Below are 44,266 nucleotides of genomic sequence, written 5' to 3' on the forward strand. Positions count from 1 at the left end.
TTCGGCTCATGGCCATACCTCCATTGGCATTCATGCCGGCAGATTATCTCCCGTGGAGATACTTTGCAACTCCAATGGAGATGGTTAACTATTTCCTGTGGGAATATTCTTGCGAAATGAATAAAGAAAGACGCCAATTGCTTGATTGGGAGCGGGAGGAGTGCGCGGCCTTGAAAAAGGCCATTGCGGACTTCAATGCCTCACGCCCGAAGGACAAACGCCTGACCCAGGACGAGATCGCGCACGCTGTCGGTATGAGCCAGGGAACGCTTGGTAGCCATCTGAATGGCCATCGCCCGCTCACACAGAAGCTTGCTGTTTCTATGGCCGAAATGCTGGGCGTGCCGATTGGTTCTTTCAGTAAGCGCATCGAGGACGACATAGGCCGCATGGCTTCGGCTGCAGGCTTGAGTCAGGCGCTGGCCGCCCCAGATGCGGACGGCCGCACTCCCCCGCGCAGCTTCGATCTGAACGATGAACCCGGGTACACCGGCGTACTGCAACTGACTGCGCGAGGATCAACCGGTGACGGCGAAGACAACCCGCACGTCGAGATCCGCGGCGTGATGGCGTTCAAGTCGGCCTGGCTGCGCGCAAACAACCTCAACCAGAAACACCTGGACGTGATCTATGCGAACGGACACAGCATGGAGCCGACAATCAATGACGGCGACGTGCTGCTGGTGGATGAGTCGAGAGTGGAACCGAAGGACGGCCAGATATTCGCCATGCAGAGCGAATCAAAGGGCACGATCGTGAAACGTCTGGTGAAGTCGGACTTCGACGGCTGGATCATTCGGAGCGACAACCCGCTCTACCGCGACGAGACACTGCGTGACGGGGAGATAAACGAGGTTCGCATTATAGGGCGCGTCGTCTGGCGTGGCGGGATGCTATAGGAGGAATCATGTCCCTTACCAAACCCAACCAGCAACTGCGCCGCGACCTGAAAGAGGCGGCGGCCCTGATCAAGTGGTCAGGCGTCGACCTGATGAAGATGGCCATAAGGCTGTCTGATGCGGGGTTCGAGAGTGATGCCAGGGAGCTGCTCACGATCATTGGCAGCTTTCCGGATGCCGAGGACAAGCTGGCGGGCTATGCGGATGAGGTCAGGGATCAGCGCATCACCAGGGCGAAATCGACATAGCCCTTTTCCTATATTGCATGCGATAGAATTCAACCTATGAACGACTCCAAGGAATAAGGATTCCGCATGCCTCTCATATCTTGCCCGGACTGCAACAAAGAAATATCTGATGCTGCCCCCATATGCCCTAGCTGCGGAAGGCCAATGGCAAGCGCTCCTTTTCGTGCAGATGCTCCCATTGGTGGAAGCTATGTCGCAAAAAGAAAAAGGTCGTCCGGACTCGGCTCTTTCGTTCTATTGCTGCTGGGCATGGCGATCACGGGCTGGTATTACCTGGGTGGAAATTCTGTTCGCACCACCAGCGATATGGTCCTGGAGTCTTACTTTTCTAGGCAGCCAATAGCGAGCGTAACTGCGCGCGATATAATTTCCGCATATGAGCAGAACGAAGTTTCCGCTGATCGCTCGTATCGCGGAAGCATTGTCGACGTAAGCGGATACATAGCAAGCATAAAGAAGGACCTAAGCGATGACCTGTACATAACGTTGGACGGTGCCGGTGCATCGCGATACCGATCTGTTCAGGCATATTTTTCTCCTGACCTTGCGAATCGCCTTGCAAGCCTCAGGAAAGGACAGGCGATTGTAGTCAGGTGTCGTATTGAGGGATTATTCATCAATGTCCGCGGACGGGACTGCACCCTTCCGTAAAGCTCATGGATATTAAGTAATTCCGGCCCGCCACTGAGCGGGCTTTTTTGTGCCTTCGATAAAAATTATCTCCATTGGAGTTGACACAAATATTTCCATAGGAGATATTAGCTCCATCGAGTCACCCAACAGGGACTCGCCAGGGCCTCAGGGCCCACCGCTCTTTGGTTTCACCCCTTGCCGGATCACCACCGGCCCAGATTCAAAGGCAGCGATGAACCGGCCTAAACGGTTCAGAGGGTTGGCAACTGACCCGGGCGTGCAGCGTAAAGCGCCAAAAACAGTTATCCAGCGGGAGAACAAGCCGAAAGGCCCGCGGCTGGAGTGACATTTGATTCAAGCCTGTGACCGACGCCAGTAGCGGGTCACGGCGCACGGTTGATTTCTTGATTCGCTTCAGTGAGGCGGTCATGGAAATCGATCGGATTTCCTCGATGACCTTGGCGACAGGGTCATCTGGGAAATCAACGGAGATAACTGATAGCTAAGCAAGCAGCAGTGGCAATAAACAGTCGCTGGGTTGGCAGCAAGGGGCGTGTGGTCGTGGTGCTTGAGCGAAAGCCCTTCGGAATCCTTGAGTACCAGATCGAGGGTCGAGCGATCTTCGGTAGCAGCAAGCAGGCCGACTTCCTGCGTAACTTCAAACCAGCATGACCGCATATTTCTGATGCCGCTTCTATGAGGCGGCATTGGAAATCAACGGGAGTCACAAAATGCTCAACATCAACGAAGACGATCTGAAAACCGCAATCGTAGCCAAGGTATCTGATGAGCTTCTGCGCGCCGGCGATGACCTTTCCGGCATGGTCGCTGCGGAACTGAAAAAACGCATCGACAAGATCTTCAACGAGCGCGTAACAGCGCAAATTGAAGCCGCAATCAACGAAACCATCAACGGTTCGTTCGAACGCGAATATCGCCGAGTTAACACCTGGGGCGAGCCAGAAGGCCCGGCCACCACCATCCGCAAAGAGTTGGAAAAGACCGTGAACGCTTACTGGTCAGCCAAGGTTGAACCGCGCACCGGCAAAGCGGCAACGAGCGACTACAACACGGTCACCCGAGCCGAATACATCATGACTCAGGTCTGCGCCGAAGACTTCACAAAGGAAATGACCCAGAGCGTGCGCAACGTATCGGGCGCCCTGAAAGACGGCCTTCGCATCCAACTGGCCAAACAGATGGACACCATGCTGGACGGCCTGTTTCACATCAAAAGCTTGCAAGACCAAGGCAAGGCTGAAAAGCCGTACTGACCTTTTCACTGATGCCCATCCAGAGCGGTGTGCATTTGGAAAACAACCGAACATCCCCGACGAGGAATCAACCATGCAAGCAGCAGAGCAAGAACAAATCACCATCCCTGAAATCGGTGCTGTATGGTCTGGTCAGGGCGGCATATACGCCGGTTTCATCCCGGCTCGCAACGGCGCTGATGGCTACCACTTGATCCTGGGTGATGAGATGGGCAGCTTCGAGTGGGGCCAGTATGGCGAAGAGTCGCCGGCAACCAGCCTGACCGATGGCCGGGCCAATACCCTGGCGCTGATCGAATCAGGGGGTGAATACCCGGCAGCAATCGCTGCTCACAAGCATGAAGCTGACGGTCATGCCGACTTCTATCTGCCGGCCGCTGCCGAGTTGTACGAAATCTGGCTTAACCTCAATGGCAAGTTGAGCGGATGGGTGTGGTCGAGCTCGCAGCGCTCAGCCGACACCGCATTCCTCATGTACTTCGATGATGGCGGTCAGGGCAGCACCGTCAAGGACTACGAGCTCCGTGTCCGCCCCGTCCGCAGATTCATTCGCTAATTCATTTATTGCTTTTAATGCAGGCGATTCCTGGGGGCTACGGGGTGTCCGTGTCCAGACCAGAAGCTCCCGAGGAAGCGCTCGGCACCTGCGCCCTACCATTCAATAGGTGGCCACTGCCTTCCCAGTGAGCGAACAACGGAGGGTTTCATCATGGACTAGCCAATATCTGCCCGACGCCACATGCGCCCGGCAGGCTTGTTACGGAAAGAGGGAAAAGCCCGGTTTCGACTGGGCTTTTTTATGCGCCTTTATTGCGTCAGCACTCACCCCGCGCCCATCGGCAACCAGCGGGAGGCATGAGTGTTGAACGAATACAGGTGAACAAACCGGAGAGAGTCATGAGCGATTCATTCCAAAGCAAAAACATCGTCAAGGCGCGAAGCCCGCACAACTGCGAGTGCTGCCGTCGGACCATTAACCCCGGCGAACGCTACATCAACATTGCCGGGAAGTGGGATGGCGATTTCTACGCAGTCAAGACCTGCATGGGCTGTGACAGCCTCATGGATTTGATCTGGCAGTTCGACGTGGAGCACGAAGGCTTGCTCGCTGATGACGGGCTTCCGTTTCGCGAAGTAATCGAAATCGGCGAAGAGTTCGGCCTTATTTGCAGGATTCCAAACCGGCCGGCGCATACAGCCGCCAGTTCCGCCTAACCCCAAACACTGGAGGTCGCCATGGCCCGCACTTACGAATATTGGACGGTCAAGGATGGTGAGGATATTGCCGTCAACCTGACCGTTGTCTCTTTCTCGGCCCGGAAAGGAAATTTCAGTTCGCAAGCCGCTGATCCCGATGAGTATCACGGGCACTGCGAAATCGAGTGGGAATCGAAAGACGACACCAGCTTCATGACTGAATCTGAGATCGCCTCGATGGAAGAGTGGCTTGTGAATGAGCATTCCGAGTACCTGGCCGATCAGGACTACTTCGATTAATCCCGCCATTTGGAGGCGACCATGAACGCAGCATTGAAGATATGCCAGGAGCGTTACGACGCTCAGTTGCCTCCAGAGGTCGGCGAGGCGAGCGCGGAGCAGGAGTGGCTGGAACACTCGGCCGAGCAGTTGGTGTGCGGAATGGACATCAAGTGGAAGCGCCGCTACGGCCAGCCGCAGGTGGTGACGTTCGATCGGTTCTGCACCTACCTGCAGGGCGTCCTAAATCAGCGCCAGATCGACGACCTGGACCAGCGCGATTCGTTCGCCCGACTGTTCCTGTCTTCGATCCTGGGCAGTCAGGCCGACTCGCGCGGTCACGCTGCCGACCTGATCGGCCAGCAGCGTCCCATAGAAGCCGCCGAGCGCATCGCCATGGAGCTTCTGAAGCCATACGCCGCCGACGCGGTTGCGGCGGAACGGGAAGAGCGTGAAGACGATGTGGATGGTGATCTATGAGCCCTCACGTACTGATCGGCGAAGAGCTTGAGACCCTTGAAGATAGCCAAACACCGGTCAGCTGGTCGGTGATGATCCAGAAAACGCTGAACGAAATGATGCTAGACGATCGCATCACCATCGCCGAATTCAACCACTACTGCGGGCGCCTCAACAAGATTGTTGCCCGGCGCAAGGAGGTGTCATGACCATCATCGCCGGATCATTTACAGGAATCGTGGAAGCCTTGAGAAATCGAGGCTTCTTGCTTTTGGCCGAAGTGAAATGGATCGAGCAGCCTTGCAAGTGTGCGGGCCGCTGGACTTGCAAGGTGGCGCCATGACCGATCAGGTTAACGTGGTCTTCTGGTCAATCAGCCTCGACGTTGAGTGCCCAAACTGCAAAACAAACTTTGACCTCGTAGAGTCTGATGATTTCAGAGAGAGCGGAATAAACCCGTTGGATCGCGCTCGCGGGTACGAAGCAGCATGCCCTCTTTGCAAGCATGAATTCCTCGTTGATTTGGAGTTCTAGCATGACCACCCACCAGCGGCACAGGCGCCGCGCCATCCGCTGGGCCTTCTTCATCACCGGCCTGATCTTCTACGCCGTCCTGTTCCTGGGCCCCGCTATCGGCGGGCTAATCACTCAATAGGTAAACGTCATGACCGAATGGATCAAGTGCAGCGACAGGCTACCTCCGATTAAACAGAAGGTTCTGGTGTACCGACTTGGCAAGAAGACCAACGACGGACCCTTCTTCGCCATGACCTGCGGTAACGAGCATCGGCCTTGGCGCTATATCGACGGCGACCGCTGCGACATCACACCAACGCATTGGCTGCCACTTCCAACTCCGCCAGCCCAATAACCCCCTTCACAGCGCCCCTCTCCGGTGGCGCGGAGAACAATCATGTCCAATGACTTGGCAGTGGTCACGAACGACATTTACGCCTGTCGTGAAGCCTTTCAGGCCGTACTGGCCGAGCCCACGCTGAACTTCGACCGTGAGGCCAACTTCGCCATCCAGATATTGGAAGGGAACAGCTACGCGCTCAAGGTGGCCTTGCAGAACCGACAATCGGTAATCGACGCCGTGACGAACATCGCTTCGATTGGCCTGAGCCTGAACCCGGCCAAGAAACAGGCCTACTTCGTCCCGCGCAAGGGCAAGATCTGCCTCGATATCTCCTACATGGGGCTGATGGACCTAGCGATGTCCACCGGTTCGGTCCGGTGGGGCCAGGCGAAGCTGGTCTACGAGAGCGATGTTTTTGAGCTGAACGGCGTTGACCAGCCTCCCACGCACACATCCAAGCCATTCGCTACTGATCGCGGCAATGTCGTCGGTGTCTACGTGGTCGTGAAGACCGCCGACGGCGACTACTTGACCCACCCAATGAGCATCGCCGAAGTCATGGCGATCCGCGACCGCTCCGAGGCATGGAAAGCCTACGTGAAGGACAAGTCGAAGCTCTGCCCGTGGGTGACAGATCTAGGCGAAATGACCAAGAAGACTTGCGTCAAGCAAGCCTACAAGTACTGGCCGAAGACCGACCGCCTGGAAAAAGCCATCCATTACCTGAACACCGAGACAGATGAGGGCCTAAAGCTGGCCCCTGTATCTGCCGCGCCAGTGTCTGACCCTGTGCTTTCTCAGTACTGGACATCGAAGGCAGCCGCCTCCAGCACGCTCGATGAATTGCAGTCAGTCTGGGTTTCTGGACTGGCTGCAATCAACGCAGCTAAGGATATGGCCGCATATGAGCAGTTCAAGGCTGCATGCTTTGATCGGAAGGCCGCACTTCTCAAGGCGCAAGAAGAAGGGGAAGCAGCATGATCCTTATCAGTTGTGAGCAGGGCAGCCCTGAGTGGCATCAGGCCAGGGCGGGCTGCATTACCGCAAGTATGTTCAGCGTGGCGCGCACCAAGGTTGGCGGCCTGGACAACAAGCAGATGATGTATGTAGCCGCTGTGCAGGCCGGTATGACCGAGAAGGAAGCGATGGCCGAGGCCGGTTACAAGGCGGCGCCCAAGGCTGAGTCTGTACGCTTGGCGCTGGCCGGCAAACCTGTTGGCCAGCCATCCGAAGCGGCAATGAATTACGCCTTCAACCTGGCCGTCGAGCGGATCAGCGGTGTACCACTAGATCAAGGCTTCGAAACCTGGCAGATGAAGCGCGGACACGAACTGGAGCCGATGGCCAGGATGGAGCACGAACTGAAAACCGGTCTGATGGTCGAGCGTGCCGGATTCGTAACCACGGATGACGGTGCCTTCGGAGCCAGCGCTGACGGACTGATCGGCGACGACTGCGGCAGTGAGTACAAGTGCTTCATCGCGCCCGACAAGCTCCGCGCCTTCCACATCGACAACGACGCCAGCGGCATCATGGATCAGGTTCAGGGCTGCATGTGGATCACTGGCCGCAAGTTCTGGCACGTCGGGATGTACTGCCCGGCCCTGGAGGTCGTCGGTCGCCAGCTCTGGTGGAAAGAGTTCAAACGCGATGACAACTACATCGAAAAGCTCGAAGAAGACCTCTGGCAGTTCAAGCTGCTGGTGGATGACTACGAGGCGACACTTCGGAGTGAAGCAGCATGACCTACGTCAGCAACCACCTAAGCCTGGTCGAGCAGCACAGTCAGGATGCCTATTCGATATCGGAGCGCACCGCGCAATTCCTGGCCGCCGGCGGGACCGTGGCGCACCTGCCAAGCCCGCCGCGAAACCCTCTGCCTCCACCACGATCCAAAAAAATAGACCCTGAAACGGTCCTCAAGCGCAAACCAAAGGCGCTCACCTTTGCGGATCGTAAGGCCCTCAGACTTATGGCGGACTCACTATGAGCAAGCGCAAGGCTCACAACCTGCAGGCGCGAATTGCCAGGTCGTGCCGATCCCTGCTGGCCTCAAACCACGTCGCAGTGGTCAACATCGACCCCAGTGGCCGCCAGGGAATGATCAATTACAAGTCTCTCAAGAACATCGCGCCGGGGAAGATCGGCCAGGCCGTGTGCAGTATTCCCCACCGCTGGACGATCTACATGAGCGCCATGTGCATTGACGCCCGCGGCGACCGCTACAGCAAGTCGGTGGAACTAGCGCCCGATGGCGTTTACCTCTCCGACCACCTGGAAGACGTGATCGAGCATTGCTACAAGAAGCTGCGCGACGAGGCCAACCAAAGCCAGATGGTGGCTTCGGGCTGGATCGCCATTCCCGAGGCGATGTCATTGGACGAGGCGCACGCCGCGCGGATCTTTGAAGCGGTCGGTGCCTGGCACCAGGTCAAGGTCGCTTCATGCGCCGCATAGCCCGCATCCAGCAACGCAAACGTCAAACCTGGCTCGCACTGCCGGCCAGCGGAATAGAAGAGGTAGGCCATGGCCAAGAATCCAGCCGAACGCAAGCGAGACCAGCGCGAACGGGACAAGTTGACCCAGGCGGAAAAAGAAGCCGCCCTGCTGTCACGCCAGATTGTCACGAAGCTTTATCACAACGATGACGCGGCGCTAAAGCGGGTCATGGCCAGGACCGGAATCGACGAAGAGCAGGATCTGATATCGCGCTTCATTCGCGGCGCCGACCGCATGACCGACGAGCAACTGGCAGATCACATTCGCATTGCGTGACATATCGACGTGACACAACCCCACCCTACTCGCTGCATCCGGTAACGCGGAGGGCGGCGCCTACCTGAGAGCCGCGTATGGCCGCTTATTACAACGAGTTCGACCCCTACGCCGCCCAGTGGCTGAGAAACCTGATAGAGGCCGGCCACATCGCGCCAGGCATCGTGGATGAAAGGAGTATCGAAGATGTCCACCCAAGCGACCTACTCGGATTCACGCAGTGCCACTTCTTTGCAGGACTCGGCGGCTGGTCAATTGCGCTTCGGCGTGCAGGATGGCCAGATGAACGACCTATTTGGACCGGTTCCTGTCCTTGCCAACCTTTCAGCGCGACAGGCGCTGGAGCTGGGTTTAAGGACCCAAGGCATCTGTGGCCGTCCTTCTATTGGCTCATCAAAGAGCGCAAGCCTCCAGTCGTCGCTGGAGAGCAGGTTGCGAGCAAGATTGTCGAGCCTTGGGTCGACCTTGTACACGCTGACATGGAAGCCATGGGTTACGCCTTTGGGGCCATCGCGTTTCCGTCTGCGGGCGTCGGCGCGCCGCACATCAGAGACCGTGTGTACTGGTTGGGTCACACCGACCACGAGGGATCACAAGGACACCCCGGGAATGGTGGCCCAGAGGGACGGGGCCGATCGAAACGACCAACTACCAAGACAGGCTTACCTGTGCGGATGGCCAACACCCACGGCAAGCCTTGCCAGCAAGGGAGTCAGATCATCGGAGGTAGGGATTCGGGAGGCAATGCGCAACCACGGACCGGATCTGGCGGCAGTAGTTTGTTTGTCGGGCTGGCCAACGCCAATGGCGGACTGCAACCGGGGAGCGAGTGCTGCGGAAGCGTTGAGGTCTCACCGGCCGAGCGGCCACAAGGTTCAGAAGAGGCTTCAGGATATAGCGGCGATCACGGGCCCGGCCCGGTTAACGGTAGATGGGCAGATTCTGACTGGCTCTTCTGCCGAGATGGAAAGTGGCGGCCAGTTGAGCCCGGAACATCCCCGCTGGCTCATGGGATATCCGGCCGAGTGGGACGCCTGCGCGCCTACGGAAACGCCATCAATTTTGAAGCGGCTACGCAATTCATAGCCGCCTACCTCGAAACATAGAGGTATCCCCATGATCCGCCAATACCGATTCAGCGAGCTAATGGCTCGACTGACCAATGCTGAGTGGACGGTCATTCAAGATTCCCGAGGCAATTTTGTGTTTATGCCGGTTGCCTACAGAGGTCGTCGGTTGTGATTTCTGATTATTTGGAGGTGGGTCATGAGTGAAGTGAAGCGAGTAGAAGTATTGCTTCATGGGCCATTGAGGATGGCTTATATGGTTGAGGCTACACACTTCGACCGGGTAACCGCCGAGCGTGACGCCCTGCAAGCCCTACTGACCGCAGCGGATGAGCGTGCGGATGTGCTGGAGGGGTTGTTGCGCAAGGCCCACCCCTTCACCAATGACGTGGCGCACGACGTGGATGTGTGGCTGGAGATCGACGCAGCACTCAAGCCAGCAGAGGGTGGTGGCGATGAAGCGTGAGCGCCGAGCAATCCTAAAAGACATGGCTCGCCGGTACGCGCAGGGCGTTATCGAAAACCTTGAGCTCATTTGGCAGTTCGAAGAAATCAACGATGAGGAAGAGGTAGTGCTCATGCAGCGCGAGATTGATGCAATCGCGAAGCGTATCGGTGCCAATCGATCGTTTGCCAGTACAGCGCCTGCTGTCGAGTACGGACCGACACCGGGGTGCAAGCAGTGCGAAGAAGCCGAAAGCTGCGGCTTTACAGACTGCCCAGAGTGCGACGCCCAGCTTTGCGAAGACGTTAATGGCACAGGATTTCGACCTGGATATAAGCCCTAACCCAACTCCCCGCCTACTGCTGGTGCCTGCTGGCACTGGCACAACTGATTTGCTGAGGTATTTATGAATACTGAACGAGTTTTCGCTGTGCCGATGACGATCACGGCACAGCAAGAGCGCGACATTTTGCGCTTTCGAGACACCTGCGAAGACGGCCAGGGTTACGACGTGCCGAAGGACCGCATGAAGTCGCTTGCACGCCTGGGCCTGATCCGCCCGACAGGCTTTTCCCGCTACGAGATTACCGACGTGGGTGACGCTGCTATTGAAGTGCTGCTGACTGCGCTGAGGATCAAGCCATGACCACCAACCAAACGATTGACGGCGACAAGCTGGCGATTCCGCTCACGGCTGAACAGTTCGTTAAAGGCTACTGCGAGCGCTCAGGCATAAGCCTCTCGGAGTTTTACGAGGCAATGGTGCCGATGCCAGACCCTAGATCCCCAGCCGGATGGGCGGCAGTCTCCAATAATCCTTTATGCGTTAAAGCCCACGTAGAGCTGTATTCGCCAGAGGCGAGCAAGCCAGCCGCCCAGGCCAATGGCGAGCCGGTGGCTGATGATCACATACCCGTAGAAGGCATGTTTCGTATAGAGGATACTGAAAAAGAGCGAATCGTCTGGATCAAGGGTGGTGGATTCAAATGCTCTAGTTATGACTTCTGCCACTTCGGGGAAAACCTAAATTTTGTTGGTTTGAAATGGGAGTGGAATGGAGATCTGAAATTGGTGATGGGCTGGAGCTGCGCGCCAGAATTGCGCGTAAAGCCAGAACCTATTCGTCATAGCCAGTTTTCACTTCTTGGGGGCTTCCCCAACATTGGCGGGGAACCGGTACTCGGCCCGAATGGTTGGCAGGTAGACGCCTGTCATACCGAGCAGGCAACGGGGTCTGCAAGCATTTGCGGCGATAACCGGGAGTTAAAGCCAGCCTCCCAGCTACAGGGCGATCCGGTGACATTGAATGGCAAAACAACTATCCGCGAATACGTATCCAATAGCGTTCCTGAAGACCAGATCGGCGATGACTGGACCAAGGGGTACGAAGAGTGCAAGCGGCGAATCCATCAGATGTTTCAACAGCCAGTTAACGCCGAGCAGCCCGCGCCGGTAGCGGTGGTGCTGCCTGCTCGACCGCGTGCCGACGAGGAAGAATATGAGCGCATGACCGACTACGAGAAAGGTCTGCTGCACGGCGGCATTGAGCTTTGGGACAAGATCGACGAAGCAATCCGGCTGGCCGCCAAATCCCGATAGGAGTACATCCGTACTCCACCCGCAAAACCTGTAACCCCTCCCCCTTCAAAGTCAGCCGCTATAGCGGCAAGGAACCCGGCATGCCTGAAGAAAGCCAAGTCGCTACGCCTCTACAGGTGGAGCGGTCGACAGTAACGAAGCTGGTGATCACCGGCGCACCGAGTCTCGACCCGATCACCGTCTTCCTTGAAGACCTGGCACCGTGCAAGGGCAAGATCACCGTTAGCTGCTGGGGAAAGAGCTGGACCGCCTACTGGGGTGGCATGTGGGATGGCCTGAGCATCGGGCAGTTTTTCTGCGAGTTGAACACCGGCTACATCATCGGCTACTTCGATCAGGCGATGAGCTCTCGGCAGTTCAGCGCTGAGGCGCTGGCCGACAAAGTTCGTCGAGAAATCCTGCAGATGCGAAGGTCTCGTGATCTCGACGAATCCGATGCCCGAGATCTGTATGACGAGGCGGAGGACATCCGATACGTGAACTCCATGGACTCCCTTGGCGGCTCACACTATCAGCTGATGCAGCAGGTTCTTGGTGATGAGTGGTGGCATCTAAGCGCGGATGCGACAGAGCCAAATCCGGACTGGGATTATCTCGAACGAATCATTCATGCAGTGCAACAGGCACTCCGCCTGGAACAACAGCGGGTGACGCCATGACCCTACGCCAGCAGATCACCACCTACATGAGCGGCGCCGGCGGCTCCCGCGACAACTGGTTCTGCACTTGGTGGTTCCGCTTCCACATCGAGCCGTTCACTACCAAGCAGGTTCGTCGGGAACTGGAGCTGATGAAGCGCGAAGGCCTGGTTGATTCGGACCACAGCCAGAGCAACAACACTAAGTGGCGGCTCACCAAATACAAACCTGATGGGGTGACGCCATGAAGACGCACTTCTTTGCAGGGCCTGGGTCGGGCGACATCGAGCGGGCACCTTGCGGAACCTGGCTAGGCGAGGGATCGGGGCTTTCTGGAATGTGGGAGCGAGTGGATTGCCGCCGTTGCCAGTCCCTCAAAGAAAAAATCATTGATACGGCCTCGACCGAAGAGCGCGCCATTGTCGAGCAGATGGGCGACATGGCGGCATTCATGCGGGCGGAAGACGGAAAGCAAGGGGTGACGCCATGATCGCCACCCTCTGGTTCGCCTACGTCTTCATCTACAAGGGGCCAAGGCCATGAGAACTGTTCGCCGTTTCGTGGATGATCCTAGCGCCCAGTATGGGTTCCGCGCGGTACCGGCGACCTATGAGGATGCTGAAAAGATCACCGGCTTTCGCCTGGACCGTCGAGTCAACTACTCGATCAGCCAGCAAGGCGAGGTAGAGCAGGAAAGCTGGTGCACCTTGGATTGTTCCGGGTGCAGTTGCGGTTGCGAGGGTGGCTGCAGTTGTGGCCCGTCCACGGGTTGCAGCGAATGCGGCTACACCGGAAAGCGGCGGCACTACTTTGGATTCCCACCCTCCCCGCCAGAACGCAAGAACTCCTAACCCCAATCCCCCTACATGCCTGCCGGTGAGCGGCGGGCGAGGTATTCCTGCATGTTCGAAATAATCAAAGCCTGGTTTTCCCGCAATGTTTTCAGGGCCAATCCATGGCAAGACAAGTTCGTGATCCTCAATTTCATCGACCTCTACTACAAGGGCCAGCGTGACAGCATATTCGGAATCGCCATCGACTCCGGCGACAACGGCGACTACCCAGGAAACAAGCTGATCATCCATGTCTGGAAGTATTCAGCCTGGATCAAAATTCCCAACATCATCAAGCCTTGGGCGCAGAAGCAAACATTCACTACATTGAGCCCGGAAGCTACAGCGCGACGACTTGAACAGTTCGGGCATCTCGACTACTTCGAGTATCACGCTCGCAAGTACGGGTTCCGCCTGCAAACACGAGGAATCCACACGAATTTCGGGCCTAGCACAATGGACTCGCAATCCGAAAAGTCTCGGTACTTCTCATTCCCTTGGCGCGAATTCGATCTGGTCCTGAATGCGCTGTGTGACGCAAACGGCGTTGAGCATATCGAGAAGAGCAAAGGTGTTCGCCTTGGCTACAAGGAAGCTCAGGCCATCAAAGACAAAATGCCCCGCTATGTGTTTTTGCTTAAGGACTATGACGGCCAGGAAATACGAGCCTATTGCCATATGGAGAAGCGCGTGTACCGCATCGGTACCGGCTGGGTGAAAAAGTACTTCGGTGCGCTGCGCCCTACGCGAACTTTCGTTGAGCTGGATATCGCCTTTGATGGCGAGACAGGCCCAGAAAAGGGGTCGTGGAAAGGCGGGACCATCGGTACCGGCAGCCGCGCGGAGAAAGGCGACAAGCACGACGCCCAGTACCTGATTGAGAAGTACTGCGCCGGAACGCATCGCGCCAAAGGCTCCCACTACCAGATGACCTTTATCCGTCGCGAGCCTGATGCTCCATACACCAACGAGACTTACCGGAAGGCTTCGGCTGAACGCCGCGGCGAAGCTTACGTGCCGATCGCATAACTCTCCCCCACCTTCTGCCGCCCAGCGCGGCAAGGACACCCAATGACGAAAAATTCAGCTCGGCCCGTAATGGGCTGCGGGAGATAGCTATGGGCGCTCAACAGCTGATCCCTAGATTCATCAGGGCAAAGGAAGCACCTGGATACCTGGGCATGTGCCGGGCAATTTTCGACGAGACCGTCAGGCCATTCGTCAGCGAGTTCCCCATCGGCGGGCGCGGCGTCGGGTTTGACCGCCAGGAACTGGACGACTGGGCCACGGCATATGTCGAGGCAAAGGCGATTGATAAAAAAGGCGCAACGGAGCAACAATCGCCCCGCAGCGAGCGCCAGAAAGGAGATAAATCATGGCGCGAAAATCGATCACAGGCCTTTCCCAAAGGAAAGGTATCTGGCATATCGACAAGAAAATCAACGGAGAACGACTTTACGAAAGCACTGGAACTGGTGACCGGGAAGAAGCGGAGCGCTACCTGATCTACCGGCTGGAGCAGATCCGGCAGCAGAAGGTCTACGGCGTGAAGAAGGTCAGGATCTGGCGGGAGGCGGCGACTCGCTTCCTGCTGGAGTTCAAAGACCAGCCGTCTATCAAGCTTTCGGCGCATCACCTTTCGCAGCTCGACCCATTCATTGGCGACATGCCGCTTACCCACATTGATGACCAGGCCCTGGCGCCATTCATCAAGGATAGGTTGGCTACGAAGAAGCTGGAAGACGGGAAGGTAAAGAAGGGTGTCAGCAATAGAACGGTAAACATCTCGATCGAGCGTGTGGTTCGGGTTTTATCGTTGTGTGCCAGGAAGTGGCGAGACGATGAGCGAAGACCGTGGCTGGATAGCGTGCCGATGCTCACGAAGCTGGAAGAGAAGAAGTCGAGCCGCAAGCCGTACCCGATGTCATGGCCGGAGCAGTCGATTCTTTTTGGGGAGTTGCCGGCGCACCTGCAAACGATGGCGCTGTTCAAGGTGAACACCGGCACGCGGGAGCAAGAGGTCTGCAAACTGAGGTGGGATTGGGAGATTTCGGTGCCGGAACTCGGCACCAGCGTATTTCTGATACCTGCCGACTTTGGTGGGCGGCATGAGCGCTCTGGCGTGAAGAACGGCGACGAGCGGCTGGTGGTGCTGAACAGCGTGGCCAGGTCGATCATCGATAAGCAGCGCGGTATCAGCAAGGAATGGGTATTCCCATACAACGGCACCGCGATGCACCGCATGAACGACTCGGCCTGGAAGAAGGCTCGGGTGAGAGCGGCGAAACTCTGGCAGGAGGAAAACCTTCGCCCCGCTCACCCTGGATATGCATCCATAAGGATCCATGACCTTAAACATACGTTTGGCCGGCGGCTGCGCGCAGCAGGCGTAACCGAGGAAGACCGCAAGGCCCTTTTGGGGCACAAGAACGGCAGCATCACCAGTCACTACTCGGGCGCTGAGCTCGGGCATCTGATTGAAGCTGCGAACATGGTATCAGCAACCGATTCTCGCGGACCGGTCCTGACAATTTTGAAGAGGAAGCAGGCGTGAGAAAACGACAAGTCACGCAAATGTCACGCACATGAAAAAGGCCAATGCTGTGAACATTGGCCTAAGTCATTGAATTATATGGTCGGGACGGAGTGATTCGAACACTCGACCCCTAGCACCCCATGCTAGTGCGCTACCGGACTGCGCTACGCCCCGACTAGGCGTGAAACTGGGTTCGCTTCGTAACGAAGCGATCAAGAATATACCGCAAGCATTTGAAATGTGGAAGTATTTTAAAGGCTTGTTTCACTTTTTCAAAACCACCAGTACATCTTCCAGTTCCGAGATCATCTGGCGGATCAGTTGTTTGTATTGGGTGGTGTCGTCTTTGGCCTCATCACCGGACATACGCTGGCGTGCGCCGCTGATGGTGAACCCCTGGTCGTACAGCAACGCACGGATCTGTCGGATCATCAGCACATCCTGGCGCTGATAATACCGACGGTTCCCGGTGCGTTTGACGGGGTTGAGTTGAGGAAACTCCTGCTCCCAATAGCGCAGTACGTGCGGTTTTACCGCACACAGCTCGCTGACTTCACCAATGGTGAAGTAGCGTTTGCCTGGGATGACGGGTAGCTCGTCGTTATGACTTGGTTCCAGCATAAGCCTCAACTCGGGCCTTCAACTTCTGCCCTGGACGAAAGGTGACCACACGGCGAGCCGTGATCGGGATTTCTTCTCCCGTTTTTGGATTGCGGCCAGGCCGCTGGCGTTTGTCCCGCAGGTCAAAATTGCCGAAACCGGACAATTTGACCTGTTCGTTGTCTTCCAGAGCGTGCCTGATTTCTTCAAAAAAAAGCTCGACCAATTCCTTGGCCTCACGCTTGTTCAGACCCAACTCTTCGTACAGACGTTCCGCCATCTCAGCTTTCGTCAAAGCCCCCATACGTCACTTCCTTAACGTGGCGTTCAACCTTTGTTCGAGCGAGGTGAGGATATTTTGCGTCGTGGTATTCACCTCATCGTCATTAAGAGTGCGCGATGGATGCTGCCAGGTCAAGCCAACTGCAAGGCTTTTTCTATGCGGATCAATGCCTTTACCCTGATAGACGTCAAATAGCCTGAGGTCCGTCAGCCATTCGCCTGCATTTTCTCGGATTACTTCCAGCACGGCGCTGGCCGCCACATCACGATCGGCCACCAGGGCCAGGTCACGACGCACTTCCGGGAAACGCGACAGTTCGCTGAACTTAGGCATCTTGCCCGCGGCAACTTCAGCCAATACCAGCTCGAAGACGAAGACCGGACGGTCAAGACCGAGAGTTTTCGACAATTCCGGGTGGATGGCACCGACGAAACCGACCAGCCGACCTTCACGCTCGATGCGCGCAGTCTGGCCTGGATGCAATGCCGGGTGACTGCCAGGAACAAACGCGAAAGCATCCAGCGCGCCAGCAAAGCCCAGCACCGCTTCCACGTCAGCCTTGACGTCGAAGAAGTCCACGGGATCGCGACCCTGTGCCCAGCCTTCCGGCAGGCGGCTGCCGCAGACGACGCCGGCCAGCATCGGCTCTTGCTTCAGGCCGTCCAGTTGGCCGACAAAGCGCAGGCCGCTTTCAAACATGCGCACGCGGTCCTGCTGACGGTTCAGGTTGTGGGAAAGTGCTTTCACCAGGCCTGGCCACAGGGACGAACGCATGGCCGCCATGTCGTTGGAGATTGGGTTGGCCAGCAACAGCGGCTCGACACCCGGGCTGAACAGTTCAAACTGCTTGGGATCGATGAAACTGTAGGTCACCGCTTCCTGGTAACCGCGTGCGACCAGCAGGCGACGCAGCTCTGGCAGGTGCGCACGGGCTTCGGCCTTGGGTTGCGGGGCCAGGCGCGCTTGCGGGTAACGAACCGGCAGGCGGTTGTAGCCGTACAGGCGGGCCAGTTCTTCGATCAGGTCGACTTCAAGGCTGATATCGAAGCGATGGCTTGGCACTGCTACGCGCCACTGCCCTGCCCCATCAGCACTGATGCCCAGGCCAAGGCCAGTCAGCAGGCGGACGATTTGCGCTTCTTCAATCACCAGGCCGAGCATTTGCTCGACGCGCTGGGCGCGCAGTGTCACCGGCGCAATCGACGGCAGGTGCTGCTCGCTGACGGTCTCGGTGATCGGACCGGCTTCACCGCCGGTGATTTCCAGCAGCAGGCCAGTGGCGCGCTCCATGGCTTCACGGGCCAGTTGCCAGTCCACGCCACGCTCGTAGCGGTGCGAGGCATCGGTGTGCAGGCCGTAGGAACGAGCCTTACCCGCCACAGCGATCTGGTCGAAGAACGCACTTTCAAGGAATAGGTCGCGAGTGGTCGCCGAGACACCACTGTGCTCACCGCCCATCACACCGGCAATGGCCAGGGCCCGGGAGTGGTCAGCGATCACCAGGGTATCGCTGCGCAGGGTCACTTCCTGGCCATCGAGCAAGACCAGTTTTTCGCCTTCCTCGGCCATGCGCACGCGGATCCCGCCGTTGATCTCGGCCAGATCGAAAGCGTGCAGCGGTTGACCCAGCTCCAGCATCACGTAGTTGGTGATGTCGACGGCGGCATCGATGCTGCGCACATCGGCACGCCGCAGGCGCTCGACCATCCACAGCGGGGTTGGCCGGGACAGGTCGACATTGCGGATGACACGGCCCAGGTAGCGCGGGCACGCGTTTGGCGCCAGCACTTCGATGGAACGCACTTCGTCGTGGACTGCCGCAACGGCCGCAACCACCGGACGCGTGACAGGCACGTCGTACAGTGCGCCGACTTCACGGGCCAGGCCGGCCAGGGACAGGCAGTCGCCACGGTTCGGGGTCAAGTCGACTTCGATGCTGGCGTCTTCCAGGTCCAGGTAGACACGGATGTCCTGGCCCACGGGCGCGTCAGCCGGCAGCTCCATCAAACCATCATTACCTTCGCCAACCTGCAACTCCGCCTGGGAGCACAGCATGCCGTTGGACTCAACGCCACGCAGCTTGGCTTTCTTGATCTTGAAATCACCGGGCAGCTCGGCACCGATCATGGCGAACGGGATCTTCAGGCCCGGGCGCACGTTTGGCGCTCCGCACACGACCTGGAAGGTTTGCGCGCCATTGCTGACTTGGCATACACGCAGTTTGTCGGCGTCGGGGTGCTGCTCGGTGCTCAGCACCTCGCCCACTACCACGCCACTGAAAACACCGGCGGCCGGCGTAACGCTATCGACCTCAAGACCGGCCATCGACAGACGAGCAACCAGCTCATCGCGATTTACCTGCGGGCTTACCCAGCCACGCAGCCATTGTTCACTGAATTTCATCCTGCTCTCCTAAAGGTTCGTTACGACTAGCGAAATTGCGCGAGGAACCGCAAGTCGTTGTCGAAGAACAGGCGCAAGTCGTTCACGCCGTAACGCAGCATGGCCAGACGCTCAACGCCCATGCCGAAGGCAAAGCCCGAGAACTCTTCCGGGTCGATCCCGGACATGCGCAGCACGTTGGGATGAACCATGCCGCAACCCATGACTTCCAGCCAGCCGGTCTGTTTGCAGACACGGCAGCCTTTACCGCTGCACATCACGCATTCCATATCGACTTCGGCGGATGGCTCGGTGAACGGGAAGTAGGACGGACGGAAACGTACCGCCAGCTCTTTTTCAAAGAACACCCGCAGGAATTCTTCGATGGTGCCTTTGAGGTCGGCGAAATTGATGTCGCGATCCACCAGCAGGCCTTCGACCTGGTGGAACATCGGCGAGTGGGTGATATCGGAGTCGCTACGGTACACACGGCCTGGGCAGACGATGCGGATCGGCGGCTGCTGCGATTCCATGGTGCGGACCTGTACCGGCGAGGTATGGGTGCGCAACAGCATGTTCGCATTGAAATAGAAGGTGTCGTGCATCGACCGGGCCGGGTGATGGCCTGGGATGTTGAGCGCCTCGAAATTGTGATAGTCGTCTTCGACCTCAGGGCCTTCGGCAATGCCGTAGCCGATATGGGTGAAGAACTGCTCGATACGTTCCAGAGTCCGGGTAACCGGATGCAGGCCGCCTGAGGTCTGGCCGCGGCCAGGCAGGGTCACGTCAATGGACTCGGCGGCGAGCTTGGCCGCAAGATCGGCCTCCTCGAACAACGCCTTGCGCGCATTGAGAACCTCTGTGACACGCTCCTTGGCAACGTTGATCAGCGCGCCGACTTGCGGGCGCTCTTCTGCTGGCAGATTGCCCAGGGTCTTCATCACCTGAGTCAATTCACCTTTCTTGCCAAGGTAGTGAACCCGGATTTGCTCCAGGGCATTGATATCTTCAGCGCTTTGCACAGCCTCAAGAGCTTGAGCGACCAGCGCGTCCAGGTTTTCCATGTACAGACTCCAGATACAAAATAGGGGAAGAGCTTGAAGGCTCTTCCCCTATTTATGACGTTTACCACCTTGGGCTACAGGAGTAACCCAGGGTGACTGTCGGGGGTACTTAAGCCAAGGTGGCTTTAGCTTTCTCGACAATCGCAGCAAACACCGCTTTTTCGTTCACGGCCAGTTCAGCCAGAACCTTACGGTCGATTTCGATGGACGCTTTTTTCAGGCCAGCGATGAAACGGCTGTAGGACAGACCGTTAACACGTGCACCAGCATTGATACGAGCGATCCACAGAGCGCGGAACTGACGTTTTTTCTGACGACGGTCACGGTAGGCGTATTGGCCTGCCTTGATTACCGCTTGCTTGGCAACACGGAATACGCGTGAACGCGCGCCGTAGTAGCCTTTAGCGAGTTTCAGAATTTTTTTGTGACGCTTACGGGCAATGACGCCACGCTTTACACGAGCCATGAGTTACTTCCTCTATTCTTGATCCAAAATTAACGAAGGCGCAGCATGCGCTCGACTTTTGCCACGTCAGACGGATGCAGCAAGCTGCTACCGCGCAGTTGACGCTTACGCTTGGTCGACATTTTGGTCAGGATGTGGCTCTTGAAAGCGTGCTTGTGCTTGATACCGTTAGCAGTTTTCAGAAACCGCTTAGCAGCACCACTTTTAGTCTTCATCTTTGGCATGTTCGGATACTCCGCATTCAGTTGATAAACATAATCAGAAGGCCTGCCGTGCCCTATTGATTACTTCTTCTTTTTCGGGGCGATGACCATGATCAGCTGGCGTCCTTCCATCTTAGGATGCTGTTCGACGGAACCGTACTCCAGCAGGTCAGCTTCAACCCGCTTGAGGAGTTCCATACCCAGCTCCTGGTGGGCCATCTCACGGCCGCGGAATCGCAAGGATACCTTGGCCCTGTCCCCATCACTCAGGAAACGTACCAGGTTGCGCAGTTTTACCTGGTAATCCCCTTCCTCCGTCCCTGGACGAAACTTGATTTCTTTAACCTGGATCTGCTTCTGGTTTTTCTTGGCTGCGGCAATCTGCTTCTTCTTCTCGAAGATCGATTTGCCGTAATCCATCAGCTTGCAGACAGGCGGTACAGCATCGGCGGAAATTTCCACCAAATCGAGCTTGGCTTCTTCAGCCTTAAGAAGCGCGTCTTCAATTGACACAATCCCAAGCTGCTCACCCTCAGCCCCAATTAACCGAACCTCGCGTGCCGAGATATTCTCGTTGATCGGGGCTTTCGGTGCAGCTCGTTTATCTTGTCTCATTTCACGCTTAATAATAATTACTCCGAATCTGGGCGACCACGCCGGGAAACCGCTTGCGCGAGGAACTCAGCGAACTGGGCGACGGGCATCGAGCCCAGGTCAGCACCTTCGCGAGTACGCACAGCGACAGTCTGCATCTCGACTTCCCGATCTCCGATAACCAAAAGATAGGGAACCTTGAGCAAAGTATGCTCGCGGATTTTAAAGCCGATCTTTTCATTTCTCAAGTCGGACTTGGCACGAAATCCGCTTTCGTTGAGTGTTTTTTCAACTTCAGCGGCAAAATCGGCCTGTTTATCAGTGATATTCATGATCACTGCCTGGGTCGGAGCCAGCCACGCAGGGAACGCGCCCTCGTAGTGCTCGATCAGGATCCCGACGAACCGCTCGAACGAGCCGAGGATCGCCCGGTGCAACATAACCGGGTGTTTACGGCTGTTGTCTTCGGAGACGTATTCGGCTCCCAGACGGATCGGCAGGTTAAAATCGAGCTGCAAGGTACCACATTGCCAGACACGGCCAAGGCAATCTTTCAGCGAAAATTCGATTTTAGGACCGTAGAAGGCCCCCTCACCCGGTTGCAGATCGTACGCAAGGCCCGCGCTATCTAGCGCTGCGGCCAATGCAGCTTCGGCGCGATCCCACAGCTCGTCGGAGCCAACGCGTTTTTCCGGACGAGTGGACAGCTTCATCTCGACCTCGGTAAAGCCGAAATCGCGATAGACGTCCATGGTCAGCTTGATGAACGCAGCGGATTCGGCCTGCATCTGCTCTTCGGTGCAGAAGATGTGGGCGTCGTCCTGGGTGAAGCCGCGCACACGCATAATGCCGTGCAGCGCACCCGATGGCTCGTTACGGTGGCAGGCACCGAACTCGGCCAGGCGCATCGGCAGCTCGCGGTAGCTTTTCAAGCCCTGATTGAACACTTGCACGTGGCACGGGCAGTTCATCGGCTTGATAGCGTAGTCGCGGCTTTCCGACTCGGTGGTGAACATATTGTCGGCGTAGTTGGCCCAGTGCCCGGATTTCTCCCACAGGCTGCGGTCAACCACCTGCGGCGTCTTGATCTCCAGGTAGCCGTTTTCACGTTGCACCTTGCGCATGTACTGCTCAAGCACCTGGTACAGGGTCCAGCCGTTCGGGTGCCAGAACACCATGCCCGGCGCTTCTTCCTGGAGGTGGAACAGGTTCAGGCGCTTGCCGATCTTGCGGTGGTCGCGCTTCTCGGCTTCTTCGATACGCTGGATGTAGGCCGCCAGCTGCTTCTTGTCAGCCCAGGCGGTACCGTAGACCCGTTGCAGTTGCTCGTTTTTCGCATCGCCGCGCCAGTAGGCGCCGGACAGCTTGGTCAGCTTGAACGACTTGAGGAAGCGCGTGTTCGGCACGTGCGGGCCACGGCACATGTCGACATATTCTTCGTGGTAATACAGGCCCATGGCCTGTTCGTCCGGCATGTCTTCCACCAGACGCAGTTTGTAGTCCTCGCCACGGGCGGTGAACACGTCGATCACTTCGGCGCGCGGCGTGACTTTCTTGATGACGTCGTAGTCTTTCTCGATCAGCGCATGCATGCGCGCTTCGATGGCCGCCATGTCGTCCGGCGTAAAAGGACGCTCGTAGGCGATATCGTAATAGAAGCCTTCGTCGATGACCGGGCCGATCACCATCTTCGCGGTGGGGTACAGCTGCTTGACCGCATGGCCAATCAGGTGTGCGCAAGAGTGGCGAATGATCTCCAGCCCCTCTTGATCCTTGGGCGTGATGATTTGCAAGGTGGCGTCGCTGGTGATCAGGTCGCTGGCGTCAACCAGCTTGCCGTCGACCTTGCCGGCCACGGTGGCCTTGGCCAGGCCTGCACCAATGGATGCGGCGACCTCGGCTACGGAAACCGGATGATCGAATGAACGTTGACTGCCGTCGGGAAGAGTAATAGTTGGCATGGCGCCTCCTCTCCTAGTGGTGACCCCTACCAAAGGTCACGTGGGTTGGGATGAGCCAGTACAAGATCCAACACCAGGCCGCTCATTGCTGAACGCCTGCCTTACAGCGGCAGGAGCCTTTCGGCCAACCGATAATCGAACCAGAGTGACTGGAGTTAAACAAAAGAGCCTGGCCAGAAAAAAGCCAGGTCGCTGATGCTAGCACAGATGAACGGTCAGGGTGCCGCCCCACGGCCGCGCAAAGGCAAACTCCAGGCTTTTACAGGCAAAAGTGAACTTGGGCTGTACGCCAGGCCTCAAACACACTGAAAATCGCCGTCCGTCATCTCGACTCAAGGAGCATCTAACCATGCGCAGCACCTCGATCTTCGCCCTTGCCGCTTCCCTGGCCCTGTTCTCGATTGGCGCACAAGCCGCCGCCCCCTCCAACTGGCCTGCCGGTGCCCGGGATGGCTTCGTCCAGGACTGCAGCGCCGCCGCCAGCCAGAACGTTGATGTCAAAACCGCCAAAGCCCATTGCGAATGCGGCGCGGACAAGATCAACGCGGAATTGAGCACTGCGGAAATCAAAGAACTGATGACCAACAAGAACGCCAGCCCGGAGCTTAAAAACAAAGCAGTGGCGGCTATTTCGTCCTGCAAAGTCGTGAAGAAAAAGTAAGCCAGGCAGCCAATCAGACGGCCAATTGGCCCTGAAAACGGCCTGAAAATCGCCATTTCTCACAATTTACATTGCTTTTACGGCTTTTTTTACCAGTCGACATTTCACGCTAAAGCCCCGTAAACCGGGGCTTACAGCCAACCACGGCACTGCAGGCAACGCGATTGGTTAGCAAACAGTGCCTTGGGGGGGCTCCCAAGTCGAACATTTCGACTATGATACCCCGGTGTGCCCAGTTGGCCTGAGCAGCACAGCACTACTGAAAATATATGTTTCTTGGAGATACACCATGTCTAATCGCCAAACCGGCACCGTTAAATGGTTCAACGATGAAAAAGGCTTCGGCTTCATCACTCCTCAAGGTGGCGGTGACGACCTGTTCGTACACTTCAAAGCTATCGAAAGCGACGGTTTCAAAAGCCTGAAAGAAGGCCAAACCGTTTCCTTCGTGGCTGAGAAAGGCCAAAAGGGTATGCAAGCTGCACAGGTTCGCCCAGAGTAATTTCTGCGCCGATCTAAAAAACCCCGTCCATGTGACGGGGTTTTTTATGGCTCAGGCAAAAGCGTTGCGCTATCAACCGCAATTGATGCGGGTAATCACCAGGTTGTCATCGGTGTTGAGGTTCAAGCGATCAGAGCGGTATTCGAGGGTGACCATATCGTTGGGCTTGAGAATACGTGCATTCTGCGCGCCTGCGCGGGTACGGGCCTGTTCCAGCAGTTGTGGCGAGGCCTTCTGGCCGATTGCAAACTGCGCAGCCTTCGCTTCGCAGCGCGTATGAACAGGCTCAGCCACGGCCGTGTCTTTGGCTGGCTCAGAGGTACCCGAAGTGCTGCAACCCGCCAGGACAGCTGCTGCCAACAAAGTACCGAATGATGCGAGCTTCCAAGGCATGAAGCCTCCTTTGATAAAAAATGGACAGAGATCGTGCGACCGTGATTTGGCCAATTGGTTTCAGAATTGTCACAATTGGCCGTAGGCAAGTCTGCCTGACTCAACACCATGGCCCGATGAATCAATCGTCACCAGATATGAATAAGTGTCAGTAGATATCGATGTAGTCAAACGACGGCTTCGGCCAGTTCTGCTTCAGCGCATTGAAAATCTGCATCACCCATACCTCATCACTGGCCGCCACCTTGCCCACATAGCCCGACCCTGCCGCCCAGGTCTCCAGGCGAAACAGCAACCCATCAACCTGCATGCCTCCTACCACGCAGGAAGAAATATAGGCGATACCGGCCTTGGTAACCCGTAGCTGGGTGTGCTGATCGTCACTGGCACTGGCAATCATTTGGCGAACAGCTGCCAATGTGAGGTTCTTGGGGTTGGTCAAATCGATGTGCACGCGGCTTGTCCTGGCAGTTAAACAGAGCACCAGTGTCGCACAGCGCCCTCCTCATGCCTAAGTAGCCGTGCCAAACGCAGCGCAAAATGGTTAACTCTGTAGGCCAGTCCAGCCTATGCGAGCCGCGAGAACCCGATGACCATCGTTACCATCAATGCCGATATCAAGGCCAAGTGGCCCCAAGGGCAAAGTTCCTACAGCCCTGGCAGCCCGGAAGAGTTGGCAATCATCGGCATAGACCTGCTGGTCAAGGAGCTGGGCACCCAAGCCGCGCAAGCCTTTATCGGCCAGGTATTCGAGAAATACCCGGCCGAGCACATGGGGGTCGAAGACCCCCTGCGCGAATAGACGCCGGCCAGCGAGCGCCGACCGACAAGCCGCTTACTTCAGGCGCGCGAGGCGCTCGGTGAGCAGGTCGAAAAAGCCCTGGGCATTGCCGTTTTCCACCCAATACACATTCTTGTCGTGCTTGAGGCCATCGTACCAATCGACGATGGTCTGGCCGAAGGTCGGGCCTTCACGGCTATCAACCACCATATTGGCCTGGCGCCCGGTAAACAGCTCAGGCTTGAGCAGATAAGCGATCACAGTGGCATCGTGCACCGGGCCACCCGACATACCGTAGTGCTCCATATCGCCCTTGACGTATTCGTTGAGAATATCGCCGACCACTTTGCTGGCATTGTTCTTCAGGTCAGCGATTTTCTGCAGGCGCGCTTCGCTGGTGAGGATCTTGTGGGTCACATCCAGCGGCAGGTAGGTCAGCTTGACACCACTTTTAAGCACGATTTCAGCCGCCACCGGATCGGCAAACAGGTTGAACTCGGCCACCGGCGTAATATTGCCGCCATTGAAGTGCGCGCCGCCCATGACCACCACTTCCTTGATGCCCTGGGTGATATGTGGCGCCTGGGTCAGCGCCAGCGCCAGGTTGGTCTGTGGGCCGAGCATGGCAATGGTGATGCTATGGGGCTTGGCGGTGCTCAAGGTCTTGATCAGGTAGTCGACCGCATTGCCTTCGGCCAGGCCTTTTTTCGGCTCGTGCACGGTGACACCGGAAATGCCTTCCTTGCCATGGATGTTCTCGGCATAGATCGGCGTGCGCAGCAACGGCTGCGGCGCGCCGGCATACACGGGGATCTCTTCGCGCCCTGCCCACTCACGGGCCAGGCGCGCATTACGCGAGGTCTTGTCCAGCCGCACGTTGCCGGCCACGGTGGTCAATGCCCGAATGTCCAGCTCCTGCGGCGACGCCATCGCAAACAGCAACGCCACTACGTCATCAGCGCCCGGATCGGTATCAATGATCAGGTCGATTTTTTCCGCCGCCTGGGCGCTTGCAGCAGTTAGCACGGACAAAAGCAGCACACTCCGAAACAGATGTCGCAAGGTTGGGGTTCTACGTTGCATGACGCACTCCTTGTCACTGTGGGAAAAACTAGAAAGTCACGCCAGACACCAGCGCGATATTGCAGTAGGGCTGGCACTCGCCAGTACGCACCACCGCGCGCGCCTTGTGGCTGAGCGATTTGAACGCTTCATGACTGAGCAGATGGCGCTCACCCAACTCGCCATCCAGCGCGTTGAGACCAGCCAGGGCCGGCGGCTGCCGGAGCAGGATTTCCTCGGCCAATACGTGGCTTTCAACCTGCATCTCGCTGAGCACCACGCGCAGGGTGCTGATGAAATCGGGGATGCCCTGGGTCAGCGCCAGATCGATCAATTCCACACCCGGCGGCACCGGCAGGCCGGCATCGCCGATCACCAGGATGTCGCCATGCCCCAGGGAGGCGATCAGTCGCGACAGGGCAATATTGAGCAGGGGCGTCTTTTTCATGGGTGAACAAAGCCTTGAACGTCGTGCAACGTAGGAATAGAGGGTTGCGCCCCGGCACGGGTGACCGACAGGGCCGCCGCAACCTGGCCAAAACGGATGGCCTCAGCCTCGCTCTGGCCGTTGGCCAGCGCTGCCGCAAAGCCGCCGACAAAAGTGTCGCCCGCCGCCGTGGTATCCACGGCCTGGACCTTGGGCGCCAGCAGATGCTCGAAACCCCGGCCATCGGCGAGCAGCGCGCCCTGCGAGCCAAGAGTCACGATCACCTTGCCCGCCCCGGCTTTTAGCAGATGAGTGGCCGCGACCCTCGCCGCGTCCAGGGAATCCACCGGTACGCCGCTCAAGGCCGACACTTCGCTTTCGTTGGGGATCAGGTAATCGATGGCGGCGTACCAGTCTGCCGGCAATGGGCCGCTGGCCGGCGCCGGGTTGAGGATCACCGTCTTGCCCAATTCGCGACCGCGCTTGAGGGCATAGCCCACGGTGTCCATGGGCACTTCTAACTGGCAGACAATCACCCTGGCCGCCTGCAGCACCGCATCGAACGCCAGCAGCGAGGCAGGTGTCAGTTGGCTATTACTGCCAGCCACAATCACGATCGCATTCTGGCTGCTGTCATCGACCACAATCAGCGCGACGCCACTGGAGCCCTGCACCTCACTGACGGCCTGGCAGTCAATACCTTCAACCACCAACGCATCGCGCAACTGCGCGCCATAGGCATCGCTGCCCACGCAGCCGATCATTGCCACCTCAGCACCGAGACGCGCCGCCGCGACCGCCTGGTTGGCGCCCTTGCCGCCCGGGACAGTGGCAAACGACTGACCGACCAGGGTCTCACCGGCACGGGGCAGCCGGCTGGCCCGGGTCACCAGGTCCATATTCAGGCTGCCTACTACCACTACTGTTGCTGGCATACATCAATACTCATCAATTCGTTCAACGGTTGGAGGCAAACACAGCAGCCAATGGCGCCGTAGACTCACGCAAGACAATGCTCGGCGTGACAATGCGCTGGTCAACCGGCAATTGCGGGGTCGCAATCCGTCGTAATAACAACTCCGCCGCCATCTCCCCCAATTGCAGGATCGACTGGCCCACGGTGGTCAACGCCGGGTACACATAGCGGCTCATTTGAATGTCATCAAAACCAATCACCGACAGCTCGGCCGGCACCCGCAGGTTGCGCTCGGCCGCCGCCCGCAACACACCGAAACCAATCATGTCGTTGCCGGCGAAGATCGCACTGGGCGGGTTGTCCGCCAGCAACTGCACCGCCGCCCCATAACCACCGGTGCTGGTGAAATCACTTTCCAGCACACGGCTGGCGGGCACCGAAATCCCGGCCTCAAGCAGCGCCCGCTGGTAGCCGGCCAAGCGCATCTGTGCCACACGCGTATGTGCGGGCCCGCCGATACAGGCGATATCCCGGTGCCCCAGCGCCAGCAAATGCCGGGTCGCCAGGTACGCGCCCTGCTCGTGATCGATGCGCACCAGGTCCACGTCAATGCCCTCCAGGCCACGGTCGACAATGACCATGGGCGTGCGCACCGCCTTGAGGCCCGTGGCCAGGCCGCTGTCATCGCCACCGACCGAGGTGACGATCAAGCCGTCGATGCGTTTTTCCAGCAATACTCGCAAATAGTTGCGCTGTTTCTCGGCGTTATCGTCGGAATTGCACAGGATCACGCAATAACCATTGCGCTCGCAGTAGTCCTCGATGCCCCTGGCCAGCTCCGCGAAATACGGGTTGAGGCTGTTGGGCACCAACAGGCCGATGGTCGCCGTGGTCTTGGCTTTCAGCGAGCGGGCGACTGCGCTGGGTACATAGTCCAACTGCTTGATCGCGGCTTCGACCTTGAGCCGCACCGGCTCGCTGACCGGGCGCGTCCTGTTCACCACATGGGAGACCGTGGTGTAGGAAATGCCCGCAAGCGCCGCCACATCCTTGATGGTTGCCATGGCTTAGCCCCGCCGGCTGGCGCGTTGACTGCGGTAGGTGTCGAGCACCACGGCAATCACGATAACGGCGCCGGTAATGATGCGTTTGGTCGGCTCGGTCGCGCCGATCTGCGCCAGGCCGGCCGCCAGTACGGAAATGATCAGCACCCCGAAGAACGTGCTGATCACCGAGCCACGCCCGCCCATCAGGCTGGTGCCACCAATCACCACGGCGGCAATCACCTGTAACTCCAGGCCGGAACCGGCATTCGGGTCGGCCGCTTCCAGGCGGGAAATCTGGAACAGCGCCGCCACCCCGGCCAACAACCCCATCAGGCTGAATACCAGGATCTTGTAGGGTTTTGGATTGATGCCTGCCAGGCGCACAGCCTCTTCATTGGTGCCGATGCCGATCAGGTAGCGGCCAAATACGGTACGCGTCAGCACCGCCTGGGCCACGATAATCACCAGCAGCGCAATGATGAACGAAGGCGAGATCCCAAAGGCCACCGGGTTGGACAGCCAGGCGAAGGAGTCGCCGATATAGGCGGTACGCGACCCCGTCATCTGGTAGGCCGCGCCACGGGCCATTTCCAGCACACCCAGGGACACAATGAACGATGGAATCCGCCAGGCCACGGTAATCGAGCCGGTAATGGTCCCGGCCAGTGCCGCGCAGCCCATGCCCAGCAATGCCGCCGGGATCACGCTCCAGCCCCAGCCCAGGATCGCCACGCTGACCGCAGACGCGGCCAAGGCCAAGACCGAGCCCACCGACAGGTCAATGCCGCCGATGATCAGGATGAACGTCATGCCCACCGCCAGCACCATCAGGTCGGGAATCTGGTTGGCGATGGTGCTGAAGGTGTCATAGGACCAAAAGTGACTGCTCAGGGCCGAGAACAGCGCAATCATGGCCATCAAGGCGCCGGCCAGGCCCAGGTAAGTGCCCAGGCCGTAGAAATTGCCGCCGGCTTTTGTAGTAGAAGTTGCTGATTTCATGGGGTTGTCCTGGGCGCGGCTTCATTGAGCAACGCGTCACGTTTCTGATAGCCGGCAAATGCGGCGGCAAGCAATTCGTCCTGGGTCCAATCGGCACGCTCGAAGGTCTCGATCAAGCGCCCGGCAGACAGCACACCGATGCGGTCGCAGATCAGCATCAGCTCGCGCAGGTCGCTGGACACCACCACCAGCGCCTTGCCCTGGCGGGTCAAGTCGCCAAGCAGCGCATAGATATCAAACTTGGCGCCCACATCGATGCCACGGGTGGGTTCATCAAACAGCATCACCGCGCAATCGCGCTCCAGCCAGCGGCCGATCACCACTTTTTGCTGATTGCCGCCCGACAGCTCGGACACCAATTGCGCCGGGCTGGAGCTGCGAATACGCATGGCGTCGATCTGCCGCTTGGCCAGGGCCGTTTCGTCGCGCCCATTGACCAGGCCGGCGCTGGACACCTTGGCCATATTGCCCAGGGCCGTGTTGGCGCTGATGGACTGGCTGAGCAACAGGCCCTCGCCCTTGCGATCCTCGGTGATCAGGGCAATGCCATGGCCTACTGCATCCACCGGCGAGCGAATACTCACCACCCGCGCCGGCGAACCGAGGGCGACCGTGCCACTGTCGGCCAGGTCGGCGCCAAAGATCAGGCGCAGCAATTCGGTGCGGCCGGCGCCGATCAATCCCGAAATGCCATAGATTTCACCAGCACGCACTTCAAAGGACACATCGCGGACCTTGTCCCCACGGGTCAGGCCCTTGACCGTCAAGGCCGGTGCGCCGATGGTGCGCGGGCCAAGGTCGATGTGCTCGCCCAACTCGCGGCCGACCATCAGCGTGACCAGTTGCTCACTGTTGTAATTGGCCATCGGCTCGACACACACCAACTGGCCATCACGCAGCACGGCAATGCGCTGGGCCACCCGCGCCAGCTCTTCCAGGCGATGGGAAATATAAATAATGGCCACGCCCCGGGCCTGCAGGCGAGTGATTTGCGCAAACAGCATCTCGACTTCACGGGCGGTGAGCATCGCCGTCGGCTCGTCGAGGATCAGCACATGGCAGTCACCGATCAGGTTGCGGGCAATCTCGACCATCTGTTGATGGCCAATGCCCAGGCTGCCGACCAACGTATCCGGGTCGATCGCATCCAGGCCCACTTGCGCCATGGCCTCGATCGCGGCCTTGCGCAATTGCTTGCGGCTGATCCAGCCACCGCGACTGGGCAGGTTGTCGAGGAACAGGTTTTCGGCCACGGTCAGGGTCGGCAGCAGGTTGAGCTCCTGCATGACCATGCGCACGCCCTGCTTTTCCGCCTGGGTCCGGCTGGCCGGGGTGTAATCCTGGCCATTGAACTGCATCTGCCCGGTGCTGGGCGTGACCAGGCCGCCGATGATCTTCGACAGGGTGCTTTTGCCCGCGCCATTCTCACCGGTCAGCGCCAACACTTCACCGCGATTAAGCGTCAGGGTGATGTCGGACAGCACTGGCTGGGCATAAGTCTTACCGATACCACGGACCGAGAGGACAGTGGCCGGTGCGGAAGATGACATAGGAAAATCTCCAGGCGCCCGCTCGACGGGAGCGGGCGCTGTAATGCGCAACCAGGGATTATTGCTTGAGGATGAGCTCTACCGGCGTTTCGATCACGCCGCCCACGGACTCGACCTTTTCACCCTTGACCAGCTTCAGCGCATTCTGGATGCCAAACACCGCCTGCTGTGCAGCGGCCTGGTCGGCCGTGGCCAGGATGCGACCGTCCTTGAGCATCGGCTTGATCGCGGCGATGTTGTCGTAGCCCACCACCTGGACCTTGCCGGCCTTGCCCGCGGCGCGCACCGCAGAAACGGCGCCCAGGGCCATATTGTCGTTACCGGCCAGCAGCGCCTTGAGGTCCGGGTATTCGCTCAACATGGCCGCCGCCACTTTGTTGCCCTGGTCGATTTCCCAATTACCGGACTGCACGGAAACAATCTTCATACCGGCCGCATCCATCGCATCCTTGAACCCGGCGGTGCGTTGCTGGGCGTTGGTGGTGGTCGGCACGCCTTCGATAATCCCAACCTTGTCGCCGCTCGCCAGTTGCTTGGCCAGGTACTCGCCGACCAGGCGCGCGCCCTTGCGGTTATCCGGGCCGACAAAGGGAACGTCGAGATTTTTGCTTTTCAGCACTTCAGGGTCGAGGCGGTTATCGATGTTGACCACCTTGATCCCTTCCTTGGAGGCTTTCCTCAGGACGTTGACCAGGGCTTTGGAGTCAGCGGGCGCGATGACGATCGCGTTGACTTTGGCGAGGATCATCTGGTTGACGATATCGATCTGGGCCGACGTATCGGTTTCGTTCTTGATCCCGTTGGTGATCATGTCGAAATCGGCGGCATGGGCTTTCTGATAGTCCTTGGCCCCGTCTTGCATGGTGACGAAAAACTCATTGGCCAGGGATTTCATCACCAGACCGACCTTGGGTTTGGCGGTGGCGTCATCAGCGAATGCAGAGGACAGAGGCAGGGCAGCGGATGCGGCAGCCAGTACAGCGACAGACAGCAGACGTCCAGCAAATGGCAGCTTCATGGGTTCACTCCGATCTTATGATTATTGTGAGCAACGCCTGCACCTTCACCTCACTCACGGAGTGCTCGTGAAACATCTCGCAAACGTTTGCGTTGAACAAACTATGCGAAGACTGCCGAAATTTGTCAACGAAAGAAAAGTGCTTTTTCCTCGCGGGCTCTACCTCCTGCCTTACAACTCGCGCGCCTTCGTGGCTAAACATCCGGGCCGGGGGATCGTTCTCTAAAACGACAGGCCCGCTGGAACATTTCAGGAGAGTCACCCGGATTTTTCCAGGGTGATTTTCGGACAACCGAACGCCGGAGCCCTCCAGCGTTCGGAAATTCGGACACGCGTGGAAGGCAACAAATCAGCCAACTATAAAAAAATGATTTAAATCAATAAGTTAAAATCAATCCCCAAACAAAATACGGCTGGTACAAATCCTGCTGCTAATCCGCACCTTGTGGCGCTCAGCGCAGCCCGGGGTGTTCTGGATGAACCTGCACACGCACTCATCAAAACTAGAGAGAAAAATAATGAAATCTGCACTCAAGAACTTTGTTCCGGGCGCTTTAGCCCTGCTGCTGCTCTTCCCGGTTGCCGCCCAGGCCAAGGAAGTTGAATCCAAGACCAAGCTGTCCAACGTAGTCGTGCTGGCCACTGGCGGCACCATTGCCGGCGCTGGCGCCAGTGCGGCCAACAGCGCCACCTACCAGGCGGCCAAGGTCGGTATCGAACAACTGATCGCCGGCATTCCCGAACTCAGCCAGATCGCCAACGTGCGTGGCGAGCAAGTGATGCAAATTGCTTCCGAGAGCATCACCAACGAGAACCTGCTGCAACTGGGCCGCCGTGTCGCGGAACTGGCCGACAGCAAGGACGTGGATGGCATCGTGATCACCCACGGCACCGACACCCTCGAAGAAACCGCCTACTTCCTCAACCTGGTGGAAAAGACCGACAAGCCAATCGTGGTCGTGGGCTCCATGCGCCCAGGCACGGCCATGTCGGCCGACGGCATGCTCAACCTGTACAACGCCGTGGCCGTTGCCGGTAGCAAAGACGCACGCGGCAAAGGCGTACTGGTGACCATGAACGACGAGATCCAATCGGGTCGCGACGTCAGCAAGATGATCAACATCAAGACCGAAGCGTTCAAAAGCGCCTGGGGCCCACTGGGCATGGTCGTAGAAGGCAAATCCTACTGGTTCCGCCAGCCGGCCAAGCGTCACACCATGAACTCGGAGTTCGATATCAAGAACATCAAGAGCCTGCCGGACGTTGAAATTGCCTACGGCTATGGCAACGTCAGCGACACCGCCTACAAAGCCCTGGCCCAGGCTGGCGCCAAAGCCATCATCCATGCCGGCACCGGCAATGGCTCGGTACCGGCCAAGGTAGTGCCTGCCCTGCAGGAACTGCGTAAGGAAGGCGTACAGATCATTCGTTCTTCCCACGTCAATGCCGGCGGTTTCGTTCTGCGCAATGCCGAACAGCCTGACGACAAATACGACTGGGTCGTGGCTCATGACCTGAACCCGCAAAAAGCCCGCATCCTGGCCATGGTCGCTCTGACCAAGACCCAGGACAGCAAGGAACTGCAACGCATGTTCTGGGAATACTGAGTCACTGATATAACCCTTGCCGGCGATGGTGGTCCCAGGGATGCCATCGCCGGCAAATCAGTGCCTACAAAATAACCTCGCCATACACCAATCCGCACAAACCGTTGTCACACGGACCTCTTGAATTTTAAGCAGTTGCGAATTTCCTCACAGTTAAATACTGTATGTTCGTACAGCTAATTAAGGATTCCTCCGTGGCCAAGCCCTCCTCCGCAGCACCGACACCTCCCGACGCCTACCAACGCCTGGCAATCCGGGTGCAAAAAATCATCAATTCCACCAACGCCCAAAAAGCCAAGGCTGCGTTGATTTTTCGCCTGCCGGAGGAACCGGAGGACGAGTGGGCACGACTACTGGAGGAAATCGCAGAAAACGACAACGTCACCCTAGCCTATCGCGATGATGGTGGCGTGCAGATTTTCTGGGTCGTACCGAAGGAAGATTGAGTCAATGAGTGTCCGTTTTATTGCCCTGCTCTGTGTCTTTTTTGCCACCGCCGCCCACGCCCAAGCCCCACGCACCTTTAGCGAAGCCAAGAAAATCGCCTGGAAACTTTACGCCCCGCAATCCACAGAGTTCTATTGCGGCTGCAAATACACGGGGAACCGGGTAGACCTGAAAGCCTGCGGCTACATCCCGCGCAAGAATGCCAACCGGGCGGCGCGCATCGAGTGGGAACACATTGTCCCGGCGTGGCAGATCGGCCATCAGCGCCAATGCTGGCAAGACGGCGGCCGCAAGAACTGCACGCGCACCGACACCGTCTTCAAGCGCGCCGAAGCCGACCTGCACAACCTGGTGCCGAGCATCGGCGAGGTCAATGGCGATCGCAACAACTTCAGTTTTGGCTGGTTGCCGGTGCAGAGCGGGCAATATGGTTCATGCCTGACCCAGGTGGACTTCAAGGCCAAGAAGGTCATGCCCAGGCCATCCATCCGCGGCATGATTGCCCGGACATACTTTTATATGAGTAAACAATACGGCCTGCGCCTGTCGAAACAGGACCGCCAACTGTATGAAGCCTGGAACCGCACCTATCCCGTGCAGCCTTGGGAACGCCAGCGCAACCAGACCGTGGCCTGCGTGATGGGGCGTGGCAATGAGTTCGTCGGCCCGGTGAACCTGAAGGCCTGCGGATAAACGCGAGCGGGGTCCGCCGACCCCGCCAGCCACCGTATTACGGACGGGCCTTGTGCTCGATCACCAGCGACTCGGCGTCGGTCTTCTTCTTTTTCACCAGCCGTTCCTGCAATTGGGTCTGTTTTGCCTCTGCCTCGGCCTTGCTGGCGAATGGCCCCAACAGCACCAGGTCCTTGCCGTCTTCCTTGGCCAGGTAGAACGGGAAGCCGTTTTCCAGCAACCAGGCGGTCAGGTCGGTCAGTGCCTGCAATTTGTTGTCGGGCGAGCGCACCAGGATATCCCACTGCACAGCGGCAACCGCAGGCGCCTGGGCCTTGGCAGCCTCAGCCTTGTCTCGGGGGGTGTCGAGGTTGGGCCCGTCACCGCATCCGGCCAACGCCAATACCACAATTGCCATCGCTACTTTACGCACTGCCCTGCCCCTTTAACGATCAAAGAGGCAACTTTATCATTCACTGTCTATTCTGGCCGTCATAAACGTTGGCTTAAACATTGCGAAGGATGTTTCCCAGACCTGTATGATGGCGCCATGGGAATTAATGCCGCCTCCATGCGTCCTAAAAGAGGCAGCCACAGGGAAGCGCTTCACAGTAAGCTACACATAACCGACATCCGCCCTGTTAGAAACATGCGTCCTTCAAAGCAATCAAGGAGAAGTCCATGCTGATACTCACCCGCAAAGTCGGTGAAAGCATAAATATCGGTGATGACATTACGATCACCATTCTGGGCGTTAGCGGCCAGCAAGTAAGAATCGGCATCAATGCTCCCAAGGATGTTGCCGTGCATCGCGAAGAGATTTACCAGCGCATCCAGGCTGGCCTGACTGCACCGGACAAACGCGAAACACCTTGAAGCCTCCTCAGTAGCCAGCCTGCTCGTCCCCTGTAACGGCTGGCGAAAGCCCCCTTGGCCTGTCTACGGTATTCCGTGATCAGCGCAGCATTCGCGCCAGGCCCGGCCGCCGGTGGTCAGCACACAGGTTCAGCCACGGAACTTGCTGGACATTTGGCAGACAAATCTCTCCAAGAAAGTATCAAAACCTTACAGTGCCTTTGGAGCGCGTTGATGAGGCGATCCCGCAAAGAGCCTTATACCTTCAAGTCCTGGATAATTGCCCTGCTGATTGCCCTGGCCTTCGTGACGCTCGGATATAGCCTCAGGTTTTACATGGAAGGCAGTACCACCGTGCAGGACGCCGAATCGTGGCCTGACCTGGCGCTGTTTCTCTATGGCTATCTGTTCTGCTTCTGCCTCAAGCCCATTCAGGCGGCCATCCAGCGAAAGCTCAATCGCCGTGCGTTTAGGCAGGCTCGCCAGAAAACCCCCTCTTGAAACAGCATTTGGATCCTGTCTTTAAAAGATAAGGCACTCTGGATCGACCCCGGCCTTGTTCAAGGCCTTAGCACACCTGACCGCCGCTTTCTGAGATATCACACGGCGTATTCCAGGCAGCCAGGAGCGCAACCCTCAAGCCTGCAACTGTCGTCGCCAACGCCATCGACGGCTGATGCGCCCCCCCTTGCCCTGGCAGGAAAGGCACATGGATAAACCCACTGCGCACGCCCGACCCAGCCAGGGCATGCTGCAAGTGGTAGAACACCTGGTTGCACACAAAGGTGCCCGCCGTTTGCGACACCGAAGCCGCGACCCCTGCCTCGCGCACCGACTTGACCATGGCCTTGACCGGCAAGGTGCTGAAGTAGGCCGCCGGACCTTCAGGGATCACCGCCGTATCGATGGGCTGCACACCGAGGTTGTCGGGGATCCGCGCATCGATGAGATTGATTGCAACCCGCTCGATGGAAATGTCACTACGCCCGGGCCCCAGCCCCGTGGCGATCACCAGTTGCGGCTGATGCTCGGCCAGCAACTGGTCCAAACAGACGCCGGCGGTGGCAAAGGCACAGGGCAACTGGCGGGCGACGATCGTCACCCCTTCTTGCAATTGCACCCCGTCCAGCAGGCGCACGGCCTCCCAGGATGGGTTGATCGGGTCTTGATCGAATGGCTCGAACCCCGTCAGCAGTACAGTCCCCATCACCACCTCACATCAACAGATAAAGAAGGACGATATTGACCAGCAACATCATCAGCGCCGTGGGTATCTGCGCCTTGATCACCGCGTTTTTGTCCGGCAACTCCAACAGCGCCGCGGGCACAATATTGAAGTTCGCCGCCATCGGGGTCATCAGCGTACCGCAGTAGCCGGAGAACATGCCGATGGCCGCCATCACCGCCGGGTTGCCGCCATAAATCCCCACCAGCACCGGCACGCCCACCCCCCCGGTCATGACCGGGAAGGCGGCAAAGCCGTTACCCATGATCACAGTGAACAGCGCCATGCCCAACACATAGACCATCACCGCCACCAGTTTGTAATCCAGGTTGATATAGGTGGTGGTGACGTGAGCCACGGCCGTGCCAACCCCGGCTTCGTTAAACAGCAGGCCGAGCATTGCCAGCATCTGTGGCAGCACCATAGCCCAGCCCAGGGCTTCGGTCAGGCGTCGCGATTCGCGCAAGGCCTGCACCGGGGTATCACGGGTCAGCCAGCAGGCCAACCCCAGGGCAATCAGACAGCCGAGGCCGAGGGACACGAACGTGGTGTTCTTCGGATCCAGCAGCGGTACGCCGCCAATCTCGGTGTGCTTGAGCAGCACCGAGCCGATCACCGTGGTCAACGGAATGGCCAGTGCCGGAATAAACAGTTTATGCCCCAGCCGGCCAGCACTGGCGCGGGACTCCTTGTCATGCAACTCGGCATGTGAACCACGCCCTACCCCGCCGAGCCCGGCGATAAGCGCCATCAGCACCACGCCAATGCCCACCACCACCGACGGCAGGTGCTCGCCCACCAGGAACGGAATGGCGAACAGCAACCAGAACAACGCGGTTGACCAACGCTTGGGGTGGGTGCGGTCAGCCAGGATCATGCCCGCCGTAATCAGCAACAAAACGCCGGCGAGCCAGTACAGGTATTGGATGGAAATGATCATTGCGCGGCCTCCGACTGAGCGTTGACGGGCGCAGTGGCCGTCAGTTCACGCGTCAGCCTTCGGTCAAAGCGGTGCAAACGTATGGCGTGCACAATGAACGCACAAATCGCCGTAGGGATGCCCCACACTGCGATGTGCAGCGGCTCGACATCAATGCCGGAGCCCAGCAGGAAGGTATGCATCAGGGCAATCGCACCAAAGGCCACGAAGATATCTTCACCAAAAAACAGCCCCACGTTGTCTGTGGCGGCACACATTGCCAGGACTTTGTGGCGCACCTTGTCCGGCAACTTGCCGAAGCGCTTCTCGGCAGCCCCTTCCGCCATGGGCGCCAGCAACGGGCGCACCATTTGCGGGTGCCCGCCCAGGCTGGTCAGGCCCATGGCGGCCGTGGATTCGCGAACAAACAGATAAATGATCAACAGGCGCCCGACGGTGGCCCGCTCGAAGCGTGCAATCCAGTTCTGCGCATGCAGACGCAGGCCATGGCGCTCCAGCAGGCCGATAACGGCCAGGGGCAACAGCAGGATCAGTTGCAAGGCACGGGTCTGCAGGAAGCCATCGCCCATGGTGGCGAGGATTTTTTCCAGGGGGAAGTGGGCGGCAAACCCGGTGGCAATCGCCGCCGCTGTCACCACCAGTAATGGATTGAAGCGCAACACAAAGCCGACCACGATGACGAGCACGCCAATCAGCGGCCAAAGGTTCACAACAGTTTGCATGGCGTTGAGTCCTTGATTGCGTGCTGCGACGCCTGCATCGCCGATAAGCGATAACGGGCAGCCCGACGCGGATTTTTATTATTGACCGGGTAGGTCGAGGGTCACTGGCGGGCATCTTTGCTGCTTGGGACGGAGGGTGTCCAACAAGAAAAATTGTTGCTGCAAATCAATAAAGTTTGTGAGGGGATGAGCACCGATCTTCGCGCAAGGGTTTAGCGCACGCAAAACCGCGACACGCCGCCAACGCAGGATTGCTAGTGCTGCGGCGCCCCATCAGGGGCACCGGGCAGTCAGGGTGGTCACCATTGATGGGTGTAACTTGCGGTCAACACCGTACCCGGCGCTGGCAAGTGGCTGGTGTTGTTGCTGCTACGCATCAGTTGGCTGTAGAGCGGGTAGTAGCTGCGATTGAACAGGTTCTGGATCCCCATGCCGAGCTGGTCATTTTCGCTGAGTTGGTATTGGCTGATCAGATCAACGGTGGTGTAACTGTCGACCTTGCGCCGTCCAAAGCTGGCAACGCCATCCAGGCGATAGTCGGCGCCGTCGAAATAGTTGGCCTGCAGGCGGTTGCTCCAGGTTTCGGTCGGCTTGAACTCCAGGTAGGCGGTCAGTTTGAGCGGCGGGATGCGGTACCCGGTCATGTCCTGCCAGTCACGGCCTTCGGGCTGCTCCCGGCCCTTCATCCAAGTAAAGGTGCCGCCGGCGCCCCAGCGCTCATCGTCGGTCAACCAGTCGGCACTGCCTTCTACGCCGTAAATTCGCTCTTGGGTGCGGGTCAGGATCAGGCCATTGTTGAAACTCTGCACATCCCCAAGCTTGGAGGTGGTGTAGAACACGGCCAGCGAGGCCAATGTCTGCTCGCCCAACCCACCACGCCAGCCCAGCTCGTAGTTGTTGGTTTTCACCGGTTCCAGGTTGGAGGAACCAAGATCGAACCCTCGCCGGGCATTGCGCAGCTGCACCCCGATATCGGGCAACTGGAAGCCCTGGCTGAACGCCGCGTAGATCTCCTGGCCCGCTACCGGCGAGTAAGTCAGGCTGATATTGGACAGCACTGAATCGTAATGCACCTTGCCCCCGCGGACAGTCGCCGGCTGGGTCGCTGCCGACTCCGAGAGCGGGATAAAGTCATCGTATTGGGCGGTGGCGTATTCATAGCGCACGCCGCCCTCCACCGACCATTGTTCGTTGAGCTTATGTTGCAACTGCGCAAAGCCGCCGAGGCTACGGGTTGTCAGGTCGGGCATGTAGGTGAGCTTGCCGATCTTGTCAAACACCCTGCCGCCACTGGCGTCATAGGCTCGCGGGTCGAAGATGTCGATGGGCATGTCGCTGCGCTCCTGGTTGAAGTCAGCGCCCCATAACAACTCCGTATTGCCCAGGCTCCCCAGCGGCGTGCGTAGGGTGACCCGGCTGCCGAACACTTCACTGTTCTGCATGACCTGGTCGACATTGCGTCCACGGGTCGCCACTGCGCGGGCATCGAACGGTGTGAACCGGGTGAAGTAGTCCCGATAGTAGAGTTGCGCATTAAGCGTGCCGCCCAGTACGTCGGTATGGGCGTACTCCAGGTTGAGCAAGGTGTTCTTGATCTGGTTCTGCTCGGCCAACGACAAACCGGACAACGGGCGCGCAGGCACCGAGCCCGCAGGAAGCTTGGCCACCGACGGGTCGGAGGTGTAGTCGCTATTTTGCTCGGCATTGTAATGGCTGGCAGACAGTTGAATGCGCTGCACATCATCAAGGCGCAAGCCCAGTTTGCCGCCAACGTTGAAGGTATTGGCATCGAACAGATCGCCCTGGCTGGGCTCTGGCGCCAGGCGGTGCCCGTTGGCGTCGTAGGAGGCGCCAATGTGGCGGGCGCCGAAGTCCAGGGCGTAATCCACCCGGCCCTGGGACCCTGCAACATGATGCTGCAATTGGCCGCCCAGGCCATCGCTGCCCAGCTTGCTCAAGGGCGAGACGGCGCTCAGGCTGGTGCTCGCCCGCGGCTCGCCACCGGCCGGCCGCGTGGTGATCGAGATGATGCCCCCGGTCGCGCCTGCGCCGTAGATCGCACTGCTGCCACGGATCACTTCGATACGCTCGATCAGCGCCGGGTCGATGTTCGCCAGGTTGCGCGAAGAATCGCGGTTGGTATTGAGCGGAACACCGTCGACCAGCACCAGCATCGTCCGTCCACGCAAGGTCTGCCCGTAGTCGGTAATGGTCCGGCTTGAGTCGGCCATGCCCGGGATGCTCTTGGCCAGCAACGTGGCGAGGCTGTCCGAGCCCTGGCGCAGTTGCTCCAGCTGCTTGTGTTCGATGACATTGACCTGGCGGGCCTGGGGCACCAGGTCGCTGTCGAGCCGCGAGGCACTGATGGTCAGGCTGGCCAGCTCCATTGTGCCCGGCGCGGGGTCCGACGCTGGGGAGACATTGGCGGTGCCCCCCTGGACCACCAGGAATGTTTGTTCGTCACGCGCCTGCACCGTCAGCCCGCTTTTGCCGAGCAACCGCTCAAGCGCTTCCTGCAACGTGTAGCGCCCGCGCAAGGCCGGCGCGCTCTTGCCGGCCGTGATTTCACTGGCGAACAGGATCTGTGCCGAGGATTGCCGGGCTACGGCATTCAGGGATTTCTCCAGCGATGCGGCCGGGATATCGAAATCAACCGGGGCCGATTCTGCCAGCGACCATTGGCTCAAGAGCAAGCTGCCGGCCAGCAAGGACATGCGCACCGGCGCGCGCAGGAAGGACTGACTCACGTTTTTATTCTCCACGAAGTTGGGTTACAGGGAGATAGCCGTCAGCACTGCGGCGCAACCCTACCTCGGTTGAAGATTATTTTTCTTGCCAGGGGAATCGATCAGGACCGAGCCATCGGCCGCAGTGGAAACGCTCAACGCCAGGATCCCGGGCAACAGCGCCAGCAAGCGGTCAACGTGGCCACTGTCAAACACACCGGAAACCGGCAGGCGCGCAAGCCTGGGGTCCATGAGCCTTATAGGCTGACGGTGATAGCGCTGCAGTATGCCGATGACTTCCTCAAGCGGAGTGCTTTCAAAAACCAGCCGGCTTTGTTGCCAGGCGGTGACGTCATCCACGTCAACCCGTTTCACCTGAGCCTCTTGCCCCTTCTGCAAACGCAATTGCTGCCCGGGCTCCAGCGCTGTGACTAAACCGGTAGCGGCCGCCCGCACAGTGACCTTGCCTTCAGCCACGCTGACCTGCACATCCTGTTCCTGACGGCTGACGTTAAAACGCGTGCCCACGACTCGCACCCCAACCAACCCGGCATCGACCAGGAAAGGCCGGTAGACCCTCGGCGACACCTCAAACAACGCCTGCCCCGCCTTCAATTCGACCTGGCGGCTGCGCAGATGCCAGCTGACCGTCATCTGCGTGCTGCTGTCGAGCAGCACCCGAGAGCCATCCGCCAGCTGCAGCGCCTGGCGTTGCCCTACCTGGCTGGCAAAGTGTTCGCTGCGGTAGGCCGGATCGACCCAGGCCACCCCCGCAACCATCGCCAGCAGCAACAGCCCGAGGGTTTTCCCTGTGGGGCGTTTGTTTTTCGCGGGCGTCGACGGGGGCAGCGGAAAACGTTGCTTGAGGTCCTCGCGAACCCGCGCAATGGCCTCCTCCTCCTGGCTGAAGTCCTTGCTCTTGTGTGGGTCGCGATTCATGGCAAGACCTCTGTCCCTAGATGCGTACGGCAGATCCCCATGCCCAGGCGCAGGTGCTTCTCGACGGTTTTCAGGGAAATCCCCAGGCGCGCGGCCACTTCGGCCTGGGGCAATTCATGCACCTTGTGCATGACAAACACCATTTGGCAGCGCGGTGGCAGGCTGGCAATCGCCTCGGTGAGCAACTCCAAGGCCCGCTCCCCAGCCAGATGGCGCTCCTGGCTCGGCGCACCGCAGGCCACTTGCGGCAATACCGAAACGCCGACAACCCAGCCCTGACGCCGACGCTCGCTTCGATAACGGCTGATCGCCATATCGCTGGCGATCTTGCGCAACAAGGCCACTGGCGTGCGTACACCTGGTTTCTCATCCTGCTCAAGCAACTGTAGGCACAAGTCGTGTATCACTTCGCGGGCAAATATCCGCTCACCAAAACGCCGGCGGACATGATCCACCAACTCGTCGTAGTGCCGAACCAATGCTGCCAGCAGTGTGGGTTTGGGAGGGTCGACCTGCACGATGACCTGCGCAATGAGAGAAGCGGATGCCCTGGAGAGAGGGCAATTGCGCGCAGTATAAATGCGAATACTTTACATTTGAAGCAAAGATCCTGACCCCTGCGCTGCGTCACTGGGTAGCCCGGCAATGAAAGATGGGGCAAGGCCGCCCACCAGCCTTCAAGCGCAGAAACTACGGCCGCAAGTAGGCGAACATATGTTGTACGTAATCGGCTTTACCAAGGGGCACACCGTTATGACGCAAGATGTTGTAGGCCGTAACCAAGTGAAAGTAGAACTGTGGAATAGCCCAGTTCACAGCGTACTCACTGCCGGTCATATCGAAGGCCATGCCATTGGGTAACTCAATAGCGATTTCGCGCCCTGCCCCTTCCTCTATTTGAGCGCGGTCCGCTGCATCAAGAATGGCCAACGTATGCTCGATCAATACCTGCGCTGCTGCCAGGCTTTCGGGAGGCGTGAGCAATAGCACCGGCTGCCGTGTCAGTCGCTGAACCGCCTCCTGCGCTTGCGTGCACGCGTACTGAATCTGACGGGCCAGATCATGCATATCAGGCGCCAGTCGAGCCCCCAACAAAATTTCCGGGTCATACCCGCGCTCCAGGGCAGAGTCTTGACCCTTGGACAAAAGAGACGCTAACGCGCGCAGCATTTGCGCGAAGCAGGGAATGGTAATGGAGTAGACCGACATAGCTTTTCCCCAAGTAATCATTCAATGCAGGTAAAAGGACCAGCCTTTCTCCCAGGAGAATGAAGCCTAGCAGACGGTTGCATGCCTTCTACCCTGCTTCTATTGCATCAGCGTTCGCCTATCGGGAGGCAGGAGTGTTGATGTAGGTAGGCGCGAGACTGGCATTTTGAATGAAGGTTTTGCAAATCACAGTGTCTAGTCCTGAAATAGGTTTACACCTGTTTCACCCTAACGCCCGATGCACCGCATCGGGCGTTTTGTATTTCAAAGACAGG

At 58.4% G+C, this 44,266-nt stretch carries 63 protein-coding genes and 1 tRNA gene (1 of these 64 only partly in view); 37 read left to right on the top strand and 27 right to left on the bottom strand.

Annotated elements, in window-relative coordinates:
* Nucleotides 1–10, bottom strand: partial view of a Cro/CI family transcriptional regulator gene (locus tag AO268_RS12600; protein WP_044274852.1) — the start only. It extends 197 nt beyond the left edge of the window; the window shows 10 of its 207 coding nt (coding positions 1–10); the start codon lies at nt 8–10; its stop codon lies off the left edge, out of view.
* A gap of 70 nt (nt 11–80) precedes the next feature.
* Here AO268_RS12600 and AO268_RS12605 point away from each other — a divergent pair, with 70 nt between their 5' ends.
* The 29 genes from AO268_RS12605 to AO268_RS12730 all read left to right on the top strand — a co-directional run bounded on the left by AO268_RS12605 (nt 81) and on the right by AO268_RS12730 (nt 15,759).
* A complete protein-coding gene (locus AO268_RS12605) occupies nt 81–899 on the top strand; it encodes a LexA family transcriptional regulator (RefSeq protein WP_257154374.1) in 819 nt (272 codons plus the stop codon).
* A gap of 8 nt (nt 900–907) precedes the next feature.
* Nucleotides 908–1,147, top strand: a complete 240-nt coding sequence (locus tag AO268_RS12610) for a hypothetical protein (RefSeq protein WP_044274853.1) — start codon at nt 908–910, stop codon at nt 1,145–1,147.
* A gap of 306 nt (nt 1,148–1,453) precedes the next feature.
* Entirely contained in the window at nt 1,454–1,798 is a 345-nt protein-coding gene (locus tag AO268_RS33735) for an OB-fold protein (RefSeq protein WP_373562126.1), read from the top strand.
* 498 nt (nt 1,799–2,296) lie between these two features.
* Nucleotides 2,297–2,452 carry a hypothetical protein gene (locus AO268_RS32710; protein ID WP_176561366.1) on the top strand — a complete coding sequence of 52 codons (156 nt, stop codon included), beginning with the start codon at nt 2,297–2,299 and terminating at the stop codon, nt 2,450–2,452.
* Nucleotides 2,453–2,511: 59 nt separating this feature from the next.
* Nucleotides 2,512–3,054: a hypothetical protein gene (locus AO268_RS12620; protein WP_092236019.1), complete on the top strand. Its 543-nt coding sequence runs from the start codon at nt 2,512–2,514 to the stop codon at nt 3,052–3,054.
* A 73-nt stretch (nt 3,055–3,127) separates the two neighbouring features.
* The gene (locus tag AO268_RS12625) at nt 3,128–3,610 is read left to right on the top strand and encodes a DUF1566 domain-containing protein (protein ID WP_099168875.1); all 483 of its coding nucleotides are present in this window, start codon (nt 3,128–3,130) and stop codon (nt 3,608–3,610) included.
* Nucleotides 3,611–3,951: 341 nt separating this feature from the next.
* Nucleotides 3,952–4,269, top strand: coding sequence for a hypothetical protein (locus AO268_RS12630; protein ID WP_099168876.1), 318 nt, complete (start codon nt 3,952–3,954; stop codon nt 4,267–4,269).
* 21 nt (nt 4,270–4,290) lie between these two features.
* A complete protein-coding gene (locus AO268_RS12635) occupies nt 4,291–4,551 on the top strand; it encodes a hypothetical protein (protein WP_099168877.1) in 261 nt (86 codons plus the stop codon).
* A 21-nt stretch (nt 4,552–4,572) separates the two neighbouring features.
* Nucleotides 4,573–5,010 (top strand): hypothetical protein, encoded by a 438-nt coding sequence (locus AO268_RS12640; protein ID WP_099168878.1) that lies wholly within the window; start codon nt 4,573–4,575, stop codon nt 5,008–5,010.
* Nucleotides 5,007–5,198, top strand: a complete 192-nt coding sequence (locus AO268_RS12645; protein ID WP_099168879.1) for a hypothetical protein — start codon at nt 5,007–5,009, stop codon at nt 5,196–5,198. Before AO268_RS12640 ends, AO268_RS12645 begins: the two co-directional genes overlap by 4 nt.
* A complete protein-coding gene (locus AO268_RS32715) occupies nt 5,195–5,332 on the top strand; it encodes a hypothetical protein (RefSeq protein ID WP_176561367.1) in 138 nt (45 codons plus the stop codon). The genes AO268_RS12645 and AO268_RS32715 overlap by 4 nt, the downstream gene beginning before the upstream one ends.
* A gap of 321 nt (nt 5,333–5,653) precedes the next feature.
* Nucleotides 5,654–5,860 carry a DUF551 domain-containing protein gene (locus tag AO268_RS12655; protein WP_099168881.1) on the top strand — a complete coding sequence of 69 codons (207 nt, stop codon included), beginning with the start codon at nt 5,654–5,656 and terminating at the stop codon, nt 5,858–5,860.
* Between the two features lie 42 nt (nt 5,861–5,902).
* Nucleotides 5,903–6,829: a recombinase RecT gene (locus AO268_RS12660; RefSeq protein WP_099168882.1), complete on the top strand. Its 927-nt coding sequence runs from the start codon at nt 5,903–5,905 to the stop codon at nt 6,827–6,829.
* Nucleotides 6,826–7,593 (top strand): lambda exonuclease family protein, encoded by a 768-nt coding sequence (locus AO268_RS12665; RefSeq protein WP_099168883.1) that lies wholly within the window; start codon nt 6,826–6,828, stop codon nt 7,591–7,593. Before AO268_RS12660 ends, AO268_RS12665 begins: the two co-directional genes overlap by 4 nt.
* Nucleotides 7,590–7,838, top strand: coding sequence for a hypothetical protein (locus AO268_RS12670; RefSeq protein WP_099168884.1), 249 nt, complete (start codon nt 7,590–7,592; stop codon nt 7,836–7,838). Before AO268_RS12665 ends, AO268_RS12670 begins: the two co-directional genes overlap by 4 nt.
* Nucleotides 7,835–8,305: a hypothetical protein gene (locus AO268_RS12675; protein ID WP_099168885.1), complete on the top strand. Its 471-nt coding sequence runs from the start codon at nt 7,835–7,837 to the stop codon at nt 8,303–8,305. Before AO268_RS12670 ends, AO268_RS12675 begins: the two co-directional genes overlap by 4 nt.
* A 69-nt stretch (nt 8,306–8,374) precedes the next feature.
* The gene (locus tag AO268_RS12680) at nt 8,375–8,623 is read left to right on the top strand and encodes a hypothetical protein (protein WP_099168886.1); all 249 of its coding nucleotides are present in this window, start codon (nt 8,375–8,377) and stop codon (nt 8,621–8,623) included.
* Between the two features lie 77 nt (nt 8,624–8,700).
* Nucleotides 8,701–9,729 carry a DNA cytosine methyltransferase gene (locus AO268_RS12685; RefSeq protein WP_099168887.1) on the top strand — a complete coding sequence of 343 codons (1,029 nt, stop codon included), beginning with the start codon at nt 8,701–8,703 and terminating at the stop codon, nt 9,727–9,729.
* A gap of 217 nt (nt 9,730–9,946) precedes the next feature.
* On the top strand, nt 9,947–10,156 hold the full coding sequence (locus tag AO268_RS12690) for a hypothetical protein (protein ID WP_141562811.1): 210 nt from the start codon (nt 9,947–9,949) through the stop codon (nt 10,154–10,156).
* Complete coding sequence (locus tag AO268_RS12695; RefSeq protein ID WP_104910529.1) at nt 10,146–10,478, top strand: hypothetical protein; 333 nt, start codon at nt 10,146–10,148, stop codon at nt 10,476–10,478. Before AO268_RS12690 ends, AO268_RS12695 begins: the two co-directional genes overlap by 11 nt.
* Before the next feature lie 63 nt (nt 10,479–10,541).
* Complete coding sequence (locus AO268_RS12700; RefSeq protein ID WP_141562812.1) at nt 10,542–10,781, top strand: hypothetical protein; 240 nt, start codon at nt 10,542–10,544, stop codon at nt 10,779–10,781.
* Nucleotides 10,778–11,734, top strand: a complete 957-nt coding sequence (locus AO268_RS12705; RefSeq protein WP_099168891.1) for a hypothetical protein — start codon at nt 10,778–10,780, stop codon at nt 11,732–11,734. The genes AO268_RS12700 and AO268_RS12705 overlap by 4 nt, the downstream gene beginning before the upstream one ends.
* A gap of 80 nt (nt 11,735–11,814) precedes the next feature.
* On the top strand, nt 11,815–12,393 hold the full coding sequence (locus AO268_RS12710; protein WP_092238738.1) for a hypothetical protein: 579 nt from the start codon (nt 11,815–11,817) through the stop codon (nt 12,391–12,393).
* A complete protein-coding gene (locus tag AO268_RS12715) occupies nt 12,390–12,620 on the top strand; it encodes a hypothetical protein (protein ID WP_092238735.1) in 231 nt (76 codons plus the stop codon). The genes AO268_RS12710 and AO268_RS12715 overlap by 4 nt, the downstream gene beginning before the upstream one ends.
* Nucleotides 12,617–12,862 (top strand): hypothetical protein, encoded by a 246-nt coding sequence (locus AO268_RS12720; protein ID WP_092238733.1) that lies wholly within the window; start codon nt 12,617–12,619, stop codon nt 12,860–12,862. The genes AO268_RS12715 and AO268_RS12720 overlap by 4 nt, the downstream gene beginning before the upstream one ends.
* A 49-nt stretch (nt 12,863–12,911) precedes the next feature.
* Nucleotides 12,912–13,223 carry a hypothetical protein gene (locus AO268_RS32380; protein ID WP_141562813.1) on the top strand — a complete coding sequence of 104 codons (312 nt, stop codon included), beginning with the start codon at nt 12,912–12,914 and terminating at the stop codon, nt 13,221–13,223.
* A 51-nt stretch (nt 13,224–13,274) separates the two neighbouring features.
* On the top strand, nt 13,275–14,234 hold the full coding sequence (locus AO268_RS12725; RefSeq protein ID WP_099168892.1) for a hypothetical protein: 960 nt from the start codon (nt 13,275–13,277) through the stop codon (nt 14,232–14,234).
* A gap of 89 nt (nt 14,235–14,323) precedes the next feature.
* Nucleotides 14,324–14,710, top strand: coding sequence for a helix-turn-helix transcriptional regulator (locus AO268_RS33165; RefSeq protein WP_236301007.1), 387 nt, complete (start codon nt 14,324–14,326; stop codon nt 14,708–14,710).
* Nucleotides 14,596–15,759 carry a tyrosine-type recombinase/integrase gene (locus tag AO268_RS12730; RefSeq protein ID WP_236301010.1) on the top strand — a complete coding sequence of 388 codons (1,164 nt, stop codon included), beginning with the start codon at nt 14,596–14,598 and terminating at the stop codon, nt 15,757–15,759. The genes AO268_RS33165 and AO268_RS12730 overlap by 115 nt, the downstream gene beginning before the upstream one ends.
* Nucleotides 15,760–15,838: 79 nt before the next feature.
* On the opposite strand, the gene AO268_RS12735 is transcribed toward AO268_RS12730, so the two are convergent.
* The 9 genes from AO268_RS12735 to thrS all read right to left on the bottom strand — a co-directional run bounded on the left by AO268_RS12735 (nt 15,839) and on the right by thrS (nt 23,294).
* Nucleotides 15,839–15,915 (bottom strand) — tRNA-Pro (locus tag AO268_RS12735).
* Between the two features lie 90 nt (nt 15,916–16,005).
* Nucleotides 16,006–16,362, bottom strand: coding sequence for a MerR family transcriptional regulator (locus tag AO268_RS12740; protein ID WP_003174972.1), 357 nt, complete (start codon nt 16,360–16,362; stop codon nt 16,006–16,008).
* Complete coding sequence (ihfA, locus tag AO268_RS12745; RefSeq protein WP_002553164.1) at nt 16,343–16,645, bottom strand: integration host factor subunit alpha; 303 nt, start codon at nt 16,643–16,645, stop codon at nt 16,343–16,345. The genes AO268_RS12740 and ihfA overlap by 20 nt, the downstream gene beginning before the upstream one ends.
* Before the next feature lie 3 nt (nt 16,646–16,648).
* The gene (gene pheT / locus AO268_RS12750; RefSeq protein WP_099168894.1) at nt 16,649–19,027 is read right to left on the bottom strand and encodes a phenylalanine--tRNA ligase subunit beta; all 2,379 of its coding nucleotides are present in this window, start codon (nt 19,025–19,027) and stop codon (nt 16,649–16,651) included.
* A 26-nt stretch (nt 19,028–19,053) separates the two neighbouring features.
* On the bottom strand, nt 19,054–20,070 hold the full coding sequence (pheS, locus tag AO268_RS12755; protein WP_003203624.1) for a phenylalanine--tRNA ligase subunit alpha: 1,017 nt from the start codon (nt 20,068–20,070) through the stop codon (nt 19,054–19,056).
* Nucleotides 20,071–20,179: 109 nt separating this feature from the next.
* Nucleotides 20,180–20,536, bottom strand: coding sequence for a 50S ribosomal protein L20 (gene rplT, locus AO268_RS12760; protein ID WP_003174975.1), 357 nt, complete (start codon nt 20,534–20,536; stop codon nt 20,180–20,182).
* 29 nt (nt 20,537–20,565) lie between these two features.
* On the bottom strand, nt 20,566–20,760 hold the full coding sequence (gene rpmI / locus AO268_RS12765) for a 50S ribosomal protein L35 (protein ID WP_002553160.1): 195 nt from the start codon (nt 20,758–20,760) through the stop codon (nt 20,566–20,568).
* Between the two features lie 60 nt (nt 20,761–20,820).
* Nucleotides 20,821–21,372 (bottom strand): translation initiation factor IF-3, encoded by a 552-nt coding sequence (gene infC, locus AO268_RS12770; RefSeq protein ID WP_169851780.1) that lies wholly within the window; start codon nt 21,370–21,372, stop codon nt 20,821–20,823.
* Nucleotides 21,372–23,294 carry a threonine--tRNA ligase gene (gene thrS / locus AO268_RS12775; RefSeq protein WP_076964963.1) on the bottom strand — a complete coding sequence of 641 codons (1,923 nt, stop codon included), beginning with the start codon at nt 23,292–23,294 and terminating at the stop codon, nt 21,372–21,374. The genes infC and thrS overlap by 1 nt, the downstream gene beginning before the upstream one ends.
* Before the next feature lie 349 nt (nt 23,295–23,643).
* On the opposite strand from thrS, the gene AO268_RS12780 reads away from it, so the two are divergent.
* Together AO268_RS12780 and AO268_RS12785 are read left to right on the top strand one after the other, a co-directional pair.
* Entirely contained in the window at nt 23,644–23,955 is a 312-nt protein-coding gene (locus tag AO268_RS12780) for a hypothetical protein (RefSeq protein ID WP_076964964.1), read from the top strand.
* Between the two features lie 289 nt (nt 23,956–24,244).
* The gene (locus tag AO268_RS12785) at nt 24,245–24,457 is read left to right on the top strand and encodes a cold-shock protein (RefSeq protein ID WP_003179963.1); all 213 of its coding nucleotides are present in this window, start codon (nt 24,245–24,247) and stop codon (nt 24,455–24,457) included.
* Nucleotides 24,458–24,529: 72 nt separating this feature from the next.
* Here AO268_RS12785 and AO268_RS12790 read toward each other — a convergent pair whose 3' ends face one another.
* Nucleotides 24,530–24,850 carry an I78 family peptidase inhibitor gene (locus tag AO268_RS12790; protein WP_076964965.1) on the bottom strand — a complete coding sequence of 107 codons (321 nt, stop codon included), beginning with the start codon at nt 24,848–24,850 and terminating at the stop codon, nt 24,530–24,532.
* 148 nt (nt 24,851–24,998) lie between these two features.
* Nucleotides 24,999–25,304, bottom strand: coding sequence for a hypothetical protein (locus tag AO268_RS12795; RefSeq protein WP_076964966.1), 306 nt, complete (start codon nt 25,302–25,304; stop codon nt 24,999–25,001).
* A 135-nt stretch (nt 25,305–25,439) separates the two neighbouring features.
* On the opposite strand from AO268_RS12795, the gene AO268_RS12800 reads away from it, so the two are divergent.
* Nucleotides 25,440–25,652: a hypothetical protein gene (locus AO268_RS12800; protein WP_099168895.1), complete on the top strand. Its 213-nt coding sequence runs from the start codon at nt 25,440–25,442 to the stop codon at nt 25,650–25,652.
* A 33-nt stretch (nt 25,653–25,685) separates the two neighbouring features.
* Here the strand turns inward: AO268_RS12800 and AO268_RS12805 are convergent, their stop codons facing one another.
* The 7 genes from AO268_RS12805 to AO268_RS12835 are packed head-to-tail and all read right to left on the bottom strand — an operon-like array spanning nt 25,686 to nt 32,649.
* Entirely contained in the window at nt 25,686–26,714 is a 1,029-nt protein-coding gene (locus AO268_RS12805; RefSeq protein WP_099168896.1) for a nucleoside hydrolase, read from the bottom strand.
* A gap of 28 nt (nt 26,715–26,742) precedes the next feature.
* Nucleotides 26,743–27,141, bottom strand: coding sequence for a D-ribose pyranase (gene rbsD / locus AO268_RS12810; RefSeq protein WP_076964969.1), 399 nt, complete (start codon nt 27,139–27,141; stop codon nt 26,743–26,745).
* Entirely contained in the window at nt 27,138–28,055 is a 918-nt protein-coding gene (gene rbsK, locus AO268_RS12815) for a ribokinase (RefSeq protein WP_099168897.1), read from the bottom strand. Before rbsK ends, rbsD begins: the two co-directional genes overlap by 4 nt.
* 22 nt (nt 28,056–28,077) lie before the next feature.
* On the bottom strand, nt 28,078–29,100 hold the full coding sequence (locus tag AO268_RS12820; RefSeq protein ID WP_099168898.1) for a LacI family DNA-binding transcriptional regulator: 1,023 nt from the start codon (nt 29,098–29,100) through the stop codon (nt 28,078–28,080).
* A 3-nt stretch (nt 29,101–29,103) separates the two neighbouring features.
* A complete protein-coding gene (locus tag AO268_RS12825; protein WP_076964972.1) occupies nt 29,104–30,081 on the bottom strand; it encodes an ABC transporter permease in 978 nt (325 codons plus the stop codon).
* Nucleotides 30,078–31,631, bottom strand: a complete 1,554-nt coding sequence (locus AO268_RS12830; RefSeq protein ID WP_099168899.1) for a sugar ABC transporter ATP-binding protein — start codon at nt 31,629–31,631, stop codon at nt 30,078–30,080. Before AO268_RS12830 ends, AO268_RS12825 begins: the two co-directional genes overlap by 4 nt.
* 58 nt (nt 31,632–31,689) lie before the next feature.
* Nucleotides 31,690–32,649 (bottom strand): sugar ABC transporter substrate-binding protein, encoded by a 960-nt coding sequence (locus AO268_RS12835; RefSeq protein ID WP_099168900.1) that lies wholly within the window; start codon nt 32,647–32,649, stop codon nt 31,690–31,692.
* Between the two features lie 518 nt (nt 32,650–33,167).
* Between AO268_RS12835 and AO268_RS12845 the strand changes: the two genes are divergently transcribed.
* The 3 genes from AO268_RS12845 to AO268_RS12855 all read left to right on the top strand — a co-directional run bounded on the left by AO268_RS12845 (nt 33,168) and on the right by AO268_RS12855 (nt 35,396).
* Nucleotides 33,168–34,256, top strand: coding sequence for an asparaginase (locus AO268_RS12845; RefSeq protein WP_057438625.1), 1,089 nt, complete (start codon nt 33,168–33,170; stop codon nt 34,254–34,256).
* 194 nt (nt 34,257–34,450) lie between these two features.
* Complete coding sequence (locus tag AO268_RS12850) at nt 34,451–34,702, top strand: DUF1654 domain-containing protein (protein ID WP_083743126.1); 252 nt, start codon at nt 34,451–34,453, stop codon at nt 34,700–34,702.
* Between the two features lie 4 nt (nt 34,703–34,706).
* Complete coding sequence (locus tag AO268_RS12855; protein WP_099168902.1) at nt 34,707–35,396, top strand: endonuclease; 690 nt, start codon at nt 34,707–34,709, stop codon at nt 35,394–35,396.
* A 37-nt stretch (nt 35,397–35,433) separates the two neighbouring features.
* Here the strand turns inward: AO268_RS12855 and AO268_RS12860 are convergent, their stop codons facing one another.
* Nucleotides 35,434–35,808, bottom strand: coding sequence for an SPOR domain-containing protein (locus AO268_RS12860; RefSeq protein ID WP_076964978.1), 375 nt, complete (start codon nt 35,806–35,808; stop codon nt 35,434–35,436).
* Nucleotides 35,809–36,056: 248 nt separating this feature from the next.
* Here AO268_RS12860 and csrA point away from each other — a divergent pair, with 248 nt between their 5' ends.
* Both csrA and AO268_RS12870 read left to right on the top strand, forming a co-directional pair.
* Nucleotides 36,057–36,251: a carbon storage regulator CsrA gene (csrA, locus tag AO268_RS12865; RefSeq protein WP_007920550.1), complete on the top strand. Its 195-nt coding sequence runs from the start codon at nt 36,057–36,059 to the stop codon at nt 36,249–36,251.
* Between the two features lie 213 nt (nt 36,252–36,464).
* The gene (locus AO268_RS12870) at nt 36,465–36,731 is read left to right on the top strand and encodes a hypothetical protein (RefSeq protein ID WP_099168903.1); all 267 of its coding nucleotides are present in this window, start codon (nt 36,465–36,467) and stop codon (nt 36,729–36,731) included.
* A 67-nt stretch (nt 36,732–36,798) separates the two neighbouring features.
* Here the strand turns inward: AO268_RS12870 and pcp are convergent, their stop codons facing one another.
* The 7 genes from pcp to AO268_RS12905 form a co-directional block, all read right to left on the bottom strand.
* On the bottom strand, nt 36,799–37,437 hold the full coding sequence (gene pcp, locus AO268_RS12875; protein WP_099168909.1) for a pyroglutamyl-peptidase I: 639 nt from the start codon (nt 37,435–37,437) through the stop codon (nt 36,799–36,801).
* A gap of 7 nt (nt 37,438–37,444) precedes the next feature.
* Nucleotides 37,445–38,395, bottom strand: a complete 951-nt coding sequence (locus tag AO268_RS12880; RefSeq protein WP_076964980.1) for a DUF979 domain-containing protein — start codon at nt 38,393–38,395, stop codon at nt 37,445–37,447.
* Nucleotides 38,392–39,117 carry a DUF969 domain-containing protein gene (locus AO268_RS12885; RefSeq protein ID WP_099168904.1) on the bottom strand — a complete coding sequence of 242 codons (726 nt, stop codon included), beginning with the start codon at nt 39,115–39,117 and terminating at the stop codon, nt 38,392–38,394. Before AO268_RS12885 ends, AO268_RS12880 begins: the two co-directional genes overlap by 4 nt.
* Before the next feature lie 299 nt (nt 39,118–39,416).
* Nucleotides 39,417–41,831, bottom strand: a complete 2,415-nt coding sequence (locus AO268_RS12890; RefSeq protein WP_099168910.1) for a TonB-dependent siderophore receptor — start codon at nt 41,829–41,831, stop codon at nt 39,417–39,419.
* A 93-nt stretch (nt 41,832–41,924) separates the two neighbouring features.
* Nucleotides 41,925–42,782 (bottom strand): FecR family protein, encoded by an 858-nt coding sequence (locus AO268_RS12895; protein WP_076964982.1) that lies wholly within the window; start codon nt 42,780–42,782, stop codon nt 41,925–41,927.
* Nucleotides 42,779–43,300, bottom strand: coding sequence for an RNA polymerase sigma factor (locus AO268_RS12900; protein WP_076964983.1), 522 nt, complete (start codon nt 43,298–43,300; stop codon nt 42,779–42,781). The genes AO268_RS12895 and AO268_RS12900 overlap by 4 nt, the downstream gene beginning before the upstream one ends.
* A gap of 172 nt (nt 43,301–43,472) precedes the next feature.
* A complete protein-coding gene (locus AO268_RS12905; RefSeq protein ID WP_099168905.1) occupies nt 43,473–43,991 on the bottom strand; it encodes a DUF1993 domain-containing protein in 519 nt (172 codons plus the stop codon).
* Nucleotides 43,992–44,266 lie beyond the last annotated feature (275 nt).

This window comes from Pseudomonas sp. ICMP 8385, assembly GCF_002699915.1.
Lineage (GTDB): Bacteria > Pseudomonadota > Gammaproteobacteria > Pseudomonadales > Pseudomonadaceae > Aquipseudomonas > Aquipseudomonas gessardii.

What these genes read in the sequence shown, in the direction of transcription:
- AO268_RS12605 (WP_257154374.1), top strand. Translation starts at nt 81, where the DNA reads ATGGTTAACTATTTCCTGTGGGAATATTCTTGCGAAATGAATAAAGAA.
- AO268_RS12610 (WP_044274853.1), top strand. Translation starts at nt 908, where the DNA reads ATGTCCCTTACCAAACCCAACCAGCAACTGCGCCGCGACCTGAAAGAG.
- AO268_RS33735 (WP_373562126.1), top strand. Translation starts at nt 1,454, where the DNA reads ATGGTCCTGGAGTCTTACTTTTCTAGGCAGCCAATAGCGAGCGTAACT.
- AO268_RS12620 (WP_092236019.1), top strand. Translation starts at nt 2,512, where the DNA reads ATGCTCAACATCAACGAAGACGATCTGAAAACCGCAATCGTAGCCAAG.
- AO268_RS12625 (WP_099168875.1), top strand. Translation starts at nt 3,128, where the DNA reads ATGCAAGCAGCAGAGCAAGAACAAATCACCATCCCTGAAATCGGTGCT.
- AO268_RS12630 (WP_099168876.1), top strand. Translation starts at nt 3,952, where the DNA reads ATGAGCGATTCATTCCAAAGCAAAAACATCGTCAAGGCGCGAAGCCCG.
- AO268_RS12635 (WP_099168877.1), top strand. Translation starts at nt 4,291, where the DNA reads ATGGCCCGCACTTACGAATATTGGACGGTCAAGGATGGTGAGGATATT.
- AO268_RS12640 (WP_099168878.1), top strand. Translation starts at nt 4,573, where the DNA reads ATGAACGCAGCATTGAAGATATGCCAGGAGCGTTACGACGCTCAGTTG.
- AO268_RS12645 (WP_099168879.1), top strand. Translation starts at nt 5,007, where the DNA reads ATGAGCCCTCACGTACTGATCGGCGAAGAGCTTGAGACCCTTGAAGAT.
- AO268_RS32715 (WP_176561367.1), top strand. Translation starts at nt 5,195, where the DNA reads ATGACCATCATCGCCGGATCATTTACAGGAATCGTGGAAGCCTTGAGA.
- AO268_RS12655 (WP_099168881.1), top strand. Translation starts at nt 5,654, where the DNA reads ATGACCGAATGGATCAAGTGCAGCGACAGGCTACCTCCGATTAAACAG.
- AO268_RS12660 (WP_099168882.1), top strand. Translation starts at nt 5,903, where the DNA reads ATGTCCAATGACTTGGCAGTGGTCACGAACGACATTTACGCCTGTCGT.
- AO268_RS12665 (WP_099168883.1), top strand. Translation starts at nt 6,826, where the DNA reads ATGATCCTTATCAGTTGTGAGCAGGGCAGCCCTGAGTGGCATCAGGCC.
- AO268_RS12670 (WP_099168884.1), top strand. Translation starts at nt 7,590, where the DNA reads ATGACCTACGTCAGCAACCACCTAAGCCTGGTCGAGCAGCACAGTCAG.
- AO268_RS12675 (WP_099168885.1), top strand. Translation starts at nt 7,835, where the DNA reads ATGAGCAAGCGCAAGGCTCACAACCTGCAGGCGCGAATTGCCAGGTCG.
- AO268_RS12680 (WP_099168886.1), top strand. Translation starts at nt 8,375, where the DNA reads ATGGCCAAGAATCCAGCCGAACGCAAGCGAGACCAGCGCGAACGGGAC.
- AO268_RS12685 (WP_099168887.1), top strand. Translation starts at nt 8,701, where the DNA reads ATGGCCGCTTATTACAACGAGTTCGACCCCTACGCCGCCCAGTGGCTG.
- AO268_RS12690 (WP_141562811.1), top strand. Translation starts at nt 9,947, where the DNA reads ATGGTTGAGGCTACACACTTCGACCGGGTAACCGCCGAGCGTGACGCC.
- AO268_RS12695 (WP_104910529.1), top strand. Translation starts at nt 10,146, where the DNA reads ATGAAGCGTGAGCGCCGAGCAATCCTAAAAGACATGGCTCGCCGGTAC.
- AO268_RS12700 (WP_141562812.1), top strand. Translation starts at nt 10,542, where the DNA reads ATGAATACTGAACGAGTTTTCGCTGTGCCGATGACGATCACGGCACAG.
- AO268_RS12705 (WP_099168891.1), top strand. Translation starts at nt 10,778, where the DNA reads ATGACCACCAACCAAACGATTGACGGCGACAAGCTGGCGATTCCGCTC.
- AO268_RS12710 (WP_092238738.1), top strand. Translation starts at nt 11,815, where the DNA reads ATGCCTGAAGAAAGCCAAGTCGCTACGCCTCTACAGGTGGAGCGGTCG.
- AO268_RS12715 (WP_092238735.1), top strand. Translation starts at nt 12,390, where the DNA reads ATGACCCTACGCCAGCAGATCACCACCTACATGAGCGGCGCCGGCGGC.
- AO268_RS12720 (WP_092238733.1), top strand. Translation starts at nt 12,617, where the DNA reads ATGAAGACGCACTTCTTTGCAGGGCCTGGGTCGGGCGACATCGAGCGG.
- AO268_RS32380 (WP_141562813.1), top strand. Translation starts at nt 12,912, where the DNA reads ATGAGAACTGTTCGCCGTTTCGTGGATGATCCTAGCGCCCAGTATGGG.
- AO268_RS12725 (WP_099168892.1), top strand. Translation starts at nt 13,275, where the DNA reads ATGTTCGAAATAATCAAAGCCTGGTTTTCCCGCAATGTTTTCAGGGCC.
- AO268_RS33165 (WP_236301007.1), top strand. Translation starts at nt 14,324, where the DNA reads ATGGGCGCTCAACAGCTGATCCCTAGATTCATCAGGGCAAAGGAAGCA.
- AO268_RS12740 (WP_003174972.1), bottom strand. Translation starts at nt 16,362, where the DNA reads ATGCTGGAACCAAGTCATAACGACGAGCTACCCGTCATCCCAGGCAAA.
- ihfA (WP_002553164.1), bottom strand. Translation starts at nt 16,645, where the DNA reads ATGGGGGCTTTGACGAAAGCTGAGATGGCGGAACGTCTGTACGAAGAG.
- pheT (WP_099168894.1), bottom strand. Translation starts at nt 19,027, where the DNA reads ATGAAATTCAGTGAACAATGGCTGCGTGGCTGGGTAAGCCCGCAGGTA.
- pheS (WP_003203624.1), bottom strand. Translation starts at nt 20,070, where the DNA reads ATGGAAAACCTGGACGCGCTGGTCGCTCAAGCTCTTGAGGCTGTGCAA.
- rplT (WP_003174975.1), bottom strand. Translation starts at nt 20,536, where the DNA reads ATGGCTCGTGTAAAGCGTGGCGTCATTGCCCGTAAGCGTCACAAAAAA.
- rpmI (WP_002553160.1), bottom strand. Translation starts at nt 20,760, where the DNA reads ATGCCAAAGATGAAGACTAAAAGTGGTGCTGCTAAGCGGTTTCTGAAA.
- thrS (WP_076964963.1), bottom strand. Translation starts at nt 23,294, where the DNA reads ATGCCAACTATTACTCTTCCCGACGGCAGTCAACGTTCATTCGATCAT.
- AO268_RS12780 (WP_076964964.1), top strand. Translation starts at nt 23,644, where the DNA reads ATGCGCAGCACCTCGATCTTCGCCCTTGCCGCTTCCCTGGCCCTGTTC.
- AO268_RS12785 (WP_003179963.1), top strand. Translation starts at nt 24,245, where the DNA reads ATGTCTAATCGCCAAACCGGCACCGTTAAATGGTTCAACGATGAAAAA.
- AO268_RS12790 (WP_076964965.1), bottom strand. Translation starts at nt 24,850, where the DNA reads ATGCCTTGGAAGCTCGCATCATTCGGTACTTTGTTGGCAGCAGCTGTC.
- AO268_RS12800 (WP_099168895.1), top strand. Translation starts at nt 25,440, where the DNA reads ATGACCATCGTTACCATCAATGCCGATATCAAGGCCAAGTGGCCCCAA.
- AO268_RS12805 (WP_099168896.1), bottom strand. Translation starts at nt 26,714, where the DNA reads ATGCAACGTAGAACCCCAACCTTGCGACATCTGTTTCGGAGTGTGCTG.
- rbsD (WP_076964969.1), bottom strand. Translation starts at nt 27,141, where the DNA reads ATGAAAAAGACGCCCCTGCTCAATATTGCCCTGTCGCGACTGATCGCC.
- rbsK (WP_099168897.1), bottom strand. Translation starts at nt 28,055, where the DNA reads ATGCCAGCAACAGTAGTGGTAGTAGGCAGCCTGAATATGGACCTGGTG.
- AO268_RS12820 (WP_099168898.1), bottom strand. Translation starts at nt 29,100, where the DNA reads ATGGCAACCATCAAGGATGTGGCGGCGCTTGCGGGCATTTCCTACACC.
- AO268_RS12825 (WP_076964972.1), bottom strand. Translation starts at nt 30,081, where the DNA reads ATGAAATCAGCAACTTCTACTACAAAAGCCGGCGGCAATTTCTACGGC.
- AO268_RS12830 (WP_099168899.1), bottom strand. Translation starts at nt 31,631, where the DNA reads ATGTCATCTTCCGCACCGGCCACTGTCCTCTCGGTCCGTGGTATCGGT.
- AO268_RS12835 (WP_099168900.1), bottom strand. Translation starts at nt 32,649, where the DNA reads ATGAAGCTGCCATTTGCTGGACGTCTGCTGTCTGTCGCTGTACTGGCT.
- AO268_RS12845 (WP_057438625.1), top strand. Translation starts at nt 33,168, where the DNA reads ATGAAATCTGCACTCAAGAACTTTGTTCCGGGCGCTTTAGCCCTGCTG.
- AO268_RS12855 (WP_099168902.1), top strand. Translation starts at nt 34,707, where the DNA reads ATGAGTGTCCGTTTTATTGCCCTGCTCTGTGTCTTTTTTGCCACCGCC.
- csrA (WP_007920550.1), top strand. Translation starts at nt 36,057, where the DNA reads ATGCTGATACTCACCCGCAAAGTCGGTGAAAGCATAAATATCGGTGAT.
- AO268_RS12870 (WP_099168903.1), top strand. Translation starts at nt 36,465, where the DNA reads ATGAGGCGATCCCGCAAAGAGCCTTATACCTTCAAGTCCTGGATAATT.
- pcp (WP_099168909.1), bottom strand. Translation starts at nt 37,437, where the DNA reads ATGGGGACTGTACTGCTGACGGGGTTCGAGCCATTCGATCAAGACCCG.
- AO268_RS12880 (WP_076964980.1), bottom strand. Translation starts at nt 38,395, where the DNA reads ATGATCATTTCCATCCAATACCTGTACTGGCTCGCCGGCGTTTTGTTG.
- AO268_RS12885 (WP_099168904.1), bottom strand. Translation starts at nt 39,117, where the DNA reads ATGCAAACTGTTGTGAACCTTTGGCCGCTGATTGGCGTGCTCGTCATC.
- AO268_RS12890 (WP_099168910.1), bottom strand. Translation starts at nt 41,831, where the DNA reads ATGTCCTTGCTGGCCGGCAGCTTGCTCTTGAGCCAATGGTCGCTGGCA.
- AO268_RS12895 (WP_076964982.1), bottom strand. Translation starts at nt 42,782, where the DNA reads ATGAATCGCGACCCACACAAGAGCAAGGACTTCAGCCAGGAGGAGGAG.
- AO268_RS12905 (WP_099168905.1), bottom strand. Translation starts at nt 43,991, where the DNA reads ATGTCGGTCTACTCCATTACCATTCCCTGCTTCGCGCAAATGCTGCGC.